General features: G+C 69.1%; 57 protein-coding genes and 1 riboswitch (2 of these 58 only partly in view). Of the genes, 26 read left to right on the forward strand and 31 right to left on the reverse strand.

Annotation, left to right across the window (positions count from 1 at the left end):
* The 13 genes from VES41_RS10135 to VES41_RS10195 form a co-directional block, all read left to right on the forward strand.
* A protein-coding gene (locus VES41_RS10135) for a thiamine pyrophosphate-binding protein (RefSeq protein ID WP_324816294.1) crosses the window boundary here: on the forward strand, positions 1-1092 show its 3' portion. Its footprint begins 612 nt before the window's first position; only the last 1092 of its 1704 coding nucleotides appear in the window; its start codon lies off the left edge, out of view; the stop codon is at positions 1090-1092.
* A gap of 8 nt (positions 1093-1100) precedes the next feature.
* Complete coding sequence (locus VES41_RS10140; RefSeq protein ID WP_324816295.1) at positions 1101-1901, forward strand: aspartate dehydrogenase; 801 nt, start codon at positions 1101-1103, stop codon at positions 1899-1901.
* A gap of 14 nt (positions 1902-1915) precedes the next feature.
* The gene (locus tag VES41_RS10145; protein ID WP_324816297.1) at positions 1916-3397 is read left to right on the forward strand and encodes an aldehyde dehydrogenase; all 1482 of its coding nucleotides are present in this window, start codon (positions 1916-1918) and stop codon (positions 3395-3397) included.
* A 1-nt stretch (position 3398) separates the two neighbouring features.
* Positions 3399-4370 (forward strand): VOC family protein, encoded by a 972-nt coding sequence (locus VES41_RS10150; protein ID WP_324816299.1) that lies wholly within the window; start codon positions 3399-3401, stop codon positions 4368-4370.
* A gap of 134 nt (positions 4371-4504) precedes the next feature.
* A complete protein-coding gene (locus VES41_RS10155) occupies positions 4505-5437 on the forward strand; it encodes a tripartite tricarboxylate transporter substrate binding protein (protein ID WP_324816300.1) in 933 nt (310 codons plus the stop codon).
* 17 nt (positions 5438-5454) lie between these two features.
* Positions 5455-6615, forward strand: coding sequence for an FAD-dependent monooxygenase (locus tag VES41_RS10160; RefSeq protein ID WP_324816302.1), 1161 nt, complete (start codon positions 5455-5457; stop codon positions 6613-6615).
* Positions 6615-6941, forward strand: coding sequence for a hypothetical protein (locus tag VES41_RS10165; protein WP_324816303.1), 327 nt, complete (start codon positions 6615-6617; stop codon positions 6939-6941). Before VES41_RS10160 ends, VES41_RS10165 begins: the two co-directional genes overlap by 1 nt.
* Positions 6942-6982: 41 nt before the next feature.
* The gene (locus tag VES41_RS10170) at positions 6983-7201 is read left to right on the forward strand and encodes a recombinase-like helix-turn-helix domain-containing protein (protein ID WP_324816304.1); all 219 of its coding nucleotides are present in this window, start codon (positions 6983-6985) and stop codon (positions 7199-7201) included.
* 28 nt (positions 7202-7229) lie between these two features.
* Positions 7230-8261, forward strand: a complete 1032-nt coding sequence (locus VES41_RS10175) for an aromatic ring-hydroxylating dioxygenase subunit alpha (RefSeq protein ID WP_324816305.1) — start codon at positions 7230-7232, stop codon at positions 8259-8261.
* Positions 8261-8731: a RidA family protein gene (locus VES41_RS10180; protein WP_324816306.1), complete on the forward strand. Its 471-nt coding sequence runs from the start codon at positions 8261-8263 to the stop codon at positions 8729-8731. Before VES41_RS10175 ends, VES41_RS10180 begins: the two co-directional genes overlap by 1 nt.
* Before the next feature lie 4 nt (positions 8732-8735).
* Positions 8736-9710, forward strand: a complete 975-nt coding sequence (locus tag VES41_RS10185) for a PDR/VanB family oxidoreductase (protein WP_324816307.1) — start codon at positions 8736-8738, stop codon at positions 9708-9710.
* 87 nt (positions 9711-9797) lie between these two features.
* Positions 9798-10898, forward strand: coding sequence for a porin (locus VES41_RS10190; RefSeq protein ID WP_324816309.1), 1101 nt, complete (start codon positions 9798-9800; stop codon positions 10896-10898).
* Positions 10899-10919: 21 nt separating this feature from the next.
* On the forward strand, positions 10920-12200 hold the full coding sequence (locus VES41_RS10195) for an MFS transporter (protein ID WP_324816311.1): 1281 nt from the start codon (positions 10920-10922) through the stop codon (positions 12198-12200).
* A 79-nt stretch (positions 12201-12279) separates the two neighbouring features.
* On the opposite strand, the gene VES41_RS10200 is transcribed toward VES41_RS10195, so the two are convergent.
* The 7 genes from VES41_RS10200 to VES41_RS10230 are packed head-to-tail and all read right to left on the reverse strand — an operon-like array spanning position 12280 to position 18181.
* Positions 12280-13059: an SDR family NAD(P)-dependent oxidoreductase gene (locus tag VES41_RS10200; RefSeq protein WP_324816313.1), complete on the reverse strand. Its 780-nt coding sequence runs from the start codon at positions 13057-13059 to the stop codon at positions 12280-12282.
* Positions 13060-13088: 29 nt separating this feature from the next.
* Positions 13089-14252, reverse strand: coding sequence for a thiolase (locus tag VES41_RS10205; protein ID WP_324816315.1), 1164 nt, complete (start codon positions 14250-14252; stop codon positions 13089-13091).
* Positions 14249-14644: a Zn-ribbon domain-containing OB-fold protein gene (locus VES41_RS10210; RefSeq protein WP_324816316.1), complete on the reverse strand. Its 396-nt coding sequence runs from the start codon at positions 14642-14644 to the stop codon at positions 14249-14251. The genes VES41_RS10205 and VES41_RS10210 overlap by 4 nt, the downstream gene beginning before the upstream one ends.
* A gap of 10 nt (positions 14645-14654) precedes the next feature.
* Positions 14655-15446, reverse strand: coding sequence for an enoyl-CoA hydratase/isomerase family protein (locus VES41_RS10215; RefSeq protein WP_324816318.1), 792 nt, complete (start codon positions 15444-15446; stop codon positions 14655-14657).
* A gap of 13 nt (positions 15447-15459) precedes the next feature.
* Positions 15460-15924, reverse strand: a complete 465-nt coding sequence (locus tag VES41_RS10220; protein WP_324816320.1) for a MaoC family dehydratase — start codon at positions 15922-15924, stop codon at positions 15460-15462.
* A 20-nt stretch (positions 15925-15944) separates the two neighbouring features.
* Positions 15945-16916: a tripartite tricarboxylate transporter substrate binding protein gene (locus VES41_RS10225; protein ID WP_324816321.1), complete on the reverse strand. Its 972-nt coding sequence runs from the start codon at positions 16914-16916 to the stop codon at positions 15945-15947.
* Positions 16917-16957: 41 nt separating this feature from the next.
* Positions 16958-18181: a CaiB/BaiF CoA-transferase family protein gene (locus VES41_RS10230; RefSeq protein WP_324816322.1), complete on the reverse strand. Its 1224-nt coding sequence runs from the start codon at positions 18179-18181 to the stop codon at positions 16958-16960.
* A 273-nt stretch (positions 18182-18454) separates the two neighbouring features.
* Between VES41_RS10230 and VES41_RS10235 the strand changes: the two genes are divergently transcribed.
* Positions 18455-19357: a LysR family transcriptional regulator gene (locus tag VES41_RS10235; RefSeq protein WP_324816476.1), complete on the forward strand. Its 903-nt coding sequence runs from the start codon at positions 18455-18457 to the stop codon at positions 19355-19357.
* Positions 19358-19383: 26 nt separating this feature from the next.
* A riboswitch (yybP-ykoY riboswitch) is annotated at positions 19384-19554 on the forward strand.
* A gap of 19 nt (positions 19555-19573) precedes the next feature.
* Positions 19574-20146 carry a TMEM165/GDT1 family protein gene (locus VES41_RS10240; RefSeq protein ID WP_324816324.1) on the forward strand — a complete coding sequence of 191 codons (573 nt, stop codon included), beginning with the start codon at positions 19574-19576 and terminating at the stop codon, positions 20144-20146.
* A gap of 40 nt (positions 20147-20186) precedes the next feature.
* Here VES41_RS10240 and VES41_RS10245 read toward each other — a convergent pair whose 3' ends face one another.
* The 5 genes from VES41_RS10245 to VES41_RS10265 are packed head-to-tail and all read right to left on the reverse strand — an operon-like array spanning position 20187 to position 25718.
* Entirely contained in the window at positions 20187-21008 is an 822-nt protein-coding gene (locus VES41_RS10245) for an SRPBCC family protein (RefSeq protein WP_324816326.1), read from the reverse strand.
* Positions 20998-21480 carry a (2Fe-2S)-binding protein gene (locus tag VES41_RS10250; RefSeq protein WP_324816327.1) on the reverse strand — a complete coding sequence of 161 codons (483 nt, stop codon included), beginning with the start codon at positions 21478-21480 and terminating at the stop codon, positions 20998-21000. The genes VES41_RS10245 and VES41_RS10250 overlap by 11 nt, the downstream gene beginning before the upstream one ends.
* Positions 21477-22370 carry a xanthine dehydrogenase family protein subunit M gene (locus VES41_RS10255; protein ID WP_324816329.1) on the reverse strand — a complete coding sequence of 298 codons (894 nt, stop codon included), beginning with the start codon at positions 22368-22370 and terminating at the stop codon, positions 21477-21479. The genes VES41_RS10250 and VES41_RS10255 overlap by 4 nt, the downstream gene beginning before the upstream one ends.
* Complete coding sequence (locus tag VES41_RS10260) at positions 22363-24732, reverse strand: xanthine dehydrogenase family protein molybdopterin-binding subunit (RefSeq protein WP_324816330.1); 2370 nt, start codon at positions 24730-24732, stop codon at positions 22363-22365. Before VES41_RS10260 ends, VES41_RS10255 begins: the two co-directional genes overlap by 8 nt.
* A gap of 2 nt (positions 24733-24734) precedes the next feature.
* Positions 24735-25718 carry a Bug family tripartite tricarboxylate transporter substrate binding protein gene (locus VES41_RS10265; RefSeq protein ID WP_414719087.1) on the reverse strand — a complete coding sequence of 328 codons (984 nt, stop codon included), beginning with the start codon at positions 25716-25718 and terminating at the stop codon, positions 24735-24737.
* Between the two features lie 214 nt (positions 25719-25932).
* Here VES41_RS10265 and VES41_RS10270 point away from each other — a divergent pair, with 214 nt between their 5' ends.
* Entirely contained in the window at positions 25933-26496 is a 564-nt protein-coding gene (locus VES41_RS10270) for a MarR family winged helix-turn-helix transcriptional regulator (RefSeq protein ID WP_324816331.1), read from the forward strand.
* Between the two features lie 22 nt (positions 26497-26518).
* Here the strand turns inward: VES41_RS10270 and VES41_RS10275 are convergent, their stop codons facing one another.
* The 3 genes from VES41_RS10275 to gluQRS all read right to left on the reverse strand — a co-directional run bounded on the left by VES41_RS10275 (position 26519) and on the right by gluQRS (position 29091).
* Complete coding sequence (locus VES41_RS10275; protein ID WP_324816333.1) at positions 26519-27292, reverse strand: class II aldolase/adducin family protein; 774 nt, start codon at positions 27290-27292, stop codon at positions 26519-26521.
* A 109-nt stretch (positions 27293-27401) separates the two neighbouring features.
* Positions 27402-28205, reverse strand: a complete 804-nt coding sequence (gene trmB / locus VES41_RS10280; protein WP_324816334.1) for a tRNA (guanosine(46)-N7)-methyltransferase TrmB — start codon at positions 28203-28205, stop codon at positions 27402-27404.
* A complete protein-coding gene (gluQRS, locus tag VES41_RS10285; protein WP_324816335.1) occupies positions 28192-29091 on the reverse strand; it encodes a tRNA glutamyl-Q(34) synthetase GluQRS in 900 nt (299 codons plus the stop codon). The genes trmB and gluQRS overlap by 14 nt, the downstream gene beginning before the upstream one ends.
* Before the next feature lie 123 nt (positions 29092-29214).
* Between gluQRS and VES41_RS10290 the strand changes: the two genes are divergently transcribed.
* From VES41_RS10290 to VES41_RS10305, 4 genes are all read left to right on the forward strand, one after another.
* Positions 29215-30201, forward strand: a complete 987-nt coding sequence (locus VES41_RS10290) for a hypothetical protein (RefSeq protein ID WP_324816337.1) — start codon at positions 29215-29217, stop codon at positions 30199-30201.
* Between the two features lie 148 nt (positions 30202-30349).
* Positions 30350-31135 (forward strand): hypothetical protein, encoded by a 786-nt coding sequence (locus VES41_RS10295; protein WP_324816338.1) that lies wholly within the window; start codon positions 30350-30352, stop codon positions 31133-31135.
* A gap of 2 nt (positions 31136-31137) precedes the next feature.
* Positions 31138-32268 carry a hypothetical protein gene (locus VES41_RS10300; protein WP_324816339.1) on the forward strand — a complete coding sequence of 377 codons (1131 nt, stop codon included), beginning with the start codon at positions 31138-31140 and terminating at the stop codon, positions 32266-32268.
* A 41-nt stretch (positions 32269-32309) separates the two neighbouring features.
* Positions 32310-32867 carry a hypothetical protein gene (locus tag VES41_RS10305; RefSeq protein WP_324816340.1) on the forward strand — a complete coding sequence of 186 codons (558 nt, stop codon included), beginning with the start codon at positions 32310-32312 and terminating at the stop codon, positions 32865-32867.
* A 22-nt stretch (positions 32868-32889) separates the two neighbouring features.
* Here the strand turns inward: VES41_RS10305 and VES41_RS10310 are convergent, their stop codons facing one another.
* Both VES41_RS10310 and VES41_RS10315 read right to left on the reverse strand, forming a co-directional pair.
* Positions 32890-33957: an NAD(P)/FAD-dependent oxidoreductase gene (locus tag VES41_RS10310; protein WP_324816342.1), complete on the reverse strand. Its 1068-nt coding sequence runs from the start codon at positions 33955-33957 to the stop codon at positions 32890-32892.
* 74 nt (positions 33958-34031) lie between these two features.
* Positions 34032-34985 (reverse strand): LysR family transcriptional regulator, encoded by a 954-nt coding sequence (locus VES41_RS10315; RefSeq protein WP_324816343.1) that lies wholly within the window; start codon positions 34983-34985, stop codon positions 34032-34034.
* Between the two features lie 159 nt (positions 34986-35144).
* Between VES41_RS10315 and VES41_RS10320 the strand changes: the two genes are divergently transcribed.
* From VES41_RS10320 to VES41_RS10335, 4 genes are all read left to right on the forward strand, one after another.
* Positions 35145-35846: a pirin family protein gene (locus tag VES41_RS10320; RefSeq protein WP_324816344.1), complete on the forward strand. Its 702-nt coding sequence runs from the start codon at positions 35145-35147 to the stop codon at positions 35844-35846.
* Between the two features lie 77 nt (positions 35847-35923).
* Positions 35924-36364: a DoxX family protein gene (locus VES41_RS10325; RefSeq protein WP_324816346.1), complete on the forward strand. Its 441-nt coding sequence runs from the start codon at positions 35924-35926 to the stop codon at positions 36362-36364.
* Between the two features lie 21 nt (positions 36365-36385).
* Entirely contained in the window at positions 36386-36943 is a 558-nt protein-coding gene (locus VES41_RS10330; protein WP_324816348.1) for a flavodoxin family protein, read from the forward strand.
* A 49-nt stretch (positions 36944-36992) separates the two neighbouring features.
* The gene (locus VES41_RS10335; protein WP_324816349.1) at positions 36993-37895 is read left to right on the forward strand and encodes a pirin family protein; all 903 of its coding nucleotides are present in this window, start codon (positions 36993-36995) and stop codon (positions 37893-37895) included.
* Positions 37896-37909: 14 nt separating this feature from the next.
* Here VES41_RS10335 and VES41_RS10340 read toward each other — a convergent pair whose 3' ends face one another.
* On the reverse strand, positions 37910-38713 hold the full coding sequence (locus VES41_RS10340) for a sulfurtransferase (protein WP_324816351.1): 804 nt from the start codon (positions 38711-38713) through the stop codon (positions 37910-37912).
* A 65-nt stretch (positions 38714-38778) separates the two neighbouring features.
* Between VES41_RS10340 and dnaE the strand changes: the two genes are divergently transcribed.
* Positions 38779-42306 (forward strand): DNA polymerase III subunit alpha, encoded by a 3528-nt coding sequence (gene dnaE, locus VES41_RS10345; RefSeq protein ID WP_324816352.1) that lies wholly within the window; start codon positions 38779-38781, stop codon positions 42304-42306.
* A 125-nt stretch (positions 42307-42431) separates the two neighbouring features.
* A complete protein-coding gene (locus VES41_RS10350) occupies positions 42432-43301 on the forward strand; it encodes a cupin-like domain-containing protein (RefSeq protein WP_324816353.1) in 870 nt (289 codons plus the stop codon).
* Positions 43302-43377: 76 nt separating this feature from the next.
* Here VES41_RS10350 and tolA read toward each other — a convergent pair whose 3' ends face one another.
* The 13 genes from tolA to VES41_RS10415 all read right to left on the reverse strand — a co-directional run.
* Positions 43378-44505, reverse strand: a complete 1128-nt coding sequence (gene tolA / locus VES41_RS10355) for a cell envelope integrity protein TolA (RefSeq protein WP_324816354.1) — start codon at positions 44503-44505, stop codon at positions 43378-43380.
* 24 nt (positions 44506-44529) lie between these two features.
* Positions 44530-44970 (reverse strand): biopolymer transporter ExbD, encoded by a 441-nt coding sequence (locus tag VES41_RS10360; RefSeq protein ID WP_324816356.1) that lies wholly within the window; start codon positions 44968-44970, stop codon positions 44530-44532.
* 48 nt (positions 44971-45018) lie between these two features.
* A complete protein-coding gene (tolQ, locus tag VES41_RS10365; protein WP_324816358.1) occupies positions 45019-45702 on the reverse strand; it encodes a protein TolQ in 684 nt (227 codons plus the stop codon).
* The gene (locus VES41_RS10370; RefSeq protein WP_324816360.1) at positions 45699-46190 is read right to left on the reverse strand and encodes a tol-pal system-associated acyl-CoA thioesterase; all 492 of its coding nucleotides are present in this window, start codon (positions 46188-46190) and stop codon (positions 45699-45701) included. The genes tolQ and VES41_RS10370 overlap by 4 nt, the downstream gene beginning before the upstream one ends.
* A 17-nt stretch (positions 46191-46207) precedes the next feature.
* Positions 46208-47386 (reverse strand): pyridoxal phosphate-dependent aminotransferase, encoded by a 1179-nt coding sequence (locus tag VES41_RS10375; protein WP_324816361.1) that lies wholly within the window; start codon positions 47384-47386, stop codon positions 46208-46210.
* A 20-nt stretch (positions 47387-47406) separates the two neighbouring features.
* Positions 47407-47943: a transcription antitermination factor NusB gene (gene nusB, locus VES41_RS10380; protein WP_324816363.1), complete on the reverse strand. Its 537-nt coding sequence runs from the start codon at positions 47941-47943 to the stop codon at positions 47407-47409.
* Positions 47940-48407, reverse strand: coding sequence for a 6,7-dimethyl-8-ribityllumazine synthase (ribH, locus tag VES41_RS10385; protein WP_324816364.1), 468 nt, complete (start codon positions 48405-48407; stop codon positions 47940-47942). Before ribH ends, nusB begins: the two co-directional genes overlap by 4 nt.
* A 38-nt stretch (positions 48408-48445) precedes the next feature.
* On the reverse strand, positions 48446-49606 hold the full coding sequence (gene ribBA, locus VES41_RS10390; RefSeq protein WP_324816366.1) for a bifunctional 3,4-dihydroxy-2-butanone-4-phosphate synthase/GTP cyclohydrolase II: 1161 nt from the start codon (positions 49604-49606) through the stop codon (positions 48446-48448).
* The gene (locus VES41_RS10395; protein ID WP_324816367.1) at positions 49603-50259 is read right to left on the reverse strand and encodes a riboflavin synthase; all 657 of its coding nucleotides are present in this window, start codon (positions 50257-50259) and stop codon (positions 49603-49605) included. The genes ribBA and VES41_RS10395 overlap by 4 nt, the downstream gene beginning before the upstream one ends.
* A gap of 54 nt (positions 50260-50313) precedes the next feature.
* Positions 50314-51417 (reverse strand): bifunctional diaminohydroxyphosphoribosylaminopyrimidine deaminase/5-amino-6-(5-phosphoribosylamino)uracil reductase RibD, encoded by a 1104-nt coding sequence (gene ribD, locus VES41_RS10400; RefSeq protein ID WP_324816368.1) that lies wholly within the window; start codon positions 51415-51417, stop codon positions 50314-50316.
* A 51-nt stretch (positions 51418-51468) separates the two neighbouring features.
* A complete protein-coding gene (locus tag VES41_RS10405; protein WP_324816370.1) occupies positions 51469-51942 on the reverse strand; it encodes a type IV pilin protein in 474 nt (157 codons plus the stop codon).
* Complete coding sequence (locus tag VES41_RS10410) at positions 51939-54290, reverse strand: pilus assembly protein (RefSeq protein WP_324816372.1); 2352 nt, start codon at positions 54288-54290, stop codon at positions 51939-51941. The genes VES41_RS10405 and VES41_RS10410 overlap by 4 nt, the downstream gene beginning before the upstream one ends.
* Before the next feature lie 224 nt (positions 54291-54514).
* On the reverse strand, positions 54515-54520 hold the 3' portion of the coding sequence (locus VES41_RS10415) for a hypothetical protein (protein WP_324816374.1). 672 nt of this gene lie beyond the right edge of the window; 6 of the gene's 678 nt are visible here — the last part of the coding sequence; the start codon falls outside the window, past its right edge; its stop codon occupies positions 54515-54517.

The raw sequence follows: 54520 nt of genomic DNA on the forward strand, positions 1-54520 counted from the left end.
GCCAGGCGGCCGATGCTGTGGGTCGGCGGCGGCGCGCGCCATGCCGGCGCGGCCATCGCACGCCTGCAGAAGCTGGGCTTGGGCATCGTCACGACGACACAGGGCCGCGGCACCGTGCGCGAGGACGACGCCGGCTCGCTCGGCGCCTACAACATCCAGCCCGCGGTCGAGGCCTTCTACCAGACCTGCGACGCGATGCTGGTGGTGGGCTCGCGCCTGCGCGGCAACGAGACGCTCAAGTACGAGCTGAAGCTGCCGCGCCCGCTTTACCGCATCGACGCCGACGGCGCGGCCGAGGGCCGCGGCTATGCCACCGACAGCTTCCTGTGCGGCGACTCGGCGCTGGCCCTCGAAGGCCTGGCCGACCGCCTGGAGGCCGCGGGCTACCGCGCGGACCCGGCGCTGCTGGCCGACCTGCGCGCGGCGCATGACAAGTCGGTCGCCGCGCTGCGCGACGGCCTCGGCCCGTATGCCGAGCTGGTGCGCCAGCTGCAGGGCGTGGCAGGGAGCAACTTCAACTGGGTGCGCGACGTGACCGTGTCCAACAGCACGTGGGGCAACCGCGAGCTGCGCATCTTCGCGCCGAGCGCCGGCGTGCACGCCACCGGCGGCGGCATCGGCCAGGGCATGCCCATGGCCATCGGCGCGGCCGTCGGCGCGGCGGTGACCGCCTCGGGCCGCAAGACCTTCTGCCTGGCCGGCGACGGCGGCTTCATCCTCAACCTGGGCGAGCTCGCGACGATGGTGCAGGAGCAGGCCGACATGGTCGTCGTGCTCATGAACGACAAGGGCTACGGCGTCATCAAGAACATCCAGGACGTGCAGTACGGCGGCCGCCGCGCCTACGTGGACCTGCACACGCCCGACTACGCGCAGCTGTGCCAGTCGCTGGCGCTGCCGCATGCCCGCGTGAGCAGCCTGCAGGACCTCGAAGGCGGCCTGGCGCAGGCGCTGGCCAAGCCGGGTCCGTTCCTGCTGGAGATCGACATGCTGTCCATCGGCGGTTTCAAGACCACCTTTGCAGGCCCGCCGACGAACAAGATCACCAAGATCCCGGCGCTGGGCGAAGCGGCCGCGGTGGCTGCCAAGTGAGCATGGGCATGCAACGCATCGCGCTCGTCGGCTGCGGGGCCATCGGCACGGCGCTGCTGGAGCTGCTGCGCGGCGACGGCGCGCTGGCGGTCGCCGCCATCGTGGTGCCGGAAGAGGGCATGCCCGCCGCGCGCGACGTGGCCGCGCGCCTGGCGCCCGGCGCCGCAGTGGTCGGCAGCGTGCCGCTGGCCGGCATCGACCTGGTGGTCGAAGCCGCGGGCCATGCCGCCATCGAGCAGCACGTGCTGGCCGCGCTGCGGCGCGGCACGCCTTGCGTGGTGGCCTCGGTGGGGGCGTTGTCCGCCGCCGGGCTGCCCGAGGCGCTGGAGCGCGCTGCCGGCCTGGGCAGGACGCAGGTCCAGCTCATTGCCGGCGCCATCGGCGGCATCGATGCGCTGGCCGCCGCCCGCGCAGGCGGCCTGGAGACCGTGCGCTACACCGGCCGCAAGCCGCCGCGCGCCTGGAAGGGCACGCCGGCCGAGCAGGGGCGCGACCTGGACGCGCTGACGACCGAGACCGTGATCTTCGAGGGCAGCGCGCGCGAGGCCGCGTCGCTCTACCCGAAGAACGCCAACGTGGCGGCCACCGTGTCGCTCGCCGGGCTCGGCCTGGACCGCACGCAGGTGCGCCTGGTGGCCGACCCGGCCGTGCAGGACAACGTGCACCTGGTCGAGGCGGAAGGCGCGTTCGGCAGCTTCGAGCTGACCATGCGCAACAAGCCGCTGCCCGCCAACCCCAAGACGTCCGCGCTGACCGTCTACAGCGCCTTGCGTGCGGTACGCAACCGTGTCGCCGCGCTGGCGATCTGAAAGAACGACACGCCATGATTTCCAACGAACTCCTTCCCATCTGCATTGCAGGCGAATGGCGCCTGGGCGGCGGCGACGTCTACGAAAGCCTGTATCCGGCCACCGGCGAGCCGGTCGCGCGCCTGAAGGCGGCCAGCCTGGCGGACGTCGACGAGGCGATCGAAGGTGCTCAGCGCGCCTTCGTCGAGAGCGGCTGGGCCCGCAAGCTGCCGCACGAGCGTGCCGGCGTGCTGTACCGCGTGGCGCAACTGATCCGCGAGAACGCCGAAGACCTCGCCCAGAAGCAGCGCCTGGACAACGGCAAGCCCATCAGCGAGACGCGCGCGCTGGTGGCCAGTGCGGCCGGCACCTTCCAGTTCTTCGCCGCCGCCTGCGAGACGCTGGAGGAAACGCTCACGCCTTCGCGCGGGCCGTTCGTCACGATGAGCGTGCACGAGCCCATGGGCGTGGTGGCGGCGATCACGCCCTGGAATTCGCCCATCGCCAGCGAGGCGCAGAAGCTCGCGCCCGCGCTGGCCGCGGGCAACGCGGTGGTGGTCAAGCCGGCCGAGGTCACGCCGCTCATGGCGCTTGAGCTGGCGCGCATCTGCGAGCAGGCCGGCGTGCCCAAGGGCATCGTCAGCGTGCTGCCCGGCAAGGGCTCGGTGATCGGCGACGCGATCACCAAGCACCCGCTGGTCAAGCGCGTGTCCTTCACCGGCGGCACCACCACCGGCAAGCACATCGCCCACATCGCGGCCGACAAGATGATGCCGGTCTCGCTGGAGCTGGGTGGCAAGTCGGCCACGATGGTGCTGGAAGATGCCGACATCGACCACGCCGTGGCCGGTGTGCTCTACGGCATCTTCAGCTCGTCCGGGGAGTCGTGCATTGCCGGCTCGCGCCTGTTCGTGGCGCGCGCCATCTACGACGAGTTCGTCACCCGCCTGGCCGAAGGCGCCAACGCGCTGCGCGTGGGCGACCCGGCCAGCGAGCGCACCCAGATGGGCCCGCTCATCACCGCCCGGCACCGCGAGAGCGTGGAGCGCTACGTGGCGCTGGGCGTGTCCGAGGGCGCGCACATCCGCACCGGCGGCGTGCGCCCGCACGGCGAGGGCCGCGACGGCGGCTACTACTACACGCCGACCATCCTCGAAGGCCTGACCAACGCCAGCCGCACCGCGCAGGAGGAGATCTTCGGCCCGGTGCTGGTGGCCATGCCCTTCGACGACGAGGCTTCCCTGATCGCGCAGGCCAACGACAGCGTCTACGCGCTGGCGGCGGGCGTGTGGAGCCGCGACTTCAAGCGCGCCTGGCGCGTCGGCCGTGCCGTGCAGGCCGGCACCGTCTGGGTGAACACCTACAAGCAGTTCTCCGTCTCCACGCCGTTCGGCGGCTGGCGCGACTCGGGCCTGGGCCGCGAGAAGGGACGCGAGGGCATCTTCCAGTACATGGAGCAAAAGAGCATGTACTGGGGCACCAACGACGAGCCCATCGCATGGGCCGGAAAGGTATGACATGAGCGTGCTCGGAATCGACCAGATCACCTACACGACCGACGACCTGGCCACCAGCGGCCGCTTCTTCGCCGACTGGGGCCTGCACCTGCTGGGCGAGGATGCCCAGGGCCTGCGCTTCGAATGCCTCAACGGCTGCCGCGTGGACGTGGCGGCCATGGACCGGCCCGGCCTGCCGGCCGCCATCGAGGACGGCCCGACGCTGCGCGAAGTGGTGTGGGGCGTCGAGAGCGAGGCCGACCTGGAGCGCTATGCCAGGGCCATCGCCAACGACCCCGGCTTCTTCGACGGCGAAGTGGAGGGCGCGCGCCGCATCGGCTGCACCGATCCGAACGGACTGGCGGTGCGCCTGCAGGTCACGCGCAAGCGCGACGTGAACGTGGCCAGCGCGGTGATGAACACCTGGAGTTCGCGCGAGCGCGTCAACCAGCCGGCGCCGGTGTACGACCGCGCCACGCCGATCGAGGTGGGCCACGTGGTGTTCTTCGTGGCCGACGTGAAGGCGGTGGAGGCGTTCTACGAATCGCGCTTCGGTTTCGTCTCGTCGGACCGCTACCCGGGCCGCGGCGCCTTCATGCGCTGCGCGCCGAGCGGCGGCCACCACGACCTGTTCCTGCTGCAGCTGCCATCGGGCAAGCGCGGCATCAACCACGTGGCCTTCACCGTGCGCGACATCCACGAGGTGTTCGGCGGCGGGCTGCATTTCTCGCGCTGCGGCTGGGAAACCCAGCTTGGCCCGGGCCGGCATCCGGTGTCGTCCGCCTACTTCTGGTACTTCAAGAACCCGGCCGGCGGACTGATCGAGTACTACGCCGACGAGGACCAGCTCACTGCCGACTGGCAGCCGCGCGATTTCGAACCCGGCCCGACCGTGTTCGCCGAATGGGCCGTTGACGGCGGCCTGGACGGCAACACCCGTCGCCAGAAGAACGCCGAAGGGCCCAAGGGCGCCTTCCTAACGGAGAAGAAATGAACACCCCCAGTCTTCGCGCACTTCGTGTCGCTTCGCCAACCCCCTTCCAGGGGGCACACCCGACGGCCCGGCAAAGCCGGTTCCGTGGGTGTTCCCGAACATGCCTCGCTGCGCTTGCCGCGGTGGCGTTCTGCGTGCCTGCGTTTGCGCAGAGCGATGCGCAGAAGCAGCTTGCTTCGGACCGCTTCACCATCGTCTCTCCGTTCCCGCCGGGTGGCCCGGTGGACACGCTGGCGCGCATCATGTCCGAAGGGCTGTCCAAGCGCTACGGCCAGGCGGCGGTGGTCGAGAACGCGGCCGGCGCGGCCGGCAACATCGGCATGGACAAGGTCAAGCGCGCCAAGCCGGACGGCCACACGCTACTGGTGATCCCGGCCGGCAACCTGACCATCAACCCGACGCTGATGCCGAACTTCCCGTTCGACATCCAGAAGGACTTCGTGCCGGTCACGCTGCTGGCCAAGGCGCCCAACGTGCTGGTGGCCTCGCCTTCGTCCGGCATCAAGAGCGCCGGCCAGCTGGTGGACCTGGCCAAGGCCAAGCCGAACACGCTGTCGTACGCCTCGCCGGGCGTGGGCAGCGGCCTGCACCTGGCCGGCGAGCTGTTCAAGCAGCAGGCCGGCGTGGACATCCTGCACGTGCCTTACAAGGGCACGGCGCCGGCGCTCAACGACGTGCTCGGCGGCGTGGTGCCGCTGATGTTCAGCAACCTGCCGGCCACGCTGCCCTTCATCCAGAACGGCAAGCTGGTGGCGCTGGGCATCACCGAGGCGCAGCGCACGCCGGTGGCGCCGAACATCCCCACGCTGGAAGAGCAGGGCATCCACGGCATCAACGTCACGTCGTGGTACGGCCTGCTGGCGCCGGCCGGCACGCCGCCGGCGGTGGCCGAGCAGCTGGCCAAGGACGCGGCCGACTTCCTGGCCCAGCCCGAGGTGGGCGAGCGGCTCAAGGCCCAGGGCATGAGCGCGCAGACCATGAAGCCGGCCGAGTTCGACGCGGCCATCCGCGCCGAGACCCAGCAGTGGGCCGGGATCATCAAGTCCCGCAAGATCAAAGCCCAGTGAGGCCAGGAGCCAGACGCATGTCCACCAAAGACCTTCCCATCGGCATCGTCGGCGCCGGCATCGGCGGCCTGGCGGCCGCCATCGCGCTGCGCCGCGGCGGCCACGACGTGGTGGTGTTCGAGCAGGCGAAGCAGTTCGCCCGCGTCGGCGCCGACATCAACCTCACGCCCAACGCCGTGCGGGCCCTCGACGGCCTGGGCGCCGGCGAGGCCGCCCGCGTGACCGCCGCCCGCCCGTCGCACCGCATCAGCCGCAGCTACGACAGCGGCGAGGAGACCTCGCGCCTGGAGATGGCCGATGCCGCCGAGCAACGCTACGGCGCGCCGCAGCTGACCATCCACCGCGCCGACCTGCTGGCCGCGCTGACGGCCATGGTGCCGGCCGAATGCGTGCAGCTGGGCAAGCGCGCGGCGTCGATCGCGCAGGACGACGAAGCCGTGACGGTGCGCTTCGAGGACGGCAGCGAGGCCCGCGTGTCGGCGCTGTTGGGCGCCGACGGCATCCATTCCGCCGTGCGCACGGCGATGTTCGGCGCCGAAAGCCCGCGCTTCACGGGCATCGTCGCCTACCGGGCGGTGGTGCCGGCCGAGCGCGTCGCCGGCGTGCCGAACCTGGGCGCGTTCACCAAGTGGTGGGGGCCGAATCCGCAGAGCCAGATCGTCACCTTCCCGCTCAACCGCGGCAAGGACGTCTTCATCTTCGCCACCACCGCGCAGGACACCTGGCACCTGGAGTCGTGGACGGCGCCGGGCAGCGTGGAAGAACTGCGTGCGCAGTACGCCGACTACCACGGCGAGGCGCGCGCCCTGCTGGACGCCTGCGACACGGTGCTGAAGACGGCGCTGTACGAGCGCGACCCGATGCCCGCCTGGACCCTGGGCCGCATGGCGCTGCTGGGCGATGCGGCGCACCCGATGCTGCCCTTCATGGCGCAGGGCGCCGGCATGGCGATCGAGGACGCGGTGGTGCTCGCGCGCCATCTCGAAGGCGTGCCGGCGCAGGAGCTGCCCGAGGCGCTGCGCCGCTACGAGCAGGCCCGCCTGGACCGTACCAGCCGCGTGCAGCTGGGCTCGCGCGGCAACAACTGGCTGCGCGACGGCGGCAACGCCGACTGGGTCTACGGCTACGACGCCTGGGCGGTGCCGCTGGCACCGGCCGAGGCCGCGGCGGGCGCGTGATGAGCGCGCCGGCGCAGACCCTGCTGCTGACGGTGGTGCTCAAGCACCACCCCGGCCTGACGCTGGACGACGTGCAGGCGCGCATGAAGGCCAGCGACTGGTGGGAGAGCTTCCCGCCCGAGGGCTGCCGCATCGTGTCCTGGACCGTGGCCATGGGCCTGGGCCAGATCCTCACGCTCGAGCTGCCGCCCGAGAAGCTGCCCCAGGTCAACGTCGAACTGGAGCGGCGCGCCTGGGGCGTGTTCAGCACCGAGTGCTATCCCACCTACGACTTCGTCCCGGCGCGCGAGCGCATCCGGGAACGCGTGCGCAACGGCGGCCAGTGAGGCCGCCGGATCTTCCTGTCCCGTCTTCGAAGGAGCGACACATGACCGATCGTTATCTCGACCCCCACCAGGCGCGCCAGCGCCCCCCCACCACCTACGAGGACCTGCTGGGCGATGCCATCGAGCGCGCCTTCGCCGCCGGCGTTCACGACCTGCCGGCCCTGGTGCAAAGCCTCAACGACAGCGGCCTGTCGAGCCCCGACGGCTCGCCGTGGACCGAGGCCAGCTATCGCGATGCCATGGCGGCACTGGCCGCCTGACGTTCTCGCCCGCAAGAAGGAGCCCCACATGATTCCCATCGTTCAAGACCCGGTCGATCAATTGCTGGAGATCGGCCTGAAGGATCTCTGGTACCCGATCTGCCCGAGCAGCTTCATCAAGGAGCGGCCCGTGTCGCTGCGCCGGCTGGGGCGCAAGCTGGCCTTCTGGCGCGATCAGGCCGGCACGCTCCACGCCCTGGAAGACCGTTGCCCGCACCGCGGCGCTCCGCTGTCGCAGGGCGTGATCCTCGGCGACCGCCTGTCCTGCCCGTACCACGGCGTCGAAGTGCGCTGCGACGGCGTGGTCACCCGTGTGCCCGGCAGTCCGGGCTGCAAGCTCGAGGGCGCGCACGCGACCTTCAATTTCCACGTGACCGAGCGCGCCGGCGCGGTGTGGCTCTACAACAGCCGCGAGCCGGTCGAGACGCCGCCGCCGCTGGTGCTGCCCGAGCAGCTGACCGATGACGAGACGTACTCGCACTTCCTTTGCTACACCGAATGGAAGGGCGACTACCGCTACGTGCTGGACAACGTGATGGATCCGATGCACGGCACCTACCTGCACAAGCAGTCGCACTCCATGGCCGAGGGCGATGCCACCGCCAAGTTCGGCGTGCGCCCGACCGACACCGGCTTCGTGTTCGAGAAAGAGGGCCAGCGCAACGTCAACTTCGACTGGACCGAGTGGGCCGACACGGGCGTGCACTGGATGCGCCTGGAGATTCCGTATCCGAAGACCGGCGGGCCCGGCGGCAACTTCGGCATCGTCGGCAGCTACACGCCGATCTCGACCACGCTCAGCGCGGTGTTCCACTGGCGCGTGCGCAAGCTGCCCAAGGGCTGGCAGCGCGACACGTGGCGCTTTCTCTACAAGAACCGCCTGGAGGCGCGCCACTGGCACGTGCTCGAACAGGACCGCGTGCTGATCGAGGACATGGAGCCCGACGCGAACCAGCACGAGAACCTGTACCAGCACGACCTGGGCATCGTCCGCCTGCGCCGCCACCTCAAGGGCCTGGCGCAGCAGCAGCTGGCGGCGCTCGAGAAGAAGGCTGCCTGATGGCCCCGGCCACCGCCGTGCCCGTCGAGCGCATCGCCTGCCAGGCGGTGCCCGACCTGCCGCACGCCTCCTGGTCGAACGCGCTGCGCGTCGGTCCCGAGCTGATCGTCTCGGGCCAGACGGCGCACCCGGCCACGCGCGAGGCCGCGCAGGCCGGCGCGCCGCTGGGCGCCCATGCGCAGACCCTGCTGGTGCTGCGCAGGATCCAGGCGCTGGCCGAGGCTGCCGGCGGCGGTGTGCACAACATCCTGAAGCTGGTCGTGTACGTGACCGACATCGCCGACAAGGACGAGGTCGGCCGCGCGCGACGCGAGTTCTTCCAGGGCCAACCCTATCCAGCGTCCACGCTGGTGGCGGTGAGCGCGCTGGTCTTCCCCGAACTGCGGGTGGAGATCGACGCCACCGTGCGCCTGGACGCCGACCTGCGCAGCGCCACGGTGCGCGCGGGCGCAGACTTTCCCGCGAGGTAACGCCATGTCTTCCCCCACGCTGAATGCCCTGGTGCACACGATGCGCTACGAGGCTGACGGCATCGTCAGCGTCGAGTTCCGCCCGGCGTCGCCCGAGGTCGAGTTCCCGGCGTTCGAGGCCGGTTCGCACATCGACCTGCACCTGCCCAATGGCCTGGTGCGCAGCTACTCGCTGTGCAATCCCAGCACCGACCGCCAGCGCTACGTGGTCGGCGTGCTCAACGACCGCAAGAGCCGCGGCGGCTCGCGCTACGTTCACCAGCAGCTGCGCGTGGGCATGACGCTGCCGATCTCGGCGCCGCGCAACAACTTCGCGCTGCACGAGGATGCGCCGCGCTCGGTGCTGGTCTCGGGCGGCATCGGGGTCACGCCGATCTGGTGCATGCTCCAGCGCCTGGCGGCGCTCGGCCGTCCGGTGGAGCTGGTCTACTGCGCGCGCAACCGCAAGGAGTCGGCCTTTCGCGAGGCGATCGAGCAGCTGGCGGCGGACAAAGGCATCGCGCTGACCTGGCATTTCGACGACGAGCGAGGCGCGCCGCCCGACCTGAAGGCCATGCTGGCGGGCAAGGGCGCCGACAGCCACTATTACTGCTGCGGCCCCACGCCCATGCTCGACAGCTTCGAGAAGGCCTGCGAGCAGCTGGGCTACCCGCATGCGCACATCGAGCGGTTCGCCGCCGTGCATGTCGAGGCGGCTCCCGCCACCGAGACTTTCATGGTCGAGTGCGCCAGGAGCGGCAAGAACGTGGAAGTGCCGCCGGGCAAGTCCATTCTCGACAGCCTGCTCGACGCCGGCCTGAACCCAGACCACAGCTGCAAGGAAGGCGTGTGCGGTGCCTGCGAGACGCAGGTGCTGGAGTTCGACGGCGAGCTCGAGCACCGCGACGGCATCCTGACCAAGCTCGAACGCGAGTCGGGCAAGACCATGATGATCTGCGTGTCCCTGTGCAAGGGCAAGAAGGTGGTGCTCGACGTCTAGCGTCCCGTTGGCCGCGCATCCACCGCGCTGCGCGGCGTGGTTTCGTCCTTTCCTGCGTTTTCCGTTTCCGTTCCTACCACTCCCATGATGAAGAAAAGCCTCCTGGCGCTCGGCGCGCTCGCGGCCGCGCACGGCGCGTTCGCCCAATCCTCCGTCACCGTGTTCGGCGTGCTCGACACGTCGATCGTCTACACCGAGGGCAGCGGGCCGAACGCCGGCAGCCGCACGCAGATGAGCAGCAGCGGCAACAGCTTCAGCCGCCTGGGCTTTCGCGGAACAGAAGACCTGGGCGGCGGCTACGGCGCCGGGTTCTGGCTCGAGGCCGGGCTGCAGAGCGACAGCGGCGGGATCATCCCCACCAACGTGAACAACCAGATCAATGGCGTGCAGGCCGGCAGCTTCGGCTTCAGCCGCCGCGCCACGGTCAGCCTGTTCGGACCCTTCGGCGAGGTGCGCCTGGGCCGCGACTACACGCCGACCTTCTGGAACACCGCGCTGTTCGATCCGTTCGGTACCGGCGGCGGCATCGGCGCGAACCATCTCTACTTCGTCGGCCAGGGCGGCCTGGGTGCCTACGTCGGCACGCGCGCGTCGAACAGCGTGGGCTACTTCCTGCCGCAGAACATCGGCGGCTTCTACGGACAGGTGATGGCGGCCAGCGGCGAGAACGTCGACGTGGACGGCCAACCCGGCGCTCATGACGGCGACTACCTCGGTGGCCGTCTCGGCTGGCGCAGCGGCGGCTTCGACATTGCCGGCGCCACCGGCCGCGCGCAGTACGCCAGCGGCGACCTGACGCTGTCCAACGTCGGCGTGGCCTATACCTTCGGCCCGTCGATCCAGGCGATCAGCGGCCTGAAGCTGATGGCCGAGTACCACCAGGACAAGCTGGGCGAGCGCGAGGGCAAGGGCGGCCTGGTCGGCTTCAAGTGGCCGATGGGTCCGGGCGTGCTCAAGGCGTCCTACGCCCACTACGAGCGCGACCCGCAGGTGGCGGGCCAGAGCGACCTGGCCAGCGACAAGATGGCGCTGGGGTACGAGTACCTGCTGTCCAAGCGCACGTCGCTGTACGCCACCGTCGCGCGCATCCACAACGACGACGGCACGGCCGACTCGCTCGGCGGCGTGCCCACGACCCCGGGCCGGCCCGCGACCGGCACCGAGTTCGGCATCACCCACACCTTCTAACTTCCCTGGAGAGCCCGCACCATGCAAGAACGAGCCATGCGCTGGTGGGGCGTGATCACGCTGTTCGTGATCGTCGCCATCAGCTACATCGACCGCATCAACATCTCGGTGCTGATCACCGACGCCGACTTCCTCTCGCACGTCGGCCTGACGCGCGGCGACCGGCTGAGCCAGGGCTTGCTGGCCACGGCGTTCATGGTCGGCTACGGTGTCTCGTCGATCGTGCTGACGCCCCTGGCGGCCGCGCTGCTGGGCGTGCGCCGCAGCCTGCTGGCCGGGCTGGCGCTGTGGGGCGTGGTGACGTTCCTGTCGCCGCTGCTGGACAGCTTCGGACTGCTGCTGGGCTCGCGCATCCTGCTGGGCGTTTCCGAAGGGCCGGTGTTCGCGCTGGCCGCGGCGTACATCAAGGCGCACTTCGAGAGCCGAGAGAACGGCCTGCCCAACTCATTCGTCAACATGGGCACCGGCCTGGGCCTGGCGATCGGCTTCCCGCTGGTCGGCTACCTGCTGGCTGCGCACGACTGGCAGACCTCGTTCCACGCCCTGGGCGCGATCAACATCGTGCTCGGCATTCCGCTGGTGCTGGCCTTCGTGCGCATGCCCAAGGTGGACGACAGCCGGGCAACCGCCGGCGGCGGCCGCGCGGCGCTGGCGCAGGTGGGGCGGATGGTGGCCGGCGCGATGCACACGCGGCACCTGCTGCTGGTGACGCTGCTGACCTCGGCTTTCCTGGCCTACCTCTGGGGCAGCAGCAACTGGCTGCCGAGCTACCTGAAGGAGGCGCGCGGCTTCTCGCTGCGTGAGATGGGCTGGCTGGCCAGCCTGCCGCAGTACGCCACCGTGGTGGCCGTACTGATCGGTGGCGTCGTCATCGACCGCATTCCGCGCCGCAGCGTGCCGCTGATGTTCGTCTGGTGCAGCGTGGGCGTCGGGCTGGCGGTCTGGCTGGCGATCGAGGCCGAGGGCCGCTACACCGCGGCCTATTGCCTGATTGCCGCCAACTTCTTCTGGGGCCTGATGAGCCCGGCCATTCCGAGCACGATGCAGCACTTCTCGCGACCTGAGCACGTGGCCAGCAGCTACGGTGTGGTCAACGGCGTGGGCAGCCTGGTGGCCGGCTTCATGCCGGCCCTGATGGGCAGCGTGATCGCGCATGCGGCCACGCCGCGCGCCGGTTTCCTGGCCGGCTTCGGCACGCTGATCGGCACGCAGGTGGTGGTGTTCCTGTGCGGCCTGGTGCTGTGGCTGCGCGAGCGCAACGCGCCGCAGGCGAGCGAGGCGGGCGCTGCCGCGCCGGCCTGAGCGCGTGCGTCAGGTGGGCAGGTAGCGCAGGCGCGCCCCGACGTGAACCGGCGGCGGAGCGTCGCCCCGCCCGCCTGCCTCACAGCCCGATGGTGTAGCCGCCGTTGACCGACAGGTGCTGGCCGGTGACGTACGAGGCGCCGTCGGACAGCAGGAAGCACACCGGGCGCACGACTTCGTCCGTCTCCCCCCAGCGGCCCAGCGGGATCTGCTGCAGGTAGGTGTCGCGGAACTTCTCGCCGCGGATGGTTTCGGTCATGGGCGTTTCCACCACGCCGAAGCCGACGGTGTTCACCCGGATGCCGAAGCGCGCCCATTCGCGCGCCGCGCACATCGTCAGGCCCAGCACGCCGGCCTTGGCGGCTCCGTAGTTGATCTGGCCGATGGTGCCGCGCCGGCCGGCGTCGGACGAGATGTTCACGATCGAGCCGGAGACCTTCTCGCCCGCCTTCGAGCGGGCCAGCAGGTGGCGGCCCAGCGCCTGCAGGAAGTAGAAGGAGCCGGACAGGTGCACGTCGATCACCTGCTGCCATTGCTCCAGCGTCATCTTGTCGATCATGGCGGTGCGCGTCACGCCGGCATTGTTGACCAGGCCATTGACGTCACCGAAGGCCTGCACGCCCGCATCCACCGCCTGCTGCGCGATGGCGGGGTCGGCCACGCTGCCGGCGACGGTCACGCAGCGCGATTCGCCGAGCGACTCGCGCAGGCCGGCCAGCGCGTCGGCATTGAGGTCGACGGCGACCACGCGGCCGCCCAGTCCGGCAATGGCCGTGGCCAGCGCGTGGCCGATGCCCTGGCCGGCGCCGGTCACGATGACCTGTCGGTTCTCGAGCGAGAAAGGCTTGTCTTCTTGCATGTCTTGAATCTCCGTTGTCGGTGGTTTTTTCAGAGCGTTTCCTCGGTGCCGAGGATGAGGGTGGCCTGGCTCGACAGCTCGCCGCCGTTGCCGTGCGCCAGCGCCAGCCGGGCGCCGCCGACCTGCCGTTCGCCGGCGGTGCCGGCGAGCTGCTGCGCCGCCTCGACCATGGTGAACAGGCCATACATGCCGGGGTGGGTGCAGGACAGCCCGCCGCCATTGGTGTTGACCGGCAACGTGCCGCCGGGCGCGATGCGGCCGCCCTCGACGAAGGCCGCGCCCTCACCCTTGGCGCAGAAGCCCAGGTCTTCCAGGAACAGGATGGTGTTGAGGGTGAAGGCGTCGTACACCTCGACCACATCGATGTCGGCCGGCTTCACGCCCGCCTGCGCCATCGCCCGCGGGCCGCTGAGCGAGGCGGCGGTGACGGTCAAGTCGGGCATATTGGTGATGTCCTTGTGCCAGGCCGCCGCGGCGCCGCCGAGGACGTAGGCGGGCCGCTTGGCGAGATCCTTCGCGCGGTCGGCGCGCACCATCACCACGGCGGCGGCGCCGTCGGTCACGAGGCAGCAGTCACGCACCGAGAACGGGTCGGCCACGATGCGCGAGCCGAGGTACTCGTCCATCGTCAGCGGGTCGCGCATGAAGGCGTCGGGATTGAGTTGGGCCCACCGGCGCGCCGCCAGCGCCACTTCGCCCAGCTGCTCCTTCTTCAGTCCGTACTGCGCCATGTAGCGCGAGGCGGCGAGCGCGTAGCCGCCGACCGGGCGCGCCAGCTTGTAGGGGCCTTCGTAGGGCGAGGGCTTGAGCGAGCTGACCAGCTTGCCGGAGGCGGTGCGCTGGTTGCTGCCATAGGCGATCAGCGCCACGTCGCACAGGCCAGCCTCCAGCGCCAGGGCGGCGTGGATGGCATGGGTCTGGAAGGACGAGCCGCCAGTGCGGTTGTTGTCGGTCAGGCGCGGCGAGATGCCGAGGTACTCGGTGAAGCTCAGGCCAGACAGGTAGTCGTCCGGCAGGCCGATGAACAGGCCGTCGACGTCCTGCGGTGTCAGGCCGACCGACGACAGCGCCCGGGTGCTGGCGGATACGGCCAGGTCGAGCGAGGACAGCCCGGGGGCTTCGCCGATGCCGTAGGTCGCCGACGCGACGATTGCGGTCTTGCCGCGGGGAAAACGTTCCTGGCTGCCGCTCATTGCTTTGCTCCTTCGGCCGGGTCGAACACCACCAGCGGCTGGCCCTCGTCGTCGCGCGCGATGCGCGCCCTGACGGCCATGCCCACCTTGACTGACTCGGGCGGGACGCCTTCCACGCGGCTCATCATGCGCGGGCCCTCCTGCAGCTGCACCAGGCAGACGTTGTAGGCCGAGGCGGGCGGACGCACGCGCATCACGGTGGTGGCGTACACCGTGCCCAGGCCCGATGCGGCGACCCATTCCAGGTCTTGCGCGCCGGTGCGCGGCGCGGCCACGCGCGGGTAGAACACGTGCTCGCCGCTGCTGCGCGAGCGCTGGATCATGAAGCGTCCTTCGGCCAGGTGCGCGAAGTATTCCTGCTGAGGACGCGGGTCCTTGGAGTGGTCTGTCATGGCGAGTGTTTCAGTTCTCCGGCCACTGGTACAGCGGCGGTTGCTTGTTCAGGAAGCGGCCGGCCGCCTCCTTGTGGAAGGCGCTTTCGCGGCACAGCGACTGGGCCATCGCCTCCTGCATGTAGACGGTGCGGCGGTCGGATTCGAAGGCGTGGTTCATCACCGACTTGACGATGCCCAGGGCGCCGGCCGGGGCCTGCTCGAAGCGGGCGGCCAGCTCTACGGCGGCCTCGAGCACCGGCCTGTCTTCCACCACCTGTTGCGCGATGCCCAGCGCGAGCGCCTCGGGCGCCTTCACGACCCGGGCGGTGAACGCCAGTTCCTTGGCGCGAGCCAGTCCGACCGCGCGCGGCAGCAGGTACATGCCGCCCAGGTCGGGCACGTAGCCGATGCGCGCGAACACGGCGCAGAAGGTGGCGCGCGGCGACACCAGCACGAAGTCGGCGGCCAGCGCCATCGACAGGCCGGCGCCGAAGGCCGAACCGTCCACCGCCGCGATGACGGGTTTTTCCATGTCCACCAGTTCGTCGAACCAGCGTTGCATCGAAAGGATGCGGCTGCGGCCCTCGAACACGTCGGTGCCGCCCTGGCCGCCGCCCATGGCGCGGATGTCGCCGCCGGCGCAGAAGTGGCCGCCGGCGCCGGTCAGCACCACGGCGCGCACAGACGGGTCGTCGCGCAGTTCGGGAATGGCCGCGGCCAGCGCCTGGCGCAGTTCCAGGTCGAGCGCGTTGCGCGCGGCCGGGCGGTTCAGGGTCAGCACAGCGGTGCTGCCGGTGCGGGTGATCTCAAGTACAGGCATCGTCCGGACCCGCTCAGTAGCGCAACTGCATCAGCCACTCGGCCACCAGGGCCGGGCGCTCGGCGCCTTCGGCGCGCACGTCCACGCTCCAGCAGCAGCGTGCCTCGTTCTCGCGCAGCACGTCCACGCGTGCCAGCTGGAAGCTGCCCACCAGCGCCGAGCCGCTGGGCACCGGCGAGGTGAAGCGCACCTTGTCGAAGCCGTAGTTGAGCGCCAGCTTGCGGCCCGGGAACTCGAACAGTCGGTGGTACCAGCCGGTGATGAGCGACAGCGTCAGCAGGCCGTGCGCGATGGTGGTGCCGAACGGCGACTCGGCCTTGGCCCGCTCGCGGTCGACGTGGATCCACTGCTTGTCCTGTGCGACGTCGGCGAAGGTGTCGATGACCGACTGGTCGATGACGATCGGGTCGGCGGTCACCGCCGGGGCGCCCACGTAGGCCTGCAGCGCGGCAATCGAATCGAAGCTTTTCTTCTTCATGACGAGGTTCTCCTTTGCGCTCAGTCGGCGCGTACGCCGAGCGACTTGGCCAGCGGCATCCATTGCTTGCGTTCGCCGTCGACGAACTGCGCGAAGTGCTTCTGGTCGCCCGGCATCGGCTGGGCGCCGATGTTGCGCAGCTTCTCGATCAGCTCGGGCTTCTTCAGCGCTTCGTTGACGGCCTTGTTCATGGCGTCGATGGCCGGCTGCGGCGTGCCGGTGCGCGCCATCACGCCGAACCAGGCGGCGGCGTTCAGACCCTTGAAGCCCAGCTCCTCGGCGGTGGCCACGTCGGGCAGCTGCGGGAAGCGCTGGTCGTCCAGGATCGCCAGCGGCACGATGCGGCCGGCCTTGGCCTGCTGCATGCACGAGGGCAGGGCGTCGAACATGATGTCGATGTTGCCGCCCATCATGCTGGTGATGGCCGGCGCGCTGCCGGCGAACGGCACGTGCGTGACTTTGAAGCCCATCTTGCTGACGGCGTTCTCGCCCGCCAGGTGCGTGATGTTGCCGCTGCTGGCCGAGCCCATGGTGAGCTTGCCCGGCTCCTTCTTGCCCAGCGCGACGAGGGCCGGCACGTCCTTGGGGCCCAGGTCCTTGCGCGTGACCAGCAGAAGGGGCGACTTGCCCATGCCGACCACTGGCACGAAGTCCTTGGCCGGGTCGTAGGCCATCTTCTCGTAGATGGCCTGGTTGATGATGATCGGCGCGTTGGAGCCGACGAAGAAGGTGGCGCCATCGGGCTCGGCGCGCAGCACCGTCTCGGCCGCGATCATGCCGGCGGCCCCGCCCTTGTTGTCGATGATGATCGGCGTGCCCAGGATGCCCGACGTCTCGTGGGCCACCAGGCGGGTGATCTGGTCGGCCGCGCCGCCGGCCGGGTACGGCACGACGAAGCGCAGCGTGGCGGGGCGGCTTTGTGCCAGTGCGGCGCCGGCGCCGGCGGCAAGGGCCAGCGCGAGGGCGCTGCGGAGGAAGGTCTGGCGTTTCATGGCGGTCTCCTGCTTGTGATGAATCGGGATGGGAGCGGTGCTCAGATGGCGCCTTCGGCGCGCAGCTGGGCAATGCGTTCGCGCGACAGGCCGAGCGCTTCGCCCAGCACCGCGTCGGTGTGCTCGCCCAGCAGCGGCGCCGAGCGGCCGTACTGGATCGGCGTGCCGGACAGGCGGATCGGGCTGGCCACGGCCGGCGCCTGCACGCCTGCGGAATGCGGCAGCGACAGCTTCATGCCGCGGTGGCGCACCTGCTCGTCCTCGAACACCTGGGCCATGGTGTTGATGGGGCCGCACGGCACGTTGGCCGCCTCCATCCGTTCCACCCACTCACCCATGGGGCGCTCGAGCATGGTCTTCGCGATCTCGGGAATCAGCGTCTCGCGGTTGCGGTTGCGCTGGCCGGGCGTGGCGTAGCGCTCGTCGGCGGCCAGGTCGTCGCGGCCGATGAGCTTGCAGAAGGCGCGGTACTGCGAATCGTTGCCCACGGCCACGATGACGTCGCCTTCCTTGCAGCGGAACACCTGGTAGGGGACCATGTTCGAGTGCGCATTGCCCATGCGGCGCGGCACGTTGCCCGACAGGAAGTAGTTGATCGCCTGATAGGAGCCGATGGTGACCACGCAGTCGAGCAGCGACATGTCGATGTGCTGGCCCTCGCCGCTGACGTGCCGGTGCTCCAGCGCCGCCAGGATGGCCGAGGTGGCGTACATGCCGCACAGCAGGTCGCTGATGGCGATGCCGACCTTCATCGGCTCGTCGCCAGGCGTGCCTTCGGGCTGGCCCGTGATGCTCATCAGCCCGCCCATGCCCTGGAACACGAAGTCGTAGCCGGGCAGGGCGGCATACGGCCCGGTCTGGCCGAAGCCGGTGACCGAGCAATACACCAGGCGCGGGTTGATCGCGCGCAGGCTTTCATAGTCCAGCCCGTAGCGGGCCAGCGTGCCGACCTTGTAGTTCTCCACCACCACGTCGACCTCGCGCGCCAGCTCGCGGATCAGCGCCTGGCCCTGCGGATGCGCCAGGTCGACGGTGATGGACTTCTTGCCGCGGTTGGCCGACAGGAAATACGACGAGTCCGCGGTCTCGCGGCCTTCGCTGTCCTTGAGGAAGGGCGGCCCCCAGGCCCGCGTGTCGTCGCCGGCACCGGGCCGCTCGACCTTGATGACCTCGGCGCCCATGTCGGCCAGGTTCTGCGTGGCCCACGGGCCGGCGAGGATGCGGGTGAGGTCCAGCACCTTCAGGTGCCCGAGCGCGGTTTTCATGCCTGCGTTGTCTCCACGATTCGATGTCGATGTGAAGGCAGCTTAGAAGCCGCGGCATACAGCGGTCCAATATTATTTGGATCGAATTCGATACCGATTGGGTATTGAATGCCTGGCGCACTACACTGCGCTCGCGGCGCCCGCGCCGTTCAGGCGCCTTGGCGCGATACCGCCAGTGCTTGCCGGAAAGAGAGAGACATTGCCGTGCTGATCGATCTGTCCATCCAGGCTGCCGTGGACGCGGCCGAGGGCGCCCGCTCGCGTCCGGCGCCCATGCTCGACCTGCGGCGCGTGCGGCAATTCGTGGTGCTGGCCGAGACGCTGAACTTCCGGCGTGCCGCCGAGCGCCTGCACATGGCGCAGCCGCCGCTGTCGGTGTCGATCCAGAAGCTGGAGTCTGAGCTGGGCGTGCGCCTGTTCGAGCGCGGCGGCACCGGCGGCGTGTCGCTCACGCCGGCGGGACATGCCGCCTTGCAGGAAGCGCGGCGGCTGCTGTTCCACAACACGCAGCTGCGCGAGTCGGCGCTGGCCGCCGCGTCCGGCACCGGCGGCGCGCTGCGTGTCGGTTTCGTCGGCTCCACCACCCATGGCGCGCTGCAGCGCATCGTGCGGCAGTTCCGTGCCCAGTGCCCGGGCGTCGAACTGGTGCTCAAGGAAGCGACCTCGGTGCGCATCATGGAGCGGCTGGAAAGCCGCGAGTTCGACGTCGGCCTGGTTCGCACACCGCTGATGGTGCATGCGCACGCGAGCCTGACGCCGCTCCTGTCCGAGACCTTCGTTGCCGCCTTGCCGACCGGCAATCCGCTGGCGCAGCGCCCCGAGCTGCGGCTGGAAGACCTGGCGCACGAGTCCTTCATCTTCTACGCGCGCAGCGACGCCGCCGGCCTGCACGCGATGGCCATGCTGGCTTGCCAGCTGGCCGGCTTCCTGCCGCGCGTGATGCAGGAGGCGACGCAGGTGCAGACGGTGCTGTCGCTCGTGGAAAGCGGGCTGGGCGTCGCGCTGGTGCCGTCGATCATGCAGCACGCGGCCAACCCGCATGTGGCCTACCGGCGCATCGTCGACATGCCCGATGCGGCCGCCATCGGCCTGGCGCTGGCGCTGCACCCGGACCGTGCCAGCCCGGCCGCGCTGCGCTTCAAGGAAGTCGCGGCACGCGCCATCGACGCGGACTGAGCCGCGGCCGCTTTGCTAGAATCGCGGCCTCAGTCATTGGGGAGTAGCTGCCCTGCGCAACGCAGGGGCTCACGTCAACAGACTTGGCCCACAGGCCATGGCGTGCGCAGCTTTCGAGCCTGGCAAGACCTTTGACCGCATGCCTTCCGGATAGGGCCGGGGGAGTCGTGCGGTCATTGCGTTGTCCGGCCCCGAACAAGAACCACCCCACTCATCATGGAAGCCTTTCTCGTGTCCACCGGCGTCGTCGCGCTCGGTGAAATGGGCGACAAGACCCAGTTGCTCGCCATCGTTCTCGCGGCCGCTTTCCGCAAGCCCTTGCCCATCATCGCCGGCATCTTCGTCGCCACCATCGTCAACCATGCGGCGGCCGGCGCGGTGGGCGGCTGGGTGGCCGCCGCGCTCGGGCCGGACGTGCTGCGCTGGGTGATCGGCGTGTCGTTCCTGCTCATGGCCGGCTGGATGCTGATTCCGGACAAGCTCGACGACACGAACTTGCAGAGCCGCTCGCGGCTGGGCGTGTTCGGCACCACGGTGGTGGCCTTCTTCCTGGCCGAGATGGGCGACAAGACGCAGATCGCCACGGTGGCGCTGGCCGCGCGCTATGCGGACGTGGTCCCGGTCGTGCTCGGCACCACGCTGGGCATGATGATCTCCAACGTGCCCGCTGTGCTGGTGGGCGACAAGGTCGCCAGGAAGATATCCATGAACGTGGTGCACGCGATTGCCGCCGCGATCTTCGGCGTGCTGGGCGTGCTGACGCTGCTGAACGTCGGCAAGCTGTTCTGAGCCGGACAACCGCCGCTGCCGGGCGCTGCCGCGGGCGCGATCAGCGTGCGCCCATCACTTCGCGCAGCCACGTTCGGCACTGCTCGGCGTCTTCCACGGGCCACTCGACGGTGACCGTCCGCTGGTGATCGCGCACTTCGACCCGGATGCAGCGGGCAGCGCCGGGCTGGACTGTGCGCACACCCGTCCTGCCACCCAGTAGCCGTGACCACCAACCGGCCGCTTCCTCGGCCGGTGCGTCGATGGCGTCGATGGCGACGGTGGGTGTCGGGGCAGTGGCGGGCGGTGCGACCGGTGCGTCGGCCCGCGGCGGCGATGTCGACGGACGGACCGGGCTGGCCGCGGGCGGATCGGCGGGCGCCGCTGCGCTCGGCGCCACCGGCGCCTGCGGGGCGGCCGCGGCGGCCGGCGCCGCGCCCCCGTCGATGCGTGCGCGAAGGTTGGCACCGAACTCGTCCCACATCCGGTCGGCCTTGGTCTTCATCACGCCCAGGCCGAAGGTGCCCAGGCGGCCGAGCACGTCCACCTGCACCTTCAGGCGAAGGTCGGTGCCGCCGTCGGCGGCGGGGGCCAGGAAGATCTCGCTGCGCTGCTTGAGCGAGCTGGCGACCGAGGCGTCTTCGCCCGTGCCTTCGGCGCGCAGGTATTCGGGCGCGCGCTGCTCCACGATGTGGGTGCGCAGCTTGAACTTCGCGCTGATGAAGGAGATCTTCACGTGCATCAGCGCCACGTATTCGGTGGGGCTGATCACCTCGATGGATTTCATGCCGGGCACGCAGCCGCCCATGACCTGCGGGTCGAGCAGCAGTTCCCACACACGCTGCGGCGGTGCCGCGACGCTCAGCGTCTTCTCAATTTCCATGGCGCATCTTCTCTGCTGCGTCGAGTACCGACTCGACGATCTGGGTGTAGCCGGTGCAACGGCACAGGTTGCCGTTCAGGCCATGCCGAACTTCGTCGGCGCTGGGGCTCGGGTTGGTTTCGAGCATGGCGCAGGACGCCATCAGGAAGCCCGGCGTGCAGTAGCCGCATTGCAGGCCGCCGCATTGCATGAAGCTTTCCTGGAGCGGATGCAATGCTTCGCCGCGCGCCAGGCCTTCGACGGTCTGCACGTCGCGCCCGCGCACCTGTACCGCCAGCATCAGGCAGGACTTGACGACCTCGCCATCGACGCGCACCGAGCAGGCGCCGCAGATGCCGGTCTCGCAGCCGCGCTTGGTGCCGGTCAGGTGCAGGTCGTCGCGCAGGAAGTCGGACAGCAGGCGGCGCGAGGGCACGCGGTCCACCGCGACGGGCTCGCCGTTGACGGTGCATTCGATGCGGTGCTCGCTCATGCGCATGCTCCTTCTGGTTCGGTGTTGTCGATGTCGATGCCGAACAGCTCTCCCATGGTTCGGCCGGCCACCACTTCCACCATGCGCCGGCGGAAGTCGGCGTCGCCGCGGGCGTCTGACACCGGTTCGATGTCGGCGGCGACGATGGCGGCGGCTTGCGCCACGGCGGAGGCATCCATCGTGCGGCCTTCCAGGAAGGCCTCCGCACGGCGAACCCGCGTCGGAATGGGCGTGGACGCACCGACGGCGATGCGTGCGGTATGGCACAGGAGCCCGTCCCGCTGCGCCACCAGGGCCACGCTCGCCAGCGGACGGTGCTCCGCCGCGGTGCGCAGGAAGCGGGTGTAGACGCCCTCGCTGCCCGGCGCCATCGGCGGCACGCGGATCTCGACCAGCAGTTCGTCCGGCTCCAGGGCGGTCTGGAAGTAGTCGACCAGGAAGGCTTCGAGCGGCAGCTCGCGTTCGCCGCGTGCGCTGGCCACGAGCACCCGCGCGTCGAGCGCCAGCAGGCAGCCCGGCGGATCGGTGGAGGGGTCGCCATAGCAGAGGTTGCCGCCCAGCGTGCCCTGGTTGCGCACCTGCGGGTTGGCCACGCGCGCGGCCATGCTGGCGAGCACCGGAAAGTGCCGCCGCACGAGCGGCGATGCCGCCACGTCGCAATGGCGGGCGAGGGCGCCGATGCGCAGGCCTCGCGCGGCGTCGAAGTCGATGCCGCGCAGCGCCTCGATGCCGGCCAGGCTGACCAGGTGCGTCGGCGCCAGCATGCGCTGTCGCATGGCCAGCATGAGCGCGGTGCCGCCTGCGAAGATGCGCGCGTCGTCGCCCAGGCCGGCCAGCATGCGGCTGGCCTCGGCGACCGTGGCGGGCTCCAGGAAATCGAACTCACGCATGGAAGGTCTCCTTGTCCTGGCGTGCCGCGGCGAGCTCGGCCAGGGCCGCCAGCACCTTCTGCGGCGTGATCGGCAAGTCGGTGATGCGGATGCCCACGGCGTCGTACACCGCGTTGGCGATGGCCGGCGCGCCGGGGAGGATGGCGGTCTCGCTGGCGCCCTTGGCGCCGTAGGGACCGTTCGGGTCGTTGGTTTCCACGAAGCCCCCGCGCAGCATCGGCACGGCGTCGGCGGTCGCCATTGTGTAGTCGGCGAAGTTGCCGTTCATGATGCGCCCGCCTTCGAGCTGCAGTTGCTCGTACAGTGTCCAGCCCATCGCCTGCACCGTGGCGCCGTTGGTCTGGCCGTGCACCGCGATCGGGTTCAGTGCCTTGCCGCAATCGTCCGAGACGAAGCTGTCGAGCACGGTGACCCGGCCGGTCCGGGTGTCGACCTCCACCTCCACTGCCTGCGCGGCATACGAGTAGGCGGGCGCGATGTTGCCGTACAGGTTGTCGTCGTGCATCTGCGTCTGCGCGTCCCAGGTGCCGCTGACCTGGATGCCCTCGCCGCCATGGCTCCAGATGTGCAGCCGAGCCAGCTCGGCGATGCTGGCGCGGCGCTCGCCCGGGGCCTCGGTGTCGAACACGAATCCTCCGGCCAGCGCGAGGCGCGCGGCCGGAAGCGTCCACTTCGCCGCCGCCGCCGCCAGCAGCCGGTCGCGCGCCATGCGTGCGGCCACGATTGCGGCATTGCCGGCGGCGATGGTCACGCGCGAGGCGAGCGAGCCGATGGCGATGGGCGAGGTGTCGGTGTCGGGCGGCAGCACCAGCGTGTGGGCGACGGGGATGTCCAGCTCGTGCGCCACCACCTGGCTGAGCATCGTCATGGCGCCCTGGCCCATGTCGCATTCGCCGCTCATGATGAACACGCGGCCGTCCTCGTTGATCTTGACGACGACCGTCGAGCCGTCCCAATTGCCGATTGTGCGGTTGCCGCTGACGTGCATGGCGGCGGCCATGCCGACGCCGCGGCGCCTGGCGCCGGTGTCCTTGGCCCGGCCGCGCTTTTGCGACCAGCCGATCGCCTGCGTGGCCTGCTCGATGCATTCGACCAGGCCGGTGCTGCCGATCTTCCAGCCGTGCACCGAGACGTCGCCCGCTTCGAGCGCGTTGCGCCGGTGCACCTCGACCGGGTCCAGCCCGAGCCGCTCGGCCATCGTGTCGATGTGGCTGTTGAGCGCAAACTGCATCTGCGCGCCGCCGAAGCCGCGGAACGCGCCGTGCGGCGGCGTGTGCGTGTAGGCCAGCGTGGCATGCGAGCGCACGTTGGGATTGCGGTGCATGTTGTCGCTGCGCATGCAGGTGACGTGCATCACGTCGCCGGACAGGCCGGCGTAGGCGCCGCAGTCGGCGATCACGCGCACTTCCTTGGCGACGATGATGCCGTCCCGGTCCATCCCCAGCTTGAGCGTCACCCGTTCGGGCACGCTGGAGCACGCGGCCAGGAAGTCCTCGAGCCGGTTGTTCACCAGCCGCACCGGCGCGCCGGTCTTCACCGCCAGCAGGCCGGCGACGAGGTTGTTGGCGTCCTCGACCATCTTGGCGCCGAAGCCGCCGCCGGTGGTGGCCTGGAGCACGCGCACGCTGGAGATGGGCCGCTCCAGCGCCGCAGCCAGTCGCAGCCGCGCCTGGGTGATGGATTGGGTGGAGGTCCACACCACCAGCCGGCCGTCGGCGTCGATGGTGGCCACGGTGCCCATCGGCTCGAGGTAGCCGGGGTACTGCGCATGGCAGTCGTAGGTGGCCTCGTGGACGAGGTGCGCCGCCGCGAAGCCGGCGTCCGGGTCGCCGCGCTCGTAGCGGATCTCGTGGGCGATGTTGCCCCGGCCGGGGTGCACGCCCGGCGCGTCCTCGTCGAGCGATTCGTCGGGCGTCAGGATGGCCGGCAGCTCCTCGTATTCGACGGCGATCAGGTCCAGCGCGTCGCGCGCGATCTCCTCGGAGACGGCGGCCACGGCGGCCACTTCCTCTCCGGCGAAGCGCACCACGCCCTCGGCCAGGATGCGGCGCTCCTTGTGATGCACGCCCCACAGTGCGCGAGGCGCGTCGGCGCCGGTCAGCACCGCCTTCACGCCCGGCAGCGCCAGCGCCGCGGACGTGTCGATCGACAGGATGCGCGCGTGCGGATAAGGGCTGCGCAGCACTTTGCCGTGCAGCATGCCGGGCAGCTTGTGGTCGCCGGCATACACCGCGCGGCCCAGCACCTTGGCGCGGGCCGTGACCTGGGCGATACCGGTGCCGAGCGTCGACGCACTGGCCTGTCCGGCGCCCGGCGTCGCTGCGCCGGCTTCGGCGCGGGCCTCGGGGGCGGGGGCTGCCATCGTCACTCCGCGGAGATGTGCAGGTCGCGGATCACCTTGCCCAGCACGTCGTACTCGGTGGCGTTGATCCGGCCGAGCTGCTCGGGTGCGCCGCCGGCGGGCAGGGCGCCGAAGGTCGCGAGCTTGCTCACCACCTCGGGCGACTTCAGGATGCCGTTGAGTTCCTTGTTGAGCAGTTGTACGACCGCGGCGGGCGTGCCCTTGGGTGCGAAGAAGCCGTTCCAGGAGCCGACCACCACGTCCTTGTAGCCGAGTTCGCGCAGCGTGGGGACATCCGGGGCCAGGGGCGAGCGCGCGGCGTCGCCGATGGCCAGGGGAACCAGCTTGCCGGTGTCGATGTACTGGCGCACCGGGCCGAGCGTGACCCAGGCGGTATCGACATGGCCGGCCACCACGTCGGTCACCGACGGCCCGACACCGCGGTACGGCACGTGGACGATCTTCACTCCGGCCGCCTGGTTGAGCCACTCGCCCAGGATGTGCATCGGCGAACCGGCACCCGGACTGGCATAGGTAACCGATTTGCCGCCCTTGGCGGCGGCGATCATCTGCGGCACCGTCTTGATGCCGGTGCCGGGATTGGCGACGAGGATGAGCGGCTGGGTAGCCGTGTTGATGACCGGCTCGAACCCGCCGAGCACGTCGTAGCTGGCCGAGGGCGACAGCTTCATCACCATGGGCGCGGTGGTGAAGGGGTTGGGCGTGAACAGCAGCGTGTACCCGTCGGCCTTGGCGCGGCCCACGTAGTTGTTGCCGATGGCGCCGCCGGCGCCGGGCTTGTTCTCGATGATGACCGACTGCTTCAGCCGCTCGCCCAGCTTCTCGGCGAACAGGCGCGCAATGGCGTCGGTGTCGCCGCCCGGCGGGTAGGAGACGATGACGGTGACGGGCTTGGACGGGTAGGCGTCCTGGGCGAAGGCCGGCGCCGCGACGGCGCAGGCCGCCATGGTGGCAGCAAGAAGGACGTGTCGGCGGGTCGAGAACATCACTGGCTCCTGGAGGGGGCCGCAAATGGGTGCGGCAGCTGGCAGTTGAGAAGATTGGCGGTTCATTGGTGAAACAATGGTTCACCAATGAATAAAGATTCTGCGCGTCTTCATTGATCGATCAACTTGCCGTAAATACCGATTGACACAACGATTGTTTAGACGTTGGAGTCGAACTTGAAGGCGAGCAGTCCCATGGAACAATGCGGCCCCGATGAGCCCTATTTCTTCTCCTTCCGATTTCCCGCCCAGCCCCTGGCATGACCTCGACGAGGCCGGCACGGGGCTGACGGTCGACGCCTTCATCACCACGCTGATGAGCGAGGCCGGCAACGCTCTGCGGCGCACCATCACGCTTCCCTATGCCGACCAGTTCGGGGTGTCGGTGTCGGAGTGGCGCGTGCTTTCGTTGGTGGCGCATGCCGGCCGTATCGCCTTCAGCGACCTGGTGACCCAGTCCACCTCCGACAAGGCGCTGGTCAGCCGCACGCTCAAGCTGCTGGAGGGGCGCGGCCTGGTGTCGCTCGAGGCGGAAGGCAACACGCCTCGAAAGAAAGTCTTTTGCGCGGTCACGCCGTCCGGACAGGCGCTGCACGCGCAGGCCATCCCGATCGCGCGCAGGCGCCAGGCGGCGGCCATCCGCTCGCTCGAACCGGCGGAGCGTGACGCGTTGTACGGGGTGCTGCTGAAGCTGCGCGACTATTGCCGCGCGCAGGAGACGACGGGCGCGGCGCACGGCCGGGGCGCCGGGCGCGACATGACGGGCCTCGACATCTGAGGCCGGCGCCGGCCGGGGGCTGCTATTGCTTGTAGCCCGGGTCCGTTCGGTCGAGCCGGCGCAGCAGGGCTGGCCAGGCGATGTTGGCGCCCTGGCCTGCAGTCACCGTCTTCATCACCTGCGCCAGGCCCTGAAGGATGCGCGGGTCCACGTGCACCAGCTCGCCGCCGGCCTGGGCGTCGATCTGGATGCGGCAGGTGTTCTCGAACGTGTACATCGAGAGAAACGCCTCGGGGATGGACCGGCCCACGGTCAACAGTCCGTGGTTGCGCAGCATCAGGTACGTCTTGTCGCCCAGGTCGCTAGCCAAACGCGGCTTCTCGTCGTCGCGCAGGGCCACGCCTTCGTAGTCGTGATAGGCCAGCGACGACAGCACGAAGGTGCTTTGCTGGCTGATCGGCAGCACGCCGCACTTCTGTGCGCTGACGGCGATTCCGGCGCGGCTGTGGGTGTGCAGCACGCAACCGACGTCTTCGCGCGCTTCGTGGATGCAGCTGTGGATGGTGAAGCCGGCCGGGTTGACCGGATGCGGCGAGTCGATCACCTTGTTGCAGTGCTGGTCGACCTTGACCAGGCTGGAGGCCGTGATCTCGTCGAACATCAGGCCGTAGGGGTTGATCAGGAAGTGATGCTCCGGCCCCGGGATGCGGGCACTGATGTGGGTGAACACCAAGTCGCTCCAGCCGTACAGGGCGACCAGCCGGTAGCACGCTGCCAGGTCTACCCTCAGCTTCCATTCCTCTTCGCCGACCTGTCGGCGCAAGGCTTCGGTTTCCTGGGCGGTGGTGGCGTTCATGGCGCGTCTCCTGAAGGTCGTTTCGTGGGGCTGGGATACCGCCGCCAATGTAGACCAACGCGCGGTCGCCCGCTGTCCGCCACCGGACAGAACGCCGGCGCGGCGCAAGTCAGGTTCGGGTGAACAGGACGTCGTACACGCCGTGGCCCAGGCGCAGGCCGCGGTTCTCGAACTTGGTCAGCGGCCGGTAGTCCGGCTTGGGCGAATAGCCGTCGGCGGACGCCTGCGGCGAGCGTTCGAGCAAGGGTTCGGCCGCCAGCACCTGCACCATCTGTTCGGCGTACGGCTGCCAGTCGGTGGCGCAGTGCAGGTAGCCGCCGGGTGCCAGGCGCTCGGCCAGCTTGTGCACCAGCGGCGGCTGGATCAGGCGGCGCTTGTGGTGCCGCTTCTTGTGCCACGGATCGGGAAAGAAGATGTGCACGCCGGCCAGCGACGCCGGCACCAGCATGTGGTCGATCACCTCGACCGCGTCATGCGCGCAGATGCGGATGTTGTTCAGCTGCTGCTCGCCGATGCGCTTGAGCAGCGCACCGACACCGGGCTCGTGCACCTCGCAGCACAGGAAGTTGGTCTCGGGCCTGAGCGCGGCGATGTGGGCCGTGGCCTCGCCCATGCCGAAGCCGATCTCGAGCACAGTCGGCGCTGCCCGGCCGAAGGCGGCGGCCAGGTCCAGCGGCTGCGCGCGATAGGGCAGCAGGAACGCCGGTCCTTGCTCGCGGTAGGCGCGCGCCTGGCCGTCGGTGGTGCGTCCGCCGCGCTTGACGAAGCTGCGCAGCCGGCGGTGCAGGGGGTGGAGGGCGCCGTCGCCGGCATCGGCATGGGCGGGCGCGGGATGCGCCTCGGCGGAGGCGGAGGGCAGCGGCGCGGGAACGTCGTCGTCACCGGCCACGGGATCAGGGTCACGCGGATTCATGGGGATCGCGATTGTAGAGAGCGCGCCATTGCGCCACCCAGCCAGTGGTTTCGGTACCGGCCAGTCCGAGCGCCCGGGCCGCGGAGGCGAGGGCGGCGGCAGCAGCCTGCGGCGTGCCGGTATCGATGGCCGTGGCGCCATTCTGCTTGGACAGCTTGCTGCCGTCCTCGCCCAGTACCAGGGGCGTGTGCAGGTAGCGCGGCTGCGGCAGGCCGAGCGCGCGCTGCAGCAGGATCTGGCGCGCCGTGTTGTCGGCCAGGTCTTCGCCGCGCACCACGTCGGTGATGCCCTGGTCGGCGTCGTCCACGACCACCGCGAGTTGATAGGCCCAAGGGCCATCTGCACGGCGCAGGACGAAGTCGCCCACCTCGCGCGCCACGTCCTGCCGCTGCGCGCCCAGACGGCGGTCGATCCAGTGCACGGCTCCCGCGTCGCCCTGGAATCGGGTCGCGGCGAAGCGCCACGCGCGCGCCGGCTTGCCGTGCAGGCCGGTGCGGCAGGTGCCGGGGTAGACGCGTTCCCCGTGGCGTTCATGGATCACGCCCTGCCGGGCCAGGGCGGCGTCGATGTCGCTGCGCGAGCAGCCGCACGGGTAGGCCAGGCCAGCATCGCGCAGGCGCTCGAGCGCGGATTCGTACAGCATGGTGCGGCGCGTCTGCCACACCGGCGGTTCGTCAGGCAACAGGCCGCAGGCCGCCAGTTGCCGCAGGATCAGTTCGGCGAGCCCGGGCCTGCAGCGCTCGGTGTCGGCGTCCTCGATGCGCACCAGCCAGCGTGCCCGCGGGCCGCGCGCACGCACGTCCAGCCAACTGGCCAGCGCGGCCACCAGCGAACCGGCATGTAGCGGGCCGGTGGGCGAGGGGGCGAAGCGGCCGGTGTCAAGCATCACAGGGGACATAGACGGCATCGAATAGCTCCAAACGTCGGGAGGCTGTTGTTTCATCGTGCCAGCGCATTGGAGGGCTGCCTATACTCATTTCCAGAATTCAAACAGATCAGGGAGAGCATCGTGCGTCACTCAACGACCGTCGAGGCCGCTGCATTGCCGCGCGCGATCGACATGGCCGCAGCCGCGCGGACAGGCCGGGGCCGATGGCTGCTTGTGCTGGCTTCGGCGGTCGTGCTGTCAGGCTGCTTGCAGCCACCCACAAAGCGCGACGCCAAGCTGGCCAGGGACCTGGCCCACATGCAGTATGCGCAGGAGCCGTTGATCATCAACGACGCCGATGGCTACACGTACACCAACGCCCCGCAGGAGACGTGGCTGGGCCCGCACCGGTTCATGATCCCGGCGAACTATTTCACCGACCAGGCAGGCCCGGACTTCCAGGGCGGAGTGACGATGGAAGTGGAATGGCCCGACCTCAAACCGCTGCCGCCCGGGCGGCGGCGCGTGATGAGCATGCCGGAGTTCTTTGCGCTGGTTGGTGGCGGCATCAACTATGTGGACCGGCTGCCATGGCAGGAGTCGATGGAGAACGGGGTCAGCCCGCCTCTGTCAACTTCCTTGCGCCGCCGGGATCCGGTGCGCAATCTGGCGTACCGCACGCGGGGTCAAGATGTGCACGGCCTGCAGCGCTGGTATGTCAGCGATCGGGACAAGCAATTGTTTCGCGACATTGTCAAGGGCCAGGAGTACTTCCAGTACTGGCCGCCCAGGCCCGAGGACATTGAAGACTGGTACCTCCGGTGGGACGCCCAGGGGCAACTTGTTACCCGCATCAAGTGCACCCCCCTGATCCAGCCGGACGGGCTGGTGCTTCAAGACGGGCGGGTAGTCGATGTGCCGGAAGTCAGGCGGAGCGCCTTGTGCAGGCATTCCTTTGCCATTCCCAAATACAAGGCGTTGGTCTCGCTTGGCTACGCGCGCGTGTTGTTGGGCGAATGGCAACGCATCGAACAGACCTACCGGCAGAACCTGGATCGCTACTACGTCGGTGAGGGCGAGGGCTGGAAGAAGAAGAGGGAGGAACGAGGTGGTGAGCAGAAAAGATAGGCAGGAGAAACAGGGGGACCGGCACGCCAGGATGGATCCGCCGCGAGCGTCGAGGCTGCTGCTTGTGCTGGCTTCGGCGGTCGTACTGTCAGGCTGCTTGCAGCCACCCACAAAGCGCGACGCCAAGCTGGCCAGGGACCTGGCCCACATGCAGTACGCGCAGGAGCCGTTGATCATCAACGACGCCGATGGCTACACGTACACCAACGCCCCCCAGGAGACGTGGCTAGGCCCGCACCGGTTCATGATCCCGGCGAACTATTTCACCGACCAGGCGGGCCCGGACTTCCAGGGCGGAGTGACGATGCAGGTGAAATGGCCCGAACTCAAGCCGCTGCCGCCCGGTCGGCGGCGCGTGATGAGCATGCCGGAGTTCTTTGCGCTGGTTGGTGGCGACATCAACTACGTGGACCGGCTGCCATGGCAGGAGTCGATGGAGAACGGGGTCAGCCCGCCTCTGCCAACGTTCTTGGACCGCCGGGATCCGGTGTGGAATCTGGCGTACCGCACGCGGGGTGAGGATGTGCACGGCCTGCAGCGCTGGTATGTCAGCGATCGGGACAAGCAACTGTTTCGCGACATTGTCAAGGGCCAGGAGTACTTCCAGTACTGGCCGCCCAGGCCGGAGGACATTCGAGACTGGTACATCCGTCGGGACGCCCAGGGGCAACTCGTCACTCACATTGTGTGCAGCCCGCAGATCCAGCCGGACGGGCTGGTGCTTCAAGACGGGCGGGTAGTCGATGTGCCGGAAGTCAGGCGGAGCGCCTTGTGCACTCACTACTTTGCCATTCCCAAATACAAGGCCTTGGTCTCGCTTGGCTACGCGCGCGTGTTGTTGGGCGAATGGCAAAGCATCGAGCAGACCTACCGGCAGAACCTGGATCGCTACTACGTCGGTGAGGGCGAGGGCTGGAAGAAGAAGGAGGAGTGACAGTGAGTGGATTGACCAAGCGGGACATGCAAATCCTAAAGGCGTACGCGTTTGACCGGCACAACAGGGAGCTGTACTGGAACTACCTGGCGCAACTGCCCGGCAACGACGGCTACGGCCTGCTGGCGCTGGGTGTCGTGCGCAATGACAACATGCCGGGGGCAGTGGCCAATAGCTATGCCCAGCACCATGCGTACCGGCACGACGGACGCGTGCTAAGCGAGCACGAGTGGGAGAAGTTCGGGCAGTTGCTGATCCAGCATGACTACGACCAGCGCGAACAGGCATTCTTCAAAGGCCACAGCCCCGAGCAGGCACTGAACCTGCCTGTCAAGGCGGTGCAGCGAGCGCACGATTTGACTTTCGAGTCGGAGAAACTCGACCCCAACGCCTGGACCCCGCGCGTCCTGCTGGAAGCCGCGCGCACGCAAGATGGGGAGGTCGCCGCCGAACGCGTCTGGTCGCAGCTGCTGGACAACGCCCGCCTGGGCCTGAACCGCGCGTGGAATACGTCCGAAGAGATCGTCCGCTACCTTGCCGCGCCAGAGGCGACGCGCTACATGGGCAGCCTCGCCGCTGCCACCCTGGAGGCCTCGCAAAGCCTGCCCGCCACGGACCCCGACCGCATCGGCAACCAGCACCAGTACTACAAATATGACGAGGTGGCGCGCCAGTGGGGAAGCATGCGCTCCGGCATCGACGGCGCCGCGCTGTGGCCTGCGTCTGTCGTCACCGATCCGGTGCGGATTCGCGAGCTGGACGACACCCGGGCGCTGCGGCTGCAGAACCAGGAGAAGGCGCAGCAATTCATGCCCGACGATCCCTACCGCGTGCACCTGCGCAGCCCGCAGACGCTGGCGAGCAAGGGCGACGATCCGGCCCGTACACACGCCGCCGAGAGGGCCATGGACGGGCCCTTCGGCAACCCGCTTCTGAATCTCGCCTGCCATGCCGCGAGCCAAGGCGATGAGGCCTTGTTGAGCGAGGCTGCGCGGCTGTTCGCCCAATCCGACCAGGGGCAGGACTTGCAGAGGCTGGGCGCACGATTGCTGGCCGAGCAGCAGGCGCAGGAGCGAGTTCAGGCCCAGCGGGCGCAGGAGAAATCGGCGCCCGTTCTTGTGCTGCAGATGTAAGGGGCCGGCGATGAATACACATGTCACGCCGGAGGACAGCCATGCGCCATGACTCGGATGCGCCGGACCCAGGCCTGGGCAAAGCCGCCGCTGCGTTGCTTACCCTGCAGGCGGCACTCGAGCAGCGGGAAGCGCGGCTGACGGCCGCCATCGGCCGGGAACTCGAATCGCTGCAGTCGCAGGTCAAGCAGGTGCGCAGGGACGTCGCTGGCGTCGTCGACGCGGCCGGTGCGCGAATCGCCAACGAGGCGCAGGCGGCCGCGTTGCCGGTGGTGCATCGGTTGGACCAGGCCCTCGCGGCCGCATCGAATCACGTCCATTCGGCGAATCGGGCGGTGTGGGTGTGGCTGGGGGCCGCCGGCACCGTCCTGCTGGTGGCGCTGCTGGTGGCCTGGGCAGTATTGGGCTACTACCGCAGGGAGTTGGCCGCGGCGAAGGACGAACTGGCGCGCTACGACAGTGCGATTCCCGTGGTCCGGGCCTTCTATGCCTCCGACGCGCAGCTTTGCGGAGGGCGCATCTGCGTCAATATCGAGCCGGGCGGGCAGCGCGTGGGTGACAAGCGCCAGTACCGTCAGGCCAAGGCGCGCCCGCAATGACCGTCGGAAGCGGCGTTCGCGCTCAGGCGACAGCCAGCGCCAGCGACAGGCCGGAGAGGAATGCCTCTTCGACGCGGTGGCCGGTGCACCAGTCGCCGGCGGCGCCCAGGCCGGCCTTGGCGTCCCACAGGTGCGGGCGTCCGGCCGCGACGGCGGTCTGTGCTTCTGGCCAGCAGCGCGCGCGGGCGTAGCCGGGTTCGGCGCGGATGCCGGTGATCTCGGAGAAGGCGCGCAGCAACTTGGCCTGCACGCGGGGCGCGTCGTCGCGCAGGTGTTCTAGCGACCAGGCCGGGCTGGCCTGCACCGTCCAGCGTTCGAGCACCTGGCGGCCGGGCTTGGAGGATTCGCGCGCCAGCCAGGCGATGCGGTGATGGGTGCTGCGCGCCGCGTTCCATTGCGGGCCCAGATGCGCCAGGGTGGGCTGGCTGGCGTTCGTGAAGGCGATCATCAGCGCCCAGCATGGATCCACCCGGACGTGGGCCATCTGCCCGGACAGCAGCGGCGAGTGCTCGCCCAGGAGGCGCCGCGTCGGATTGGGCGGCGTTGCCAGCAGCACCGCATCGAAGCCGGAGTAGACGTGCTGCGAGTCGCCCTCGCCGCGCGTACGCACCTGCCAGCGGCGGCGGTCGAGCGCGTCGGGCTCCAGCGCCGCAACCTCGACGCCGGTGAGGAGCGCGTCGCCCAGCGGGCGCGCCCATTGGCGCACCAGCGCGTCCATGCCAGGCTGTGCCACGAAGTGCGGCTCGTGATTGGGCAGCGCCGCCTCGGCGACCCGGCCGTGCGCATCGAGCACGCGCACGGCGTTGGCGCTCCAGGGCCGGCACAGTTCGGGCTCGATCTGCACGACACGCATGAAGCGCGGGTCGCGCACGGTGAAATACTGGGCGCCGGTGTCGAAGCTGCCGAAGGGCGAGTCCTCGCTGGCCATGCGTCCGCCCGGGCGACCCGAGGCTTCGAACACAGTCACCTGGTGGCCGGCCTGCACCAGCGTGCGCGCGCAGGCCACGCCGGCCATGCCGGCGCCGACGATGGCGAAGTGCTTCTTCTTCGAGGTGGCAGGGGGGCGGGTGCGAGGGCGGGTCTGTGGCATGAGGTCTTTCGGCGATGCGTGCGGGTTGCCTCGGACTCTAACCGCAAGGCCAGCCGGCCGTCGCGCCCGCCGGGTCATCGGCCCCGATGGTTTTCCAGCAGTGCGCGGCGCGTGCCTTCGTGCTCGAAGCGCGCCAGCCACCAGGTGAGCGCGCGGCCGGGCTGGCCGCTGCCGGAGACGCGCCAGGCGCAGTGCATCTGTCCGACCGGTGGGCTGCGTCGCGTACGGCAGGCCACGAGGTGGCCGGCCTCGATGAACGGGCGCGCCATCGGCTCGGGCAGGAAGCCGCCGCCCAGGCCATGCAGTTGCGCCGACAGCTTGGCGTGCATGCTGGGCACGGTGAGCACGTCCTGCCCGCTGATCAGGTTGACGTTCATGCTGTGGCCGCTGCGCGACGAATCGGCCGCCGCGACGCCGCGATGGCGGCGCAGCAGTTCGTCGCTCAACGGGCCTTTCTCCTGCGCCAGCGGATGGTGCGGCGCCACGCAGTACACGAAGTGCAGTTCGCCCAGCTCGCAACTGTGCACGCCCGGCGCGGCATACGAGAGCGCGGAGGAATCGACCACGGCGCCGATGGCCAGGTCCGCATGCCCGTCGGTCAGGGCCTGCACGGTGCCGAGCAGGGATTCGTCGCGCAGCTTCAGGCGCGTCGGCGGGTTCAGGTCGTAGAAGGCGCCCACCAGGTCCATCACCGGATCGCGCGCGATGACGGTGTCCAGCGCGATGGTGAGCTGCGCCTCCCAGCCCGTGGCGACGCGCCGCACGCGGTTCGCCACCGCATCGATCTCCCCGAGCAGGCGCGCGCCTTCGCGTAGCAGCTCGGCGCCAGCCTCGGTGACGCGGGCCTGGCGGGCGCTGCGGTCGAACAGCAGCACGTCGAGCGCGTCCTCGATCTGGCGCACGCGGTAGCTCAGGGCGCTGGGAACGAGCCCGAGGGCGCGCGCCGCTCCGGCAAAGCTGCCGGTTTCGGCCACGGCCTGGAGCATGGCCAGGGCGTCGGGGGTCAGGACATCGCGTGCGCTGGACATCGGGCGGTCTCGATCGTTCAAAAAAATCGAATGATGCCTTCAAAACACGGCGCTGGCGAGGCCGGTGCGGGCGCCCAAAATTCATCCCATCGCTGCGCAGAAGGGCGCGGCTCACAAGGAAAGTGCAGGGCAAGGCGCCCGCGCCACAGGAGCTTCACCATGATTCAAATTCGCAGATCACAAGAACGCGGCTACGCCGATCACGGCTGGCTGCGTTCGTTCCACAGCTTTTCCTTCGCGGGGTATTACGACCCGGCCCACATGGGCTTTGGCAACCTGCGTGTGATCAACGAGGACCGCGTGGCGGCCGGCGCCGGCTTCGGCACCCACGGCCACCGGGACATGGAGATCGTCAGCTACGTGCTGTCGGGCGAACTGGCGCACAAGGACAGCATGGGCAATGTCGAGTCGATTCCGCCGGGCGACGTGCAGCGCATGAGCGCCGGCCGCGGCGTGATGCACAGCGAGTTCAACCACAAGAAGGACGAGACCACGCACTTTCTGCAGATCTGGATCGAGCCGAACGTGAAGGGCATCGAGCCCGGCTACGAGCAGAAGGCATTCCCCGACGCGGAGAAGCGCGGTCGCCTGCGCCTGGTCGCCTCGCCCGACGCGGCCGACGGCTCGGTGCTGATCCATGCCGATGCGCGCCTGTACGCCGGCCTGTTCGACAGCAACGAGCAGGCGCAATTGGCGCTCGACCCGACACGCAAGACCTACGTCCACCTGATCCGCGGCGAGCTCGAGATCAACGGCGAGAAGCTCTCGGGCGGCGACGCGGCCAAGCTCGAAGGCGTCGATGCCCTGTCGATCACCGGCGGCAAGCAGGCCGAAGTGCTCGTGTTCGATTTGCAGGCCTGAGTTCCGCGGCGGCGTGCCGGTGGTTCGGCACGCCGCCGATTTCATCACCATCGATTTTCTCAACCAGGAGTGCTTCCATGTCCAATTCCATCACCGCCTCTTCCACCCGTGCGGCAACCGTCACGCCCGCGGGCGACCTGCTTGCGCTGCTTGGCCGCGTGCTCGTCGCGTACCTGTTCATTCCGGCTGGCTTCGGCAAGCTGATGGGCTTTGCCGGCACGGTCGGCTACATCGGTTCGGTCGGTCTGCCGCTGCCCAGCGTTGCGGCGGTGATCGCGATCATCGTGGAGCTCGGCGCCGGCATCGCGCTGCTGGTGGGCTACAAGACGCGCATCGCGGCGATCGTGCTGGCCGTGTTCACGCTGGCTGCATCCTTCTTCTTCCATGCGTTCTGGGCGGCCCCCGAAGCGCAGAAGATGGTCGTGACGCTGCTGTTCAACAAGAACATCGCGGTGGTGGGCGGCTTGCTGGCGCTGGCGGCTTTCGGCCCCGGTCGCCTGTCCATCGACAAGAAGTAATCCGCCGTGGACACTCGGGCGATGTCTGAAATCATCGTCCTTTTCCATTCCGGCTATGGCCACACCCAGCGCCTGGCGCAGGCGGTGGCCGACGGCGCCGGCGCCCACCTGATCGCCATCGACGCCGATGGCAACCTGCCGCGCGGCGGCTGGGAGGCGCTGGCAGCCGCCGACGCCATCATCTTCGGCGCTCCGACCTACATGGGCGGGCCGAGCTGGCAGTTCAAGAAGTTCGCCGACGCCTCGTCCAAGCCCTGGTTCGTGCAGAGCTGGAAGGACAAGCTGTTCGCCGGCTTCACCAATTCCAGCGCGATGAACGGCGACAAGCACGCGACCATCGCCTACTTCTGGACGCTCGCCATGCAGCACGGCGGGCTGTGGATCGGCCTTGGCGTGCTGCCGAGCAACGACAAGGCCGCGACGCGTGATTCGCCCAACTACGTGGGCGGGTACGCCGGCGCGCTGGCCACCTCGCCAACGGACGCCAGTTCATCCGAGATGGCGCAGGGCGACCTGGACACCGCGCGCGCCCTCGGCGCGCGGGTGGCGGCCGCCGCGGCGAGGCAACTGCGCGCCTGAGCGCGGTGGTGCCTCGCATTCCCACCGACAACCTCGACAAGGACCCACGATGCAATTGCTTCAATCCCACCAGAAGGACCTGGGTGGCGGCTTCATGGTGCGCCGGCTCCTGCCGGCGGCCGCGCGCCGCTCGGTCGGGCCGTTCGTGTTCTTCGACCACATGGGCCCGGTCACCGAGCATGCCGGCAACGCGCACGACGTGCGCCCGCACCCGCACATCGGGCTGGCCACCGTCACCTACCTGTTCGAGGGCGCGATGATGCACCGCGACAGCATCGGCAGTGAGCAGGAGATCCTGCCCGGCGCGGTCAACTGGATGACGGCCGGACGCGGCATCGTGCATTCCGAGCGCAAGCCCAAGCGGCTGCTGCACGGCGACTTCGTCAACCACGGCCTGCAGCTGTGGGTGGCGTTGCCGCAGGACAAGGAGGAGGTGGCCCCCAGCTTCACCCACACGGGCGCCGCCGACATTCCCGAGGTCAGCGTGCAGGGCCACCCGCTGCGCGTGATGGTGGGCGACGCCTTCGGCGCGCATTCGCCGGTCGCCACCTTCGCGCCCACGCTGTACCTGGACATCCAGCTGCCCAGGGGCGGGCGCATCGAACTGCCGCCGGCACTGGCGCAGGAACAGGCCCTGTACGTGGTGCAGGGCCAGGTGACGCTCGACGGCGAAGCGGTGCCGCCCTACACCATGGTGCTGCTGCCGGAGGAAGGCCGGGGCTGCGAACTGCGTGTCGTCGGCGACGAACCGGTTCGCGCGGTGGTGATCGGCGGCGACGCACTCGACGGGCCGCGCCACATCGTCTGGAACTTCGTCTCGAGCCGGCGCGAACGCATCGCCCAGGCCGGCGCGGACTGGGTTGCGAAGCGGTTCGACGGGGTCCCGGGTGAGACGGAGTTCATCCCGCTGCCGGATCATCCGGCGTTTCGCGAGGGCGAGCGGGGAATGTGACGGCGCGCGGCGGCTCAGGCGGGCGAGGATGCCGGGCGCTTGAGTTCCAGGTCGGGGTCTTCCGGGGCCCGCGCGCTCACTTCCTGCCGGCGCGCGGAAAGGTCCGGCGCCAGGGCTTCGCGGCCGTCGAAGACGAAGCAGTCGCCCTCGTAGTGGGCGCCGCCGACTTCCTCGAAATAGCGCAGGATGCCGCCCTCGAGCTGCAGGGTGTCGGGCAGGCCTAGCTCGTGCATGAGGATGGCCGCCTTCTCGCAGCGGATGCCGCCGGTGCAGTAGCTCACCACCGTCTTGCCTTCGAGCTGCCCGCGGTGCGCGGCCACGGCCTCGGGAAACTCGGTGAACTTGCCGATGCGCCAGTCGATGGCCCCCTTAAAGCGGCCGTAGTCCACTTCGAAGGCATTGCGGGTGTCCAGCATCACCACCGGCTTGCCTTGGTCGTCGTGTCCCTGGTCGAGCCAGCGCTTGAGGGTCTGCGGCTCCACGCCCGGCGCGCGCCCGGCGGCCGGCTGGATGGCGGGATGGTCCATCCGGATGATCTCGCGCTTGCACTTGACCAGCATGCGCCTGAACGGCTGGGTGGCCGACCAGCTTTTCTTGGCCACCAGGTCGGAAAATCGGGCGTCGGCCCGCACGAAGGCCAGGAACGATTCGACGTTTGCCGCGGTGCCGGCCAGGAAGAGGTTGATGCCCTCCGGCGCGATGAGCACCGTACCCCGCAGGTCGAGCGCGCGCGCCTGGGCCAGGAGGCTGTCGCGCAGCGCGGGGCCATCGTCGATCCGGACGAATTTGTAGGCGGCGATGTTGAGGATGTCGGACACGGGCATGGATTTTAAGGAAGCACCATTGCGCCATCCGATACGGGCGCCTTCCTACAATCGGGCTTATGTTCGTCCACCTGCGCCTGCACACCGAATTTTCCGTCGTCGACGGCACCAACCGCATCGATGAGGTCGTGAAGGCGGCCGCTGCCGACGGGCAGCCGGCGCTGGCCATCACCGACCTGAACAATCTCTTCGGCGGCGTCAAGTTCTACAAGGAAGCGCGCGGCAAGGGCGTCAAGCCCGTGCTGGGCTGCGAGATCTTCCTGGAGGGGCTGGGCAAGGACCCGGCCGCCCACACCCGCATGATCCTGCTGGTGCAAGACCGCCAGGGCTACCTGAACCTGTCGGAACTGCTGGCGCGCGCCTGGACCCAGAACGTCGCGCGCGGCCAGTCGCAGGCCGTGTGCAAGCTCGAATGGCTGCGCGAGCTCAACGCCGGGCTGATTGCCCTGTCGGGTGCGCAAGCCGGTCCGCTGGGCCAGCCGCTGCTGGCAGGCGGCCCGCACGGGCAGGAGCGTGCCGCCGAGATCGCACTGCAACTGGCCGGCATCTTCACGCATCGCTTCTACATCGAGCTGCAGCGTGCCGGCCGTGCCAACGACGAGCCGCACGTGGTGGCGGCGGTCCAGCTGGCCGCCCGCCTGTCGCTGCCGGTGGTGGCCACGCATCCGGTGCAGTTCGCCACGCCGGACGACTTCGAGTCGCACGAGGCGCGGGTATGCATCGCCGAGGGCGAGATCCTGGGCAACCAGCGGCGCGTGCGCCGCTTCACGGCAGAGCAATACTTCAAGAGCGCGGCGCAGATGGAGGCGCTCTTCGCCGACGTTCCCAGCGCGATCGCCAACACGGTGGAAATCGCAAAGCGCTGCAACCTCACGCTGGTACTCGGCAAGCCGCGCCTGCCGGACTTCCCGACGCCCAACGGCATGCCGATCGAGGAGTACTTCCGCGTCGCCTCCTTCGAGGGACTGGAGGAGCGCCTGGCCCACCTCTACCCGGACCCGGCGTTGCGCGACAAGGAGCGGCCGCGCTATGTCGAGCGGCTGGAGTTCGAGATCGGCACCATCCTGAAGATGGGGTTCCCGGGTTACTTCCTGATCGTGGGGGACTTCATCAACTGGGCCAAGAACAACGGCTGCCCGGTCGGGCCTGGCCGGGGCTCGGGAGCCGGTTCGCTGGTGGCGTACGCGCTGAAGATCACCGACCTCGATCCGCTGCAGTACAACCTGCTGTTCGAGCGCTTCCTCAATCCGGAGCGGGTGTCGATGCCCGACTTCGACATCGACTTCTGCCAGGGCAACCGCGACCGCGTCATCGACTACGTCAAGGACAAGTACGGCCGCAACGCCGTGAGCCAGATCGCCACCTTCGGCACCATGGCGGCACGCGCCGCAATCCGTGACGTGGGCCGCGTCATGGACATGAGCTATACATTCTGCGACGGCATCAGCAAGCTCATTCCGAACAAGCCGGGCAAGCCGGTGACGCTGCAGTACCCGCCGCCCGACCTGAAGGACGACGACAAGGAAAAGTACGCCATCGCCGCCGAGCCGATGCTCGCCGCCCGCATCGAGCGCGAGGAAGAGGTGCGCACGGTGGTCGAGATGGCGCAGAAGCTCGAGGGCATGACCCGCAACATCGGCATGCACGCCGGCGGCGTGCTCATCGCGCCGGGCAAGCTCACCGACTTCTGCCCGCTGTATCAGCAGCCGGGCAGCGACTCGGCCGTGAGCCAGTACGACAAGGACGACGTCGAGGCCATCGGCCTGGTGAAGTTCGACTTTCTGGGGCTGGCCACGCTGACGATCCTCGAGATCGCGCGCGAGTTCATCATGGCGCGCCACAAGGGCCAGGAGAACTTCTCGTACGAGAACATCCCGCTGCAGGATGCGCCCACCTACCGCCTGTTCGCCGACGGCAAGACCGAGGCGGTGTTCCAGTTCGAATCGCGCGGCATGCAGGGCATGCTCAAGGACGCACGGCCCACGCGCCTGGAAGACCTCATCGCCCTGAACGCGCTGTATCGCCCCGGGCCGATGGACCTGATTCCCAGCTTCGTGGCGCGCAAGCACGGCCGCGAGGAAGTGGAGTACCCGCACCCGGCGGTGGCCGAGATGCTGGGCGAGACCTACGGCATCATGGTCTACCAGGAGCAGGTGATGCAGACCGCGCAGATCCTGGGCGGCTACTCGCTCGGCGGCGCCGACCTGCTGCGCCGGGCCATGGGCAAGAAGAAGGCCGAGGAGATGGCCGAGCACCGCGAGAAGTTTCGCGCCGGTGCGCTCAAGACGCACGGAATCCCGCAGGACAAGGCCGACGAGATCTTCGACCTGATGGAGAAGTTCGCCGGCTACGGCTTCAACAAGTCGCATGCTGCCGCGTACTCGCTGCTGGCCTACCACACCGGCTGGCTGAAGGTGCATTACACCGCCGAGTTCTACTGCGCCAACATGACGGTGGAAATGGACAACACCGACAAGCTCAAGGTGCTGTTCGAGGACGCGACCAAGAACTTCGGCATGACCTTCGAGCCGCCGGACGTGAACCGCGGCAGGTACCGCTTCGAGCCGGTCAGCGACACCGTCATCCGCTACGGCCTGGGCGCCGTCAAGGGCACCGGCGAGCTGGCCATCGAGGCGATCGTGCGGGCGCGCGAGGAGGGCGGCCCGTTCAAGAGCCTGTACGACTTCTGCGTGCGGGTGGACCGCCAGCGCATCAACAAGCGCACGGTCGAGGCGCTGATCAAGGCCGGCGCGTTCGACAACCTGCAGCAGAACCGCGCCACGCTGGTGGCCTCGCTCGACCGGGCTTTCGAGTTCGCCAACGCAACCGCCGCCAATGCTGCGCAGGTGGACATCTTCGGCGACGGCGAGCATGGCTCGGCCACGGCAGAGCCGGACTTGGTCGAGGCGACGCCGTGGGGCGTGCGCGAGCGGCTCACGCACGAGAAGACGGCGGTCGGCTTCTTCCTGTCGGGTCACCTGTTCGACGAAGTCGCGCACGAGGTGCGGCGTTTCGTCAAGCGCAAGATCGACGACCTCATCGACAGCCGCGAGCCGCAACTGATCGCCGGCATCGTGGGCGACCTGCGCGTGATCAACGGCAACCGCGGCCGCATCGGCATTCTCAAGCTGGACGACAAGTCGGGCTCGATCGAGGCGACCGTCGACGAGGCACTGCTCAACGCCCAGCGCAACGTGCTCAAGGATGACGAGCTCGTCGTCGTCAGCGGTCGGCTGCAGCCGGGGCGTGGCGGCTTCGAGGCGCGCTTCGTTGTGCAGCAGGTCTGGGATCTGGCGCAGGCGCGCTGCCGCTTCGGTAAGTACCTGCGCGTCGCGGTCAATGGCCACGCGCCGGACATCGCCCGCCTGGCGCGCGAGTTCCCGCCGCAGGTGGAGCAGGGCGAGCATGGCGAGTTGCGCCAGGGCCTGGCGGTCAGGCTCACGCTGGCTCGCGCCGGCGCGCAGGTCGAGCTGCAACTGGGCGAGGCGGCCCGCTTCTTCCCGACCGACGCGGCGCTGGCCAGCTGGACCGCGCAGGCCGAGGCGGGCAACGCGATGATCGTCTACGCCGAATCCGCAGCCGCCTAATCCGGGCGAAATTTTTTGCGAAAGCGCAAATTTTTCTTGTAACGAAGAAGAAAGCATTACACTTTCCTTGCATTCTCATCGCGCGCGGCACGCGTGCGATTCCCGAAAGTAGGCAAGGAGACGCTGTGCAGTGCTTCGAGGACAGTCAGGACTTCAAGTTACTTGATTCCGCCGCATTCAAGTTCACCCACAAGCTGCTCGAGCACCCCGCATTGAGCCTGGGCAATCTGGCCCGAGTGTTGCCGGCGCTGCCAGCGTCCCGCGTGATGTACTCCGTCAAGCAGCTTGGCGTCTCGGACGATTTCGAAAACACCTTCAAGCAAAATCCAAGAGCCGTCAGCATCGAAGCAGCGATCGAAAACATCCGTACCAGCGACTCATACATCATGGTTGCCGGCCCGGAAGCGGATCCTTCATTTGCATCGCTTTACCGAGAGTTGGTCAGCGATGTAGATGCTCTGATGCGACGTGTCGGTCTGGGCAACGAGGCAATCGACACGCAACTCTATTTGTTCATTGCTTCACCCAATTCCGTTACGCCCTTTCACATTGATCGGTACTCGACGTTCCTCATGCAGTTCCGTGGGAGCAAGGAGGTCAGCGTCTTTCCTCAATGGGACGAATCGGTGGTGACGAACGCCCAGCGCGAGGCTTATGTGTCCTATGCGAATTCGCGTTTAGCGTGGTCGCTGGACAAGGACGCTTTCGGAAGGCGCTTCACATTCACACCGGGCGAGGCGATTCACATTCCTTTTGTGGCCGGTCACCACGTACGCAATGGTCCGGATGACGTGTCGATCTCGATGTCGATCATCTTCAACAATCGGCAGTCCATGATTTGGCGCCGCGCGTTGAATTTCAACCACGCATCGCGCAGGCTATTGGGCCGTGTAGGCTTGTCTCCGTCGCCGATAGGCGCGCGGAAATGGCCGGACAAAGCCAAAGCCGCTGCTTGGAGCGCGATAAGTCGCGCGCGTGAATTCAAGAATCCGTAACCTGTCGTCCGCGGCCACTGCTGTACAACTTGGCGGAGTCGCCAGCCAGACCGATTGTTGACCGGCGATCGCCTGTTCAGTTGTCCTTGGGCCTGAGCCTGATGGTCATCGCCGGTGGCACGCGTCCGTCGGTGTCGCGCGGCAGCTTGTCCGTCTTGCGCAGGCCGCGTTCGGCGGCGTCGTCCCAGGACGACAGGCCGCTTGAGCGCACCAGCTTGATGCTGACGATGGTGCCGTCCGGCGCAAGCTTGACGTCGAACTCCGCCGCCGGATTGCCGCGCACGGTGTCGGCGTCCGGGAAGGTGATGTTCGGTCGCACGGCCGAGGCGATCCGCGCGCCGTAGTTGCCCGAAGGGCCGGAGCTCTTCGCCGCCGTGCCGGTGGAATCCTGGCTGCCGGTGCCGGCCAGGGCCTGCAGCCGCTTGAGCGTGTCGGCCCGGTCCTTGGCGGCGGCTGCCGCAGCCTGCTTGGCGGCCTCTTCCTTCTTCTTCTGCTCGGCCAGCTTCTGTTGCTCGGCCTTTTTCTGTTCTTCGAGTTTCTTCTGCTCGGCCAGCTTCTGCTGCTCGGCCTTCTTCTGCTCCTCGAGCTTCTTCTGTTCGGCCAGGCGCTTCTGTTCCTCAGCCTTTTTCTGCTCTTCGAGCTTCTTCTGTTCCGCCAGCTTCTGCTGCTCGGCCTTTTTCTGTTCCTCGAGCTTCTTCTGCTCGGCCAGGCGCTTCTGCTCCTCCGCCTGCCGCTGGCGGTATTGCTCCTGTGCCTTGCGCCGCTGCTCGTCGTAGTCCTGTTGGCGCTTGAGTTCCTCGAGCTTGCGCTTTTCTTCCTGCAAGGCGATGTCCGGCGCCGGCGCGGGTGCAGGCGGCGGCGGTGCCGGCGTGGGCGCCGGGGCGGGCGGCGGCGGCGGCGCGGGCGGGGGAGGTGGCGCGGGCGGCGGGGGCGGCGGCGGCGGTGGTTCGGGTGCCGGCGGGGGTGCCGGCGTCGGTGGCGCCGGCGGGGTGGGCGGCGAGACTGCCCGCGGCGCGGCCTGCTGCACGGTGGACGACCACAATTCGGCCTCCACAGCGGCGTTCTGGCTGTCGCGCTTCCAGCGCACGCCCCAGGTCAGCGCGGCGATCAGCAGCGCATGGGCGATCAGCGCCAGGATCAGCGCGCGCGTCGTTCCGCGTTGCGGCGGTGGGGCGAACTCGGGGCGGTCGGCGGCAAGGGACATGGGCAGGAGTCGGGGGCGGCCGGGCTACTTGGTGGTGCCGGTGGTCTGCACCGACAGGCCGACCCGTTCGATACCGCTTCGCTTGAGTTGGTTCATGGCCTTGACGACGGTGTCGTACTTGACCTCCTTGTCCGCGCTCAGGACGACGGGGCGCGTCTCATCGCCGCCCTGTGCCTCGAGCGCGGCGGCGCCGATCTGGGTGAACGGGATCGAGGTGTAGCCGGTGCCGCTGGAGGCATCCTTCTTGATGCGCACCTCGTCATCGCTGCGGATGACGATCTCGATCGGCTTGTCCTGGCGCTGGCTGGCCCGGTCGACGCTGGGCAGCTTGATCTCGCTCGGCGCGATGAGCGGCGCCGTGACCATGAAGATGATCAACAGCACCAGCATCACGTCGATGAAGGGCACCATGTTGATCTCGTTGATGGTGCGGCGGCCGCGGCCGCGGGAACTGACGGCTGGCATGGCGGGCGTTCCTTGGGTCGAAGTGCTCGGTGGCGGCTCGCTCGCGCTTCAGCGCTGCGTGGCCGACAGGTTGCGTTGCATGATGTTGCTGAATTCCTCGATGAAGGTTTCCAGCGCGATGGCGATCTTGTCGATCTCGCGTGCGAAGCGGTTGTAGGCGACCACCGCGGGGATGGCGGCAAACAGGCCGATGGCAGTGGCGACCAGCGCCTCGGCGATGCCCGGGGCGACGGTGGAGAGGGTGACCTGCGTCATGCTCGACAGGCCGGTGAACGCGTGCATGATGCCCCACACCGTGCCGAACAGGCCAACGTACGGGCTGACCGAGCCGACTGTCGCCAGGAACGACAGGTTCGATTCGATCGCGTCGAGCTCGCGCTGGAAGCTCGCCCGCATGGCGCGGCGGGCGCCGTCGAGGAGCGTGGTGGCGTCGCCGATGTGGCGCTCGCGCAGCTTGTGGTATTCGCGCATGCCGCTGGCGAATATGCGTTCCATGGGCCCGGCGAACTTGGCGTTCTGCGCGGCCGATGAAAAGAGCTCGTTGAGGCTGGTGCCCGACCAGAACTCCCGTTCGAAATCTTCGTTCAGCGCCCGCGTTCGCTTGAGCGCGAAGTACTTGCGGATGATGGCGGCCCAGCTGGCGATGGAGACGCACAACAGCAGCGCCATCACCAGTTGCACCACGAAGCTGGCGTGGAGGATGAGAGTGACGATGGAGAAGTCTTGGTTCATGGCTTCACGGAAGAGTGGCCCGGATCGGGATGCGTGCCTGGAATCGAATGCGCGAGGGCTTGCGCCACACGGGCCGGTATGCGCGCCGGCCGCAGCGTGACGGCCTGCACCCAGCCGATGCGGATGCTGCCTTCGCAGAGCAAGGCCCGTGCCGCCGACGAGGCAGGCGCGGACCCGTCCTGGTTGCCGGCCGCATCGGCCAGCAACACGCGCTGGTTGATTATCAACGACGCGCTGCCGGCGTCCTGGAGTTCCGCGGTAACCAAAAGCTGGTCGTCCAGCCGGGCGGGGCGGTGGTACTTGAGATGCGTCTGGCTCACCACGAACATGCCGCCGCTTTCTTCGCGCAGCCGCTGCTGCTCGATGCCCAGCGCGCGCAGCCATTCGGTGCGCGCGCGCTCCATGAACTTGAGGTAGTTGGCGTAGAAGACGATGCCGCCCGCGTCGGTGTCTTCCCAGTAGACGCGGATCGGGTGCGAGAAGTTCATGGGCAGGCCGGCCCTCGTCACAGGGCGCGCAGCCGGTCGATGGCCTGCTCCAGCTGGGCCATGCTGCTGGCCGTCGAGAAGCGCACGTAGCGGCGGGTGTCGGCCGAGCCGAAGTCGCGCCCGGGCGTGATCGCGATGTGGGCGCGCTCCATGAGCCTGAAGGCGAAGTCCCAGCTGCCCTCGATGCCCATGCGCTGCGCCATCGCGCTGCAGTCGGCCCAGGCGTAGAAGGCGCCGTCCGGCACCACAGGCACAGGCAGGCCGACGGACTCGAGCTGCGGAATGAACCAGTCGCGCCGCGCCTTGAACTCGCTGCGCCGGCGTTCGTATTCGGCAATGCTCTCGCCCTCGAAGCAGGCCAGCGCCGCATGCTGCGAGATGGTGCTGGCGCAGATGAAGAGGTTTTGCGCCAGGCGCTCGACCACCGGCACCAGCGCGTCCGGCACGACCAGCCAGCCGAGCCGCCAGCCGGTCATGTTGAAGTACTTCGAGAAGCTGTTGATGCTGATGACCTGGTCGTCGATGGCCAGCGCCGTCTGGCTGAAGGCATCGTCGTAGGACAGGCCCAGGTAGATTTCGTCGATCAGCGTCAGGCCGCCGCGCGCGGCCACGAATTCGTGGATGCGGCGCAGTTCGCCCGGAGCGATCGAGGTGCCGGTCGGGTTGGACGGCGAGGCCAGCAGGACGCCGCGCGTGCGCGCGTCCCAGGCGGCCTCGACCTTGTCCGCGCTCAGCTGGAAGCGTTCGGCAGCGGTGGTCGGCAACAGCACGGGTTCGCCTTCGGCCGCGGTGACGAAGTGGCGGTTGCACGGGTAGCTGGGGTCGGGCATGAGGACCCGGTCGCCGCGCTCGATCAGCGCCAAGCAGGCCAACTGCAGCGCCGCCGACGCCCCGGCGGTGACCACGATGCGGCGCGCCGGCACCTGCACCCCGAAGCGTTCGGCGTACCAGCCGCTGATGCGTTCGCGCAGCGCGTCCAGGCCGACGGCATGGGTGTATTGGGTGGCGCCGTCGCGGATGGCGCGCGCCGCGGCTTCCTGGACCAGCGGCGGGGCGGTGAAATCCGGCTCGCCGATGTTCAGGAAGATCATCGGCCGGTCGCTGCGCGCGACGTCGCGCGCCATCTGCATGGCGGCCTTGGCCACTTCCATCACGTAGAAAGGCTCGATGCGCTCGGCGCGCGATGAAATCCTCATGGGCGCCACGTCCTGCGGGCTCAAGGACGAGCCTTTCCGCCGCTGCGGTCGGCGTCCACCTCGGCGCTGCGCAGGGTGGGCGCCAGGCCGTTGAGCACGGCATTGACGTACTTGTGCCCGTCGGTGCCGCCGAACTCCTTGGCCAGCTCGATGCATTCGTTGAGCACGACGCGCCAGGGCACGTCGGGGCAATGCATGAACTCGTAGACGCCGATCCACATCACCGCATGTTCGATCGGAGATATTTCGGCCAGCTTGCGGTCGAGCAGCGGCACGATCAGGCCGTCGAGCTCGACCGCCTGCGCGATGGCGCCGTGCAGCAGGGAGTCGTAGTGCACCGCGTCGGCCTTGTGGAAGCCGGCGAGGTCGCGCGTGAACGAGTCGATGGATTCGGCGTCGTTGCGGCCGACCATGTGCTGGTAGAGCGCCTGCAGCGCGAACTCGCGCGCGCGGCTGCGCGCGGACTTGGCCGATGCCTTGCGCGCGCCAGTGCTCGTCAGGCCGCCGCGCGGCGGGCGCGTGGCGGGCTTGCCCGCCGGGTTGTTGTCGTCGTTCATTTGAGGCGTGCCAGCAACTGGGCCATTTCCACCGCCACGCGCGCGGCGTCGCGGCCCTTTTCGTCCTGGCGGGCCACGGCCTGCGCATGGTTCTCGGTGGTGAGCACCGCGTTGGCGATCGGCAGGCGGGCGTCCAGCGCCACGCGGCTGACGCCGGTGCCCGATTCGTTGGCGACCAGCTCGAAGTGATAGGTCTCGCCGCGGATGATGCAGCCCAGCGCCACCAGCGCGTGGAAGCCGCCGCGCGTGGCCAGCGCCTGCAGGGCGACAGGCACTTCGAGCGCGCCGGGCACGGTGACGTGCACGATGTCGGCCGGCGCCACGCCGAGCGATTCGAGTTCGCCCAGGCAGGCTGCCGCCAGCGCGTCGGTGATCTCTTCGTTGAACCGGGCCTGCACCATCCCGATGCGTAGCCCCTTGCCGTCCAGCGGCTGCGGGGCTGCTCCCTTGTTGGAATCTTGCATGTTGTATTGGTTTGTTCGAGTGTTGTTCCGAGACGGCGTCAGTCGCGGGTGATGTAGCCCGCGATCTCAAGCCCGTAGCCGGCCGCCATGCTGGGCATGCGCCGCGGCGTTCCCAGCAGGTTCATGCGCTGCACGCCGCATTCGCGCAGGATCTGCGCCCCGATGCCATAGCTGCGCAGGTCCATGCGTCCGCGCTCGGGCGCCTGTGCCGGACGGGCGGTGCCGTTGAACTGCGCCAGCAGTTCCTCGGCCGATTCGCCGCAATTGAGGAACACGGCCACGCCGCGCCCCTCGGCGGCGATGCGAGAAAGGCTGGCGTCAAGGCTCCAGGAGTGCATCGGCCGGTTGAGTTCCAGCGCATCGAGCAGCGACAGGGGCTCGTGCACGCGCACGGGCACCGTGTCCTCGGGGGCCCAGCGCCCGCACACGAGCGCCAGGTGCACGCCGCCGCTGGGCGCGTCGCGGAAGGCGTGGGCGGTGAACGTGCCCCAGGCGGTCTGGATCTCGCGGGCTTCCCCTACGCGCTGGACCAGCGTCTCGGTGCGGCTGCGGTGCTCGATCAATGCGGCAATGGTGCCGATCTTGAGCCCGTGCTGGGCCGCGAACAGCTGCAGGTCCGGCAGGCGCGCCATCGTGCCGTCCTCGTTCATCACTTCGCAGATGACCGAGGCCGGCGAGCAGCCCGCCATGGCGGCCAGGTCGCACCCGGCCTCGGTGTGACCGGCACGCATGAGCACGCCGCCGTCCACGGCCTGCAGCGGGAAGATGTGGCCGGGCTGGACCAGGTCTGCCGCAACGGCGTCCGGCGCCACTGCCGCCTGCACGGTGCGGGCGCGATCCGCCGCCGAGATGCCGGTGCTGACGCCTTCGGCAGCCTCGATCGACACGGTGAACGCGGTGGAATGCTTGGCGCCGTTGCGCGCCACCATGGGCGGCAGCTGCAATCGCTCGCACATCTCGCGCGACAGTGTCAGGCAGATCAGGCCGCGTGCGTGCCGTGCCATGAAGTTGATGGCCTCGGGCGTGATGTGGTCGGCGGCGATGATGATGTCGCCCTCGTTCTCGCGGTCTTCCTCGTCCACGAGGATGACCATGCGTCCGGCACGCAGCTCGTCGACGATTTCGGATACCGGCGAGATCGGCGCGCGCGCACGGTCGTCGCTCGGCACGGCGGACAGGGGGGTGACCGATGCGTTCATGGTTGCTTGTCCTTGGCAGAAGCCGGCGCGATGGCGCCGGCCTTCAGCATGCGCTCGACGTAGCGCGCGACGGTGTCGATTTCGAGGTTGACCGGGCTGCCTTCGCGCAGCTGGCCCAGCGCGGTGTTCTGCACGGTGTGAGGGATGAGGTTGATGCTGACGTCGCTGCCTTGCGGGTGGTCGTCGACGCGGTTGACCGTCAGGCTGACGCCATTGACGGTGATCGAGCCCTTGTATGCCAGGAAGTGTGCCAGTTCGCGCGGCGCACGCACGACGAGCTCCCAGCTTTCGCCGATCGGCTCGAAGCGGACCACCCGGCCGACGCCGTCCACGTGGCCCGAGACGATGTGACCGCCCAGCCGGTCGCTGGCCCGCAGGGCTTTCTCCAGGTTGATCTGTCCGCCCGCCTCGGTCAGGCCGGCGGTCTTGTCGAGCGATTCGGCGGAAATGTCGATGGTGAACTGGCCCCGGCCCGCGTCGACGGTGGTCACCGTCATGCAGGCGCCGTTCAGGGCGATGCTGTCACCGAGGCCCACATCGTCGAGGTAGCCGGCCGGGGCGCCGATGTGCAGTCGCTTGCCGTGCGATGAAGAGCTTCCGAGGTCGTGGACGGCGGCGATGCGCCCCACGCCGGTAATGATTCCGGTGAACATCCCGGTATTTTATGGCCGCACCGGGTTTGCCCCGATTTGGCGGGCAGTGCCCCCTTAGAAAGCGGCGCGCCCGGCCAGCCGGGCGAGGATACGCAGATCGGTGCCGATCGCTTCCACGTTGCGAAATTCAAGCGACAAGGCATCGGACAGCATGTTCAGCGGCCCGTGCGCGTGGATGCGGCTGGCCATGCCCAGGCCATCGCCGATCAGCTTCGGCGCCAGGTACAGCAGCAGCTCGTCGACCTGGCCTTCGCGCAGCAGCGAGCCGTTGAGCTTGTGGCCGGCCTCGACGTGCAGTTCGTTGACCTCGCGCTGGGCAAGGTCCCGCATCATCTCGGCGAGCGCCACCTTGCCTGTGTCGTCGGGCATGCAGCGCACGTGCGCGCCACGGGCCTCCAGGGCGGCGGCGCGGGCCGGATCCCGGCGGGCGGCGTAGATCCAGACTTCGCGCCCGGGCACCTCGAACAGGCGCGCGTCGACCGGCGTCTGCAAGTGGCTGTCGACCAGCGCCAGCGGCGGCTGGCGCTCGGTTTCGATTTCCCTCACGTCGAGCCGCGGATCGTCCTCGATCACGGTGCCGACGCCGGTCAGGATGGCGCCGGCGCGGGCGCGCCAGGCATGGCCGTCGGCGCGGGCGGCGGGGCTGGTGATCCACTGGCTGGTGCCGTTCTCCAGCGCGGTACGGCCGTCCAGCGAGGCCGCGACCTTCATGCGCACCCATGGCAGACCGCGCACCATGCGGCTGAAGAAGCCGATGTTGAGTTCGTGCGCCTCGTCGGCGCCGGCGCCGACCTCGACCTCGACCCCTGCCGCGCGCAGCCGCTCGAAGCCCTGGCCGGCGACCAGGGGGTTCGGGTCGGGCAGCGAGGCAACCACCTTGCCGATGCCCGCTGCGATGAGGGCGTCGCAGCAGGGGCCGGTGCGGCCGTGGTGGGCACACGGCTCCAGGGTGACGTAGGCGGTGGCGCCTTGCACGGACCGCCCGTGCTGGGCGGCATCGCGCAGCGCCATGATCTCGGCGTGCGGGCCGCCGGCGCGCTGGGTATGGCCGACCCCGATCATGGTGCCGTCCGGTGCCACCAGCACGCAGCCGACGGCGGGATTGGGCGGTGACAGGCGCAGCGCGTGGCGCGCCGCTTCGAGGGCAAGCTGCATCATGGCGTGCAGCATAGCGGGGCGTGCCGGTCGGCGGCGTCGCCTGCGGCGCATTCAACCGGGCCAGCAGTTGGCTGCCGCTGCATCCGGGCCTGTCGCGCCGTGCTCGCCGGTGTCCTTCAAGGTGAGCGTGCCGCAGGCGTCTGTCGCCTGTGCGCCCTGGGGAACGGCATGGAGAACGAATCGCAGGCCGGCGTGTGCGGCGTTTTCCGGCGGCTGTCGCAGGATGCGGTAGCGTTTGCCGTCGGAAATGCCGAGTGACGCCGGCAACGCGCCTTCCGGATAGAGGCCGCGCGCGGTGGCTTCGCGTTCCAGCCAATGGGCGGCCCGCAGCAGCGCGGTGCGGGCTTCGGCGCGGTGCGCACGCTGCAGGATCCGGTGGTACCCGGGCAGCGCGATGGCGGCCACGATGGCCGTGAGCAGCATCACCACCAGCATCTCCAGCAGGGTGAAGCCGGAGCGCGGGCGCCGGCGCCTAGCAGGGCGCCGCGCAGGAGCCGGCCGCGGGGCCCCGCCCGCCCCATTCATCTCAACTGGCGCCAGGCCGGGCGCACCGCGGTGAAGCCAGGACGCTTGCGCCGCGGGTGGCGGGTGCCATCGAATTGGAGCCGGCTGTCCGTGTGGATGCCCCGCACGATCAGGACGGGCGCGTCCGGCAGCTCGACGCGGTGAGCGCCGAACTCGGCCGCCGCATTGGCGTCGCCGTAGAGGGCGGTGCGCGGGCGCGTGCCATCGAGCGCGCGCAGCGTGTAGCGGAAGCGGCGCTCCCGGGCCGGCGTGCAGGACTCGGCGGCATCGGGGCCGGCGGGTACTGCCGGTACCGTGGCGATGACGTCGACCAGGCCCGCGTCGAAAGCCGCGGGGTGCGCCAGGACGCGCTCGCCGCGCGACGGCAGGTCGATGAACCATCCGCGCATGCGGTCGCTGCCGGTGCCCGCGGGCGGGTTGGTTGCCGCGGCGGTGACCGCAGGTGGCGTCGACAAGGACCGCTGCTGCAGGCGGGCGCGTTCGATGACGGCGTCGGTGCCGTCACCGTGGTCGCGAATGCCGTAGATCGACTGCGCGCCGGCGGTGTGGCGGTCCGCGCGGCGGAGCAGTTGGCCGGTACCCACCACCAGCATGCCGCCGCCGTCCGGATGGGGCTCCCAATGTGGCGCCGTGGTGATGGGCTGCGGCTGACCCTGCGCGTCGCGCGCCGCAAATACGGGTTCGCCGGACCGGGCCACTGCCCATTGCGCGGGGTCGGCCGAACGCAGGTCGAATTTCCACAGGCGCCCCTGCAAGTCGCCCGCGTAGGCGAGGTCGGCGATCCGGTCGCCCTCCAGGTCGACCAGGCGCACGGGAGACAGGCCATTGCTTCCCGCCCGTCCGGCGGTGATCTTGCGCAGTTCGCGCGCGCCGTCGAGGTACTGGATCAGCAATGCGGCTTGCCGGGCGCGGCTGTCGTACCCGTTGCCCAGGACCAGGGCGGGGCGCCCGTCCTGCAGCCGTGCGACGGACGCGGAATGCCCGGGGTCGGCACGCGTGGTCACCGGCGCGCCGAAGATGTGACCCAGGTGCGGATCGGCCGCGTCGGTGGTGTCCAGGCGCACCTGCCGGGCTGCCCGGGATTCGTCGTCGAAAGCCGAGGGACTTGCGACGTCGATCGCGAAATAGCCCTTGGCCCCGGCGCCCGGAAAGCCGAACACCCAATGTCGCCGCGCATCGCCATCGTCCCATCTGGCGCTGAACGGCGAGGCGTCGACGAAGGCGCGATGGATGTAGTCTGGCCGGGTCAGCTTCGCGAGGTGGCCATGCACGCCTTGCGGGACGTAGGCGAAGCGTTCGCTGCCGTCGCGGGCGGCGAAGGCATGGAGCATTCCGCCATTGGCTCCGGCGAAGATGAGCGCTTCGGTGTTGGGGGCGACAGTCGAACCCGTGGCCGGGTGGGTGGTTGCCCACAGCTGCGCATGAAGGGCGTCGGCCTGGCGCGAGACCCGGTCGCGCAACGGGCCGCCATGCGCTTGCTCGTCGTCCCGCGCGCCGCGCAGCCAGGCGAGCCTGCGCTCGCCGAGTGCGTCGGCGGAGCCGTGGCCGTCGTCGGCCAGCGCCCGGCGTTGTTCGGGCGTCAGGTCCGGCCAGCGCCAGGGAATGCCTTCCAACTGCGCTGCCTCGCCGCGGCTGGAGAGAATGATCCGCGCTTGCGCAGGTCGTCGATCGAGCAGGCTTGCCGTCGTGTGCGCCGTGCCGGAATCCGTCGCGCGGCCCCAGGGAGCGGACTGCGCATCGATGAATTCGCCCCTTTTCGTGCGCGCCACCAGTTCGCCGTGCCAGCGCAAGGCATCGAAGCGAGCGGCGACGACCAGTTCGGCGTCCTCCGCGCCGCCCGGCGCTGACACCAGCGAGGTGGCGCGCCAGCCGGGCAGGCCTTGGGCCTCGGCCAGCACCGTGCGCAACGCCCTGTCCATGGCTTCCCCGGCGCCGGTTTCGGCGAGCCGCACGCTGTGGATCGCGCTCACCCGCGGCGACGCGGGATCAGCCGCGGGGTTCGTGGTGCGCGGCCGTTCGGTGTCGGCGTCGACGCTCGTCCCCAGCACCAGCAGGTGCGACTGCCGGCAAGTGCCGGTATTCGCATCGGTGGTCTCGAGCGCCGAAGTGGCCGCGGCGACGAGCGACGCGACATCGTCGGCCGATGGCGCCGCGGCAGCTTGCGCCTCCTGCTGCAGGAACGCGGCGAAAGCCTTGCGCCGGGCCGCGTCCAAAGGCCGCGGAGGGTTGGCCCGTGCGCATGGCGGGCGTGCGGGAGACGGAGCACCGCACGCGCGGCCGGCCACCCAGCCAAGGCGCACGCTGCCGTCCGCAAGCCGGCCCACCGCGTGCCGCACCGCGTCGAGCACTTCTCGGCGGCGCGACGGCTCGGTCGGCAGGCGCTGCCAGGCCAGGACCAGGTTCGGTGCCGGCAGGCGGCCGTCGACCAGCACGGGGCCGAGGTCGAAGCCCGTGCCATCCGCGGCGGTTTCCGCCGGCCCGGGCAGCGGCGCGCTGCTGGCCGCAAGGACCTGCAAGGGGATGGCGACAAGCGCTCGGCCGACGGCGCGGCAAAGGCGCGAAAGAGAGCGCGTCATGC

The organism is Variovorax sp., assembly GCF_035634955.1.
In the GTDB taxonomy this organism is placed as follows: domain Bacteria; phylum Pseudomonadota; class Gammaproteobacteria; order Burkholderiales; family Burkholderiaceae_C; genus Variovorax.

Excerpts from the sequence above, each read along its gene's own strand:
- VES41_RS10275 (WP_324816333.1), bottom strand. The coding sequence starts at position 27,292 with ATGAACGCCACCACCGCCCAGGAAACCGAAGCCTTGCGCCGACAGGTC.
- VES41_RS10160 (WP_324816302.1), top strand. The coding sequence starts at position 5,455 with ATGTCCACCAAAGACCTTCCCATCGGCATCGTCGGCGCCGGCATCGGC.
- ribD (WP_324816368.1), bottom strand. The coding sequence starts at position 51,417 with ATGATGCAGCTTGCCCTCGAAGCGGCGCGCCACGCGCTGCGCCTGTCA.
- VES41_RS10405 (WP_324816370.1), bottom strand. The coding sequence starts at position 51,942 with ATGAATGGGGCGGGCGGGGCCCCGCGGCCGGCTCCTGCGCGGCGCCCT.
- VES41_RS10140 (WP_324816295.1), top strand. The coding sequence starts at position 1,101 with ATGCAACGCATCGCGCTCGTCGGCTGCGGGGCCATCGGCACGGCGCTG.
- VES41_RS10190 (WP_324816309.1), top strand. The coding sequence starts at position 9,798 with ATGAAGAAAAGCCTCCTGGCGCTCGGCGCGCTCGCGGCCGCGCACGGC.
- VES41_RS10395 (WP_324816367.1), bottom strand. The coding sequence starts at position 50,259 with ATGTTCACCGGAATCATTACCGGCGTGGGGCGCATCGCCGCCGTCCAC.
- dnaE (WP_324816352.1), top strand. The coding sequence starts at position 38,779 with ATGTTCGTCCACCTGCGCCTGCACACCGAATTTTCCGTCGTCGACGGC.
- VES41_RS10310 (WP_324816342.1), bottom strand. The coding sequence starts at position 33,957 with ATGCCACAGACCCGCCCTCGCACCCGCCCCCCTGCCACCTCGAAGAAG.
- gluQRS (WP_324816335.1), bottom strand. The coding sequence starts at position 29,091 with ATGCTTGACACCGGCCGCTTCGCCCCCTCGCCCACCGGCCCGCTACAT.
- VES41_RS10320 (WP_324816344.1), top strand. The coding sequence starts at position 35,145 with ATGATTCAAATTCGCAGATCACAAGAACGCGGCTACGCCGATCACGGC.
- VES41_RS10330 (WP_324816348.1), top strand. The coding sequence starts at position 36,386 with ATGTCTGAAATCATCGTCCTTTTCCATTCCGGCTATGGCCACACCCAG.
- VES41_RS10265 (WP_414719087.1), bottom strand. The coding sequence starts at position 25,718 with ATGTTCTCGACCCGCCGACACGTCCTTCTTGCTGCCACCATGGCGGCC.
- VES41_RS10325 (WP_324816346.1), top strand. The coding sequence starts at position 35,924 with ATGTCCAATTCCATCACCGCCTCTTCCACCCGTGCGGCAACCGTCACG.
- VES41_RS10170 (WP_324816304.1), top strand. The coding sequence starts at position 6,983 with ATGACCGATCGTTATCTCGACCCCCACCAGGCGCGCCAGCGCCCCCCC.
- VES41_RS10150 (WP_324816299.1), top strand. The coding sequence starts at position 3,399 with ATGAGCGTGCTCGGAATCGACCAGATCACCTACACGACCGACGACCTG.
- VES41_RS10210 (WP_324816316.1), bottom strand. The coding sequence starts at position 14,644 with ATGACAGACCACTCCAAGGACCCGCGTCCTCAGCAGGAATACTTCGCG.
- VES41_RS10215 (WP_324816318.1), bottom strand. The coding sequence starts at position 15,446 with ATGCCTGTACTTGAGATCACCCGCACCGGCAGCACCGCTGTGCTGACC.
- VES41_RS10235 (WP_324816476.1), top strand. The coding sequence starts at position 18,455 with ATGCTCGACCTGCGGCGCGTGCGGCAATTCGTGGTGCTGGCCGAGACG.
- ribH (WP_324816364.1), bottom strand. The coding sequence starts at position 48,407 with ATGCAAGATTCCAACAAGGGAGCAGCCCCGCAGCCGCTGGACGGCAAG.
- VES41_RS10205 (WP_324816315.1), bottom strand. The coding sequence starts at position 14,252 with ATGAGCGGCAGCCAGGAACGTTTTCCCCGCGGCAAGACCGCAATCGTC.
- VES41_RS10255 (WP_324816329.1), bottom strand. The coding sequence starts at position 22,370 with ATGCGTGAGTTCGATTTCCTGGAGCCCGCCACGGTCGCCGAGGCCAGC.
- VES41_RS10225 (WP_324816321.1), bottom strand. The coding sequence starts at position 16,916 with ATGAAACGCCAGACCTTCCTCCGCAGCGCCCTCGCGCTGGCCCTTGCC.
- VES41_RS10250 (WP_324816327.1), bottom strand. The coding sequence starts at position 21,480 with ATGAGCGAGCACCGCATCGAATGCACCGTCAACGGCGAGCCCGTCGCG.
- VES41_RS10315 (WP_324816343.1), bottom strand. The coding sequence starts at position 34,985 with ATGTCCAGCGCACGCGATGTCCTGACCCCCGACGCCCTGGCCATGCTC.
- VES41_RS10185 (WP_324816307.1), top strand. The coding sequence starts at position 8,736 with ATGTCTTCCCCCACGCTGAATGCCCTGGTGCACACGATGCGCTACGAG.
- nusB (WP_324816363.1), bottom strand. The coding sequence starts at position 47,943 with ATGAACGACGACAACAACCCGGCGGGCAAGCCCGCCACGCGCCCGCCG.
- VES41_RS10305 (WP_324816340.1), top strand. The coding sequence starts at position 32,310 with ATGCGCCATGACTCGGATGCGCCGGACCCAGGCCTGGGCAAAGCCGCC.
- VES41_RS10245 (WP_324816326.1), bottom strand. The coding sequence starts at position 21,008 with ATGGAAATTGAGAAGACGCTGAGCGTCGCGGCACCGCCGCAGCGTGTG.
- VES41_RS10240 (WP_324816324.1), top strand. The coding sequence starts at position 19,574 with ATGGAAGCCTTTCTCGTGTCCACCGGCGTCGTCGCGCTCGGTGAAATG.
- VES41_RS10165 (WP_324816303.1), top strand. The coding sequence starts at position 6,615 with ATGAGCGCGCCGGCGCAGACCCTGCTGCTGACGGTGGTGCTCAAGCAC.
- VES41_RS10360 (WP_324816356.1), bottom strand. The coding sequence starts at position 44,970 with ATGCCAGCCGTCAGTTCCCGCGGCCGCGGCCGCCGCACCATCAACGAG.
- VES41_RS10220 (WP_324816320.1), bottom strand. The coding sequence starts at position 15,924 with ATGAAGAAGAAAAGCTTCGATTCGATTGCCGCGCTGCAGGCCTACGTG.
- VES41_RS10370 (WP_324816360.1), bottom strand. The coding sequence starts at position 46,190 with ATGAACTTCTCGCACCCGATCCGCGTCTACTGGGAAGACACCGACGCG.
- VES41_RS10270 (WP_324816331.1), top strand. The coding sequence starts at position 25,933 with ATGAGCCCTATTTCTTCTCCTTCCGATTTCCCGCCCAGCCCCTGGCAT.
- tolA (WP_324816354.1), bottom strand. The coding sequence starts at position 44,505 with ATGTCCCTTGCCGCCGACCGCCCCGAGTTCGCCCCACCGCCGCAACGC.
- VES41_RS10180 (WP_324816306.1), top strand. The coding sequence starts at position 8,261 with ATGGCCCCGGCCACCGCCGTGCCCGTCGAGCGCATCGCCTGCCAGGCG.
- VES41_RS10200 (WP_324816313.1), bottom strand. The coding sequence starts at position 13,059 with ATGCAAGAAGACAAGCCTTTCTCGCTCGAGAACCGACAGGTCATCGTG.
- VES41_RS10230 (WP_324816322.1), bottom strand. The coding sequence starts at position 18,181 with ATGAAAACCGCGCTCGGGCACCTGAAGGTGCTGGACCTCACCCGCATC.
- VES41_RS10260 (WP_324816330.1), bottom strand. The coding sequence starts at position 24,732 with ATGGCAGCCCCCGCCCCCGAGGCCCGCGCCGAAGCCGGCGCAGCGACG.
- VES41_RS10175 (WP_324816305.1), top strand. The coding sequence starts at position 7,230 with ATGATTCCCATCGTTCAAGACCCGGTCGATCAATTGCTGGAGATCGGC.
- VES41_RS10295 (WP_324816338.1), top strand. The coding sequence starts at position 30,350 with ATGCAGTACGCGCAGGAGCCGTTGATCATCAACGACGCCGATGGCTAC.
- VES41_RS10195 (WP_324816311.1), top strand. The coding sequence starts at position 10,920 with ATGCAAGAACGAGCCATGCGCTGGTGGGGCGTGATCACGCTGTTCGTG.
- VES41_RS10335 (WP_324816349.1), top strand. The coding sequence starts at position 36,993 with ATGCAATTGCTTCAATCCCACCAGAAGGACCTGGGTGGCGGCTTCATG.
- VES41_RS10375 (WP_324816361.1), bottom strand. The coding sequence starts at position 47,386 with ATGAGGATTTCATCGCGCGCCGAGCGCATCGAGCCTTTCTACGTGATG.
- VES41_RS10145 (WP_324816297.1), top strand. The coding sequence starts at position 1,916 with ATGATTTCCAACGAACTCCTTCCCATCTGCATTGCAGGCGAATGGCGC.
- ribBA (WP_324816366.1), bottom strand. The coding sequence starts at position 49,606 with ATGAACGCATCGGTCACCCCCCTGTCCGCCGTGCCGAGCGACGACCGT.
- trmB (WP_324816334.1), bottom strand. The coding sequence starts at position 28,205 with ATGAATCCGCGTGACCCTGATCCCGTGGCCGGTGACGACGACGTTCCC.
- tolQ (WP_324816358.1), bottom strand. The coding sequence starts at position 45,702 with ATGAACCAAGACTTCTCCATCGTCACTCTCATCCTCCACGCCAGCTTC.